Raw genomic sequence first — 57,671 nt, forward strand, 5'->3', positions numbered from 1 at the left:
CCTTCACGTTTGATATCAGCTTTACCTAAATCAATTGTGTAATCACCTTCTGGTACCTCTTGACGGAATGAACGGTACAATTTCATATGCTCTAAGTAGATAACTGGATCGTTGTCACGAATCGCAGAGATTAAAAGACCTTTAGCATCGTATGGAGTAGATGGAATAACAACTTTTAGACCAGGTTGTTGAGCCACTAATCCTTCTAAGCTATCAGCATGAAGTTCAGGAGTATGAACACCACCACCGAATGGAGAACGAACTGTTACTGGAGCAGTCCAACGTCCACCAGAACGGTAACGCATACGAGCTAATTGACCAGAAATTGAATCCATTACTTCATAAACGAAACCGAAGAATTGGATTTCTGGAACTGGACGGAATCCTTCAAGTGCAAGACCAACTGCAAGTCCACCAATACCAGACTCTGCAAGTGGAGTATCCATTACACGATCTTCACCAAATTCAGCTTGTAAACCTTCAGTAGCACGGAATACACCGCCGTTTACACCAACGTCTTCACCAAATACAAGTACGTTAGGGTCATTTTTCATTTCAACGCGTAAAGCATCAGTGATTGCTTGAATCATTGTCATTTGAGCCATGGCTTACTTCGACTCCTTTTCTTTGTAGATTTCATATTGTTCAGCTAAGTTGTAAGGCATTTTTTCGTACATGATTTCCATTAAATCAGTTACTTTTTGTTTTGGAGCTTGGTCAGCCTTAGCAATTGCTTGTTTGATATCTTCTTTTGCTTCTTCGATTACTGTCTCTTCAACTTCTTGAGACCATAGGCCTTTAGCTTCTAAGAACTTACGGAAGCGTACGATTGGGTCTTTTTGTTCCCATTCGTTTTCGATATCTTTTGTACGGTAACGAGTTGGGTCATCACCAGCCATTGTATGTGGACCGTAACGGAATGTTAAAGTCTCGATTAAAGTAGGGCCTTCGCCATTTACTGCGCGCTCACGAGCGAAAGCAGTTGCTGCGTATACAGCTAATGGATCCATACCGTCTACTTGAATTCCGTAAATACCTGCTGCTACTGCTTTTTGTGCTACAGTTTTAGCTGCAGATTGCTTTTCTACTGGAGTAGAGATTGCATAACGGTTGTTTTGAACAACGAAGATTGCTGGAGCTTTGAATGCACCTGCAAAGTTCATACCTTCGTAGAAGTCACCTTGTGAAGCACCACCGTCACCAGTGTAAGTAATTGCAACAGATTTTTTACCACGTAGTTTCATACCTAACGCAACACCAGCAGTTTGGATGATTTGCGCACCGATAATGATCTGTGGAGCTAATGCATTTACATTCTCAGGCATTTGGTTACCCATGAAGTGTCCACGAGAGAATAAGAATGCTTGGTATAATGGTAATCCGTGCCATACTAATTGTGGTACATCACGGTATCCTGGTAAGATGAAGTCTTCTGCTTCAAGTGCGAAATGACTTGCTAATTGAGAAGCTTCTTGTCCAGCTGTAGGTGCGTAGAAACCTAAACGTCCTTGACGGTTTAAAGAAATAGAACGTTGATCTAATACGCGAGTATACACCATACGACGCATTAATTCTTTTAATTGATCATCAGATAATTCAGGCATAGCTGCTTCATTCACAACTTCACCGTTTTCATTTAAAATTTGTAATGTTTCAAATTGAGCTGCGATAGCTTTCATTTGCTCATCAACATTAAATAGGGTCTTTTTTGTTTTAGTACCCATTCCGTTCACCTCTTCCTCTCTTGAACCATATTCTGAAACGCTTTCACTGGCTATTTTCCAGTTTAAAAAGCGCAACGATGTAAACCAACATGTTTGTATGTCGGTTGAGAATAATTTTGTGTACCTAACAATCTGTACTAATGTTTTTTCAGAAACATATTAATACAATCTTGATCACGTTTTTTAGTTTACAACTATTCTAATTACGATGTCAATTACTTTGAATACGTTTTTTTATAAATAATATGCAGGTTTCTACTACACAAACGTGTTTTTATTTTTTACATCTGTATTAGTAAGCATTGACCTACTGTTATATTATTCCCTTTTTCACTTATTTTTTCTCTTAGAATAATATGTAAACGATTTAATTCTCTTTAGTTTTTCTCTCTTCGTAACAAAAATATACAAACTACTCTTCCTTTTTTAGGTAAATACCTATACATTTCTACCCTCTCTTCCATACATTATAGTAACCGCAGTATTAGCGGGAAATGATAAAGGAGGTCATCTCATGTACGGATACTCATATTGCTATCCAACTTGTTCATATCCTTCCTACGGTTATGGCGGTTCTTGTGGCGGGTCTGGACGCGGCTTCGCCTTAATCGTTGTGTTGTTTATTCTTTTAATTATCGTTGGTGCTGCTTGCATTCGCTAATTGTAAAACGAAACAACTATGGAAAGAAAAAGACGGCTTTGCCGTCTTTTTCTGTTTACCACATACATAACTACTCTATAATAGAACGATTTCCAAAATGCCTTCCCTTTCTTGCCGATGACTTTTTCCATCTCCTTTGGTAGACTAAAGAGGAAAGGAGAGATTACATATGCTTACAATGAAAGATGTTATTCGCGAAGGAGATCCTATTTTGCGCAACGTTGCAGAAGAGGTGTCCTTACCGGCAAGCGAAGAAGATACAACTACCTTAAAAGAAATGATTGAATTCGTAATAAATAGCCAAGATCCTGAAATGGCTGAAAAATATAGTTTACGCCCTGGAATCGGATTAGCGGCTCCGCAAATCGGTGTTTCAAAAAAAATGATTGCAGTTCATGTAACCGATGCGGATGGTACATTATATAGCCATGCATTATTCAATCCAAAAATCATTAGCCATTCTGTTGAACGTACATATTTACAGGGTGGTGAAGGCTGTCTATCTGTAGACCGCGAAGTACCTGGTTATGTTCCTCGTTATACAAGAATTACAGTAAAAGCAACTTCTATTAACGGAGAAGAAGTAAAATTACGTTTAAAAGGTTTACCAGCAATCGTATTTCAGCACGAGATTGACCATTTAAATGGCGTTATGTTCTATGACCATATCAATAAAGAAAATCCTTTTGCCGCTCCTGATGATTCCAAACCTCTAGAGCGATAATAATAAAAAGGTGGAAGTTAATCTTCCGCCTTTTTATTATGAAATGGGTTCCATATTCACTTATAGCAATCCAGCCCACTTTAGTCCATGATATATACCGTCTTCATTAACATCCTTTGTCACATGATTTGCAAGTTTTTTCAAGTCTTCATGGCCATTTCCCATCACAATACCTGTGCCAACGGCTTCGATCATTTCTAAATCATTTAAGCCATCTCCAAATGCATACACTTGATCACGATTAAAACCTAACTTTTCAATGTATTTCTCAATTCCTTTTGCCTTAGAACCACCATTCGGAATGATATCCATTGAATATGCATGCCAACGAATAAAATGAAAATCTGGATAATGATTAATAAACTTTTCCTCTTCATTTACTTCACAAAAAAGTAGTGTTTGATAAATATTACGTTCCTCATAAAAATTAGGCTCATATGCTGGATGCTCAAAGTTTAAGCTTCCAAAGCCTTCTTTCACATAATCATGATATTCCACTGATGCTCTCATATCTTGATGGTCAAGATATACAAGTGGATATCCTTCTTGTTTTGCAAACTGAGTAAACTTATGTAAAGCATCTGGATGTAACGGATTATTAAATATTACCTCATCTTCAAAGACAACATATTGTCCATTAAAACTAACATAATTATGTATATCAAGTTCCTTACGAATATCTTCGAACATAAATGGCGCGCGCCCTGTCGCAATTGCTACATGTACACCTTTTTCTTGTAACTGTTTTACTGCATCTCGTGTAGATTGCGGAATTTTTTTATCATGATCTAATAATGTTCCATCAATATCAAAAAAGACAATTTTATCATTCATTTGTCAAAATCCTTTCTGGCACTCTATATTCCTATTTTGAATATCACTTTTCAAATTCTAAAAAAAAGTATAACATATTAAACATCTGTGAAGAAAGCGTTCCCTTTCTGACCTTATTTGTAAACTTTGCATATATATATTAGTAAAACATGTGGATACTTGTTCGTATGAATTTTCTTTTCCATTCTTCCTCATACTATACCTATAACTAACGGCTACTAATCGTTACTATAGAATAACTTTCACTGTATGGGAAAGGACAAGATTCACCATTCACTTTTGTCCTATCTCTTATATCAGAGATAGAGTTTTCACTAGTAATAGGCATGTTTAAAATAAGGAAAGGAAGGAGTAATCATGCTGAAGAAGCTGAAGAAAAAGCTCAAGCGTTATTTAAATGGTCTAGTCCGTAAAAAGACAGTCGCTTAAATTGTGCCCATTTCGGGCTTTTTCTTCATTCTCATTCGAAAAAACATGAAAATCGTGACTGTTTGCTTTATAATAAGTAACAGATAATGCAAAACATAGACAAGGAGAGGTTTTCCAAATGATTTTTAAAGTATTTTATCAAGAAAAATTAACTGAGGTTCCAGTACGTGAAAATACAAAAGTTTTATATTTAGAGGCTACGTCTGAAAAGGATGTTCGTACAAAATTAAATAAGTTCGCATATAATATCGAGTTTGTTCAGTCTGTTACTGGCGCTCATCTTGAATATGAAAAAGAAAACGCTGATTTAACATTAGCGGAAATCGTATAGCGATATGAAATTTCTAAAAAACGACCAAGTTGCTGTATTTGCTCTCGGTGGGCTTGGTGAAATCGGTAAAAATACATACGCTGTTCAATTTCAAGATGAAATTATTATAATTGATGCTGGAATTAAATTTCCAGAGGACGAACTTCTCGGAATCGATTATGTAATACCAGACTACACTTATTTTGTGCGAAACGAAGATAAAATTAAAGGGTTATTCATTACACATGGTCACGAAGATCATATCGGCGGAATCCCTTACCTATTACGTCAAGTGAACATTCCAATTTACGGCGGAAAATTAGCAATTGCACTCATCAAAAACAAACTAGAAGAACACGGCTTACTTCGTAAAGCAAAACTTTACGAGATTCAAGAAGATGACGTTATTAAATTCAAAAAAACGTCTGTATCCTTCTTCCGTACAACTCACAGTATTCCAGATTCGTACGGCGTTGTTGTGAAAACACCTCAAGGTCAAGTCGTTCATACAGGTGACTTCAAATTTGACTTCACACCAGTTGGTGAACCAGCTGATTTAACAAAAATGGCTGAAATCGGTAAAGATGGCGTACTATGTCTATTATCTGATAGTACGAACAGTGAAGTTCCAAACTTTACTATGTCTGAGCGTCGCGTTGGTGATAGCATTCAAGACATTTTCCGTAAAGTAGAAGGACGGATTATATTCGCAACCTTTGCATCAAATATTCACCGCTTACAACAAGTTGTTGAAGCTGCTGTTGAAAACAACCGTAAAGTAGCTGTGTTTGGTCGAAGTATGGAAGCAGCGATTGAAATTGGACAAAACCTTGGTTATATTCGTTGCCCGAAAGATACATTCATAGATGCATCTCAACTAAACCGCTTACCAGCTAATAAAGTTGTTATTTTATGTACAGGTAGTCAAGGTGAACCGATGGCAGCACTTTCACGTATTGCAAACGGTACACACCGCCAAATTCAAATTATTCCTGGAGATACAGTTGTTTTCTCTTCTTCACCAATTCCAGGAAATACAATTAGCGTAAGTCGTACAATTAACATGTTGTACCGCGCTGGCGCTGATGTAATTCATGGGAAACTTTCAAATATCCATACAAGTGGACACGGTGGACAAGAAGAACAAAAGTTAATGTTACGTCTAATTAAACCGAAGTACTTCATGCCAATTCATGGTGAATATCGTATGCAGCGTATGCACATGAACATAGCAAATGATTGTGGCATCCCTGAAGAAAATTGCTTCATTATGGATAATGGCGATGTTCTTGCTTTACGTTCGGATGAAGCTAGCGTAGCTGGAAAAATCCCATCTGGTTCGGTTTACATTGATGGAAACGGTATTGGAGATATTGGCAATATCGTATTACGCGATCGTCGTATCCTTTCTGAAGAAGGACTTGTAATTGTAGTTGTAAGCATTGATATGAAAGAATTTAAAGTTGCAGCAGGACCTGATATCATCTCACGCGGTTTCGTTTACATGCGTGAAAGTAGCGATTTAATCAATGATGCACAAACATTAATTACAACTCATTTAGAAAAAGTAATGGAGCGTAAAACAACACAATGGTCTGAAATTAAAAATGAAATTACAGACACATTAGCTCCATTCCTATATGAGAAAACGAAACGCCGTCCAATGATTTTACCAATCATTATGGAAATATAAGAAAAGGACAATGCCATGAAGGCATTGTCCTTTTCTTTTCTCTTATCTTAAAAAGTGTTTAAATCGATCCACTTCATCGTCATGACCAATGACAATTAATATATCTCCTGCTTGAATATTCTCCGTAGCTCGAGGGGATACGATAACTTCTTTGCCTCGTTTAATTGCTACAATATTCAATCCAAACTTCGCACGAATATCTAATTCAATTAAAGAGTGCCCATCAATTTTTTTATTCGCAATAATCTCTACAATACTATGCTCATCTGAAAGCTCAAGGTAGTCTAGCACATTGCTTGATGCAATATTATTAGCAATCCTTTTCCCCATATCACGTTCTGGATGCACAATATGATCTGCACCTATTTTACTTAACACTTTTTCATGATAATCATTTTGAGCTTTTACAGTAATATTTTTTACACCCAACTCTTTCAAAATCAAAGTCGTTAAAATACTTGAATTTAAATTATCTCCAATAGCAACGACTACGTGATCAAAATTTCGAATACCAAGGCTTTTTAATACCATCTCATCTGTTGAATCTGCAATTACAGCATGCGAAGCTATATTTGCAAATTCATTAATTTTATCCTCATCTGAATCGATTGCCATTACTTCCATTCCTAATTGAGCTAGTTCTCGGCAAATACTTCCACCAAAGCGACCAAGTCCAATGACAGCAAATTCTTTTTCTTTCTCACCCACGGGAATTCCTCCAATAACTTCAAGTACTATTTATTTTCAGTGTAACACACTTTATATGCGTCACAAAAACTGTAATTAGCTCTTATTTTTGTTTTTGTATATAAAAATATTGTTGCAAGTAAAAAGCGATACCAACAAGTAGCATAGCAAATACAAATATATTTCCAAAAGAACTAAATGTTTCAAAAACGAATAATAATGTTTCTTGACCAAAAAAGGCAAATAGAAGCTGTGTGAATGCAAATAACAACGCCCATATGTAATGATGTTGATGGAATAAATAATGCGTTGCACCTAAAAAAGCAATAAACGAAAAGATAAAGATCCACCAATTTTCTAAAAATAGTTGCCAATTAGAAAATTGATATCCATTTACTAATATCGCAATAAGCGCGATAACTACCATCGTCGGCACACTCCAAAATAATGCCCGTCCTCTAAAGAAACGAGTGCCTTTAACATCTCCTTTTTCATGTGCAATATATGTTAGTACTACTGTGCTTATATACAAAACAGAAAGAATTGTTAAAACGATAATAAGCCAAAAATGTAATTGATAATATTCATGCTCTATATTTGTCACGATTGCAGCTAACATGCACGGAATTAACATTCCCGTCCAACCATCTACTTTTCTTTCATTCCAAAAGACCGTATTACCAATCCTTATTCCTAACAACATAAAAATAATGATACCCAATACAAATAACGTAGTTTTATTCCCTACTAAACTCGTTGAAAAAGCAATTAATCCAATAAATAAAAAGAGCACAAACCCATTCATAATTTCTAGTACAGGTGATAAATATCTCTTCACCCATTTGTATGTTTCGTCATATTCATTATTATCTACTAGACGATAGGCATAAAAACTTATCCCAAAATAAACCGCCGCAATAATAACGTACGCATATAAGACGAAACATAAAATCGCACTGCTAATTTGCACGTAATTCCCCACCCTTTTTTCTATGTTTCACATTGATTTTACACACTTTTCATACTAAAAGTAAACATATATAAGTTAGTCAAATAATTAATAATGAGCAGTGGCTAACCCCCCTGCTCATTATTAAAACAGTACAATTAACTTTAATTCTTCCATTTGTATGTCAATGTCTAAAATCAATCTATACGAGCGTTACTTACACCTCAGAACAAAAAGTTTTTTGGAGCCTTCAAGAAAGTGGAAGTTTTATTTTCTATTCCCTTTCCACTTTACATATTGGCTTAAAAATGTAATTGCCTTTTCAATCACTTCTTCGTCTGGTTTTAATTTTGCATGATGTAAACCATATTCTGAATTTACTCCAAGCCAAAACATAAATCCAGGGATTTCTCGAAGCATATAACCAAAATCTTCACCCGTCATTGCCTCAGTACATGTAATAACATTCATATCAGTTTGTTTATGTACAAATTCCATAAACTCTCTCGTTAACTCTTCATGGTTATATACTTGATGATACATTGCTCCGTAATCTATAATCGCCTCACACTGGAAAGAAGCTTCGATACCTGCAACAATTGACTCAATTCTGCTTTTCACACGCTTCATTGATTCCACTGATAATGTTCGAATCGTTCCTTCTAAACGAGATTTTTCTGCAATAATATTTTGAACCGTACCACCAGTAATTTTCCCGATTGTAATTACTGCACTATCAAGAGGATTTACATTGCGACTAATAACGGATTGAAGCTGTGTAACAAGATGACTCGCTGCAACAATCATGTCATTTGCAGTATGTGGATAGGCAGCATGGCCACCTTTCCCTTTTAAATCAATATATAATTCTGAAGTATTGGCAAATAACAGTCCTTCTTTCGTTGCAATTGTCCCCACAGCGTATTCTGGTGCAATATGAAGACCAAGAATTATATTTGGTTTCCATTCTTTTAACTCTTCACTTTCTAACATAGGAAGAGCACCGCCTGGTCCTTCTTCTGCTGGCTGGAATAGAAATACAAGGTCATCATCTATTCTTTCGCTCACAGCTTTCGTTAGAAGGCCTAAACCGATTGTTGTATGTACATCATGGCCACATGCATGCATCATTCCTTCGTGAATAGAAGCAAACTCGTATCCAGTTTCCTCTGTAATTGGTAAACCGTCTATATCTGCACGATAACCTATTATTTTTTCGGGATTTTTTCCATTTACTTTAACGATTACACCCGTTTTCCATGTCTTCACTTCCACAAATTTATGAGAAAGTGTTCCTATATAATCTAAAATATACTGTTGTGTTTTCCATTCCTTAAATCCGATTTCTGGAATTCTATGTAGATCTCTACGAATTTGGACAAATTTGCTTACTGTCATTTTTGCACCTCTATCTATAAAAAGCGTAAGAGCCCATTTACGCTCTTACGCTTTTTTTACTTTTTATTTCTCTGGGTTTAATTGACGAAGCTCTTGTTTAATTTCTGTTTTTGCTTTTGTCTTCTCATCAATTTCTTTAATTACACGTGCTGGAGTACCTGCAACAACTGTGTATGGAGGCACATCTTCTGTTACAACAGCTCCCGCTGCTACAACTGCACCTTTACCTACTGTAACACCCTCTAAAACAACTACATTTGCACCGATTACTACATCATCTTCAACGATAACTGGTTTTGCAGAAGGTGGCTCAATAACACCTGCAAGTACAGCACCTGCACCTACGTGACAGTTTTTACCGACTGTTGCACGTCCACCAAGTACTGCGTTCATGTCGATCATAGAACCTTCACCAATTACAGCACCAATGTTAATTGTTGCATTCATCATAATTACAGCGTTGTCACCAATTTCAACATGGTCACGAATAATAGCACCTGGCTCGATGCGAGCTTTAATACCTTTTAAATCAAGCATTGGGATTGCAGAATTACGACGATCGTTTTCTACAACGTAGTCAACGATGTGCTTATTATTCTCATCAAGAATTGTCTTAATTTCAGACCATTCTCCGAATAATACACCTGATTTTTTATTCACAAATGCTTGTACTGTTTCAGGGAATGTTACTTCTTTTAAATCCCCTTTTATGTATACCTTTACAGGAGTTTTCTTTTCACTTTTTTGAATAAACGAAATAATTTCGTTAGCGTCCATCATTTTCATTCTTGTTGCCTCCTAAATCCATTTATAATGTTACTCTACCAAACGAAAGAGCGAGTAGCAAGATAATAATCTTATTTTCCCCTTTGAATTTCTTCTATAATTTCTAAAAATGCTTGTACTTGCTTCAACTGCCTTGCCGAGTCACTTGTTAACAACCATGTTTCTCTCGTCAGTTGAACAGGTGTTTTATACATATTTTCCTGTACTTCCTTTAAAACAGTAGAAGGTAAAAGGGCATAACCTATACCATTTAAAACAAGTTGTTTACATGTTTCAATTTGGTCAACTACAATCGTTCGCTTAGGCGGATTAGAAAATAAACCATACCACCAATTTTGTATTTGTCCATAATAAGTCGAGTCACTTTTAAATTGAATGAACGGCCTATTTGTTTCTTTTAACATCGAAATATCTTTTATTTCTTTATCAACTAAATACAGTTCATCTTCAAATAATTGTTGCTTCTGACCTTTATATTCTTGTGTTCCCCTCAGTATAGCAACATGCACGTCTCCTTCATAAAACTGCTTTTGCACTTCACTACTCCATCCAGTAAACAGCGATATCTTTACAGAAGGATATTTATGCACAAACTTTTTCAAAACAGGAGGGAGCCAATATTGACCAATAACTGATGCAACAGCTATTTTTAACGTTCCATGAGTTTCCGTTCTGAAAACAGCCAGCTCACTTTTTATATCTTCTTCCCTTTGCAACATTTCTTTGGCATAATTTGCAACTTTTTCCCCTTCAGGTGTAATTGTCAATCCTTTTTGTGAGCGAATAAAAAACTTCATTCCCCATTGTTTCTCCATAGATTGTAATCGTTGACTCAGCGCAGGTTGGGAAACAAATAAACGTTCCGCCGCTTTTCTCATATTTGATTCCTGAGCTAACACAACCATCATTTGAAAATCATCAATTTGCAACTTTCTCCCTCTTTCCTTAGCTTCCATACACCTTATTTCAATAAGCTTTTCATCCTTAATTTACCCGAATGCTTTCATTCAGAAAATACAATTGTCCAGCACAAACTTTCCTTATGTTTTATGTCTTTTTAAATATAATACATACACAAGTGATATGCACGAAAAAAAAGTGACTTCTTCGTTTCTATGAAGTCACTTTTTTCACTTTATCGATTATGTTGCCTTACTTTCTTATTCAACAATTTTAAAATAGCCCGACGTGTTAAAATCCCCTCAAAATAGCCTTCTTCATTAACAGCGCAAATAAAAGGATGATCAATTGTCATTTCTAAAGCTTTTGCAAATGAATCGTCTAATTTAAGAACAGGTATATCTTCTTTCATCACCTGCTCTACTTTCATATCATCGAGCCTTTCAAACTCAATACGTTCTAATCCTAACATACCATCTAATATCATGGCAGTACTAATCAAACCATGTAGTTTATACATTGGATCTAAGACAGGTATCGCTGAATATCCAGATTTTACAAGAACGAGTAAAGCATGTTCTAAACTATTTCCAATTTGGACATGAGCTACTTTTTCCGATGAAATCATTAAATCCTTCACAAGAATTTGTTGAAATTCGTCTTTCGGAATACTAATCATATTACATCCCCCATTTTCCCTTTTTCCTGCTTATGTTCACAACTCTATTCACATTTTATGACAGCGTTTTCATATTATTATTTTGTCCTAAATTTATTTCAATAAAAATACAATCACACAGCTATTTTAGCATACCGCACAAAAAAAAGACTACCATTCCGGTAGCGCTTAATACCCTTTATTTTTTAATCTGTAAAATAACCTTGTGATTTTTTTATATTGCATCACATCTGTCTGTTTCAAACCATTCTCAATATCTGTAAGTTCCACAGCTAAAATTTCACTTGCGTAATTTTGCTGAAATAAAATATCTAGTAGTAAACTTTCTTCTTCCTTCGTTAAAACAACTTCCCTTTGCATATACCCCTCTCCTTACACTCGCATCGTTACTCTTATTATATAAAAAATTCAACCTATTTAATAGATGTAATATTCAGTTTTCATTTAAAGATATGTAACAATCGTACACATACAAAAAAATCATTTCGTATATCGATTTGCATAGCTAAACGCCGCATAAGCATCCGGCTTAATTTTTGCAGTTAATCCCATCGCTCGAATTTTTTCTGTCATATCTAAAATAAATTCTTTTGTTAAGCCATCATTCCCAATGTCTAAATGAATTTCCATTATGAATCCAGCCCCATCTTGAGCATAAGGATGCAATAACTCCCATATTGTTTGTATATGAGTAGGCGTAAATAGACATGCGATTTCTTGACTAAACTGCGTTTCTAAATATATTTTCTCACGTAAGGTCGCTGGCTTATCTTTTACTGATTTATGGTGTAAACAACCCCAGGCACCTTTTCCAACACGATGAATATGGATTGCTGTAATAAACCTCGTATCCTTTTGATGCGCTTGCGAGTCTGTCCCAATGGATAATCGATACAAATTTCGCGGATCCTTTTCAATGAAACTACAAATACGGTTAAAGACCATATCAAAATTTAAATGTCTCTCTGAAACATTGTAAAATTTATGTGCACCGTCCACAGAGTCACGTCCTTTCAATTAGACAGACTTTTCGTATTCTCATTGTATGGGACAAAAACTAAAATTATAACTTCCTATCCTTTATTCGTTTCAATATTTCGAATTACAAAGTGACAAACTTGGCACGTATAAATTACATTTTGATTAGATTGAGCCGTTAATACATGAATAATCTCAGCAGAACTTTGACAATTAGGACAAATCACAACTGGTAAACGTTCCATACGATAACCTCCTAGTTATATTTCTCCCGCTATTTGCAAAACCCAGCGATAGTGAGAAGTTTAGCTTCACATATTCACCCGGTTGACGGGACTAATTATCCACATGGATAAGCAAACTTGCACGGATTAAATTTTCATTTTAATACCATTGTAGGAAAAATAAAAAACTTCTATACATTACGCTGGAAAGTAATAGAACTAAAAAAGGTACTGCCATGTGGCAGTACCTTTTTTATATGTATCAAGAAATGATATCGTAAATCTCAATTGCAACCATGTCGATATTATCGAATTGATATACTTGAGGTTTTTCACCTTGTTGATACACTTCTAACTCATACATTTCACTTTTATCGAAAAATTTCACGCTACATTTGCGCTCACCGTTCACTTCAAAATAGCGTTGTGCTACTTCACCGCTTTCAGCTTGTTCTTGTAGACTAACAAGTCGAGTTAAAATTCCTTGGAGTAGAGACATGAAATCTCTCCTTTCTCTGATCTTCCTACCAATAGGTTTTACAGCTATACTCATTCTATCCGTCATAACAGAAAAAATGTTCCACACTCTAGGATAAAGGTTATTGGCCAGAAACTCAACTAAAAATTTGTCGAAATGCGAAGGAAAAAACAGAAAGAACATATTTCTCCTTCATTATTGCGGTTTTTATACTGGAAGAATATAATAAAAAACAGAAAAAAGGAGGAATTACAATGAAAAAAATTGAGGTTTATACACAACCCGATTGTCCGCCATGTGTTATTGTAAAAGAATTTTTGAAGCATAATAACGTTGCATATGAAGAATTTGACGTAAAAAAAGACGCTGCTGCTCGCAATCGTCTTTTATACGACTATGATTCTTATTCAACTCCAACAGTCGTAATTGATGGCGAAGTAGTTGCAGGTTTTCAAATTGAAAAGTTACAACAACTACTCAATATAGAATAGGAATAGGTAAATACCTATTCCTATTCTTATCCCGCTATTTGTAGGTAGTAAAACTCCCACCCACTGATTAAAAGTTTCACTTTATAATTGTTGCAACCTTTTTATTTCAGTTAAAAGTTCCTGACTTTCATGATATCCTGCTAACTTCCATTTATCTTGATCCCTTTTCAATGTTACAATTTGATATTGTCCACTTTTTGTCCGCTCATATACATATAAATTTTTATGTTCTTCATCATACGACATTTTCGTTTCTGAATTAAAAGAAAACGGTGCTTCTTTTGCCGGAAGTAAATATTCACCACTTTGTTTATCACTTCTGCTATTTTCATCTGTAAATACTTGAAGGAAATTATCTGTAAAATACGGTGATAACGTCTCTATCATCTTATTCATCGGCAAATGCTTCCCACGAATTGAAAACTGGGTTTCATAGCCTTTTTGTATCGTTGTAAATACTTCTTTCCGATCGACTTCCACTTCCTCTTTTCCTAAAACAGTCGTAACACTATAACCAACTAGAAAGGCAACACATACAAATAGAACAAGCCATATTCCATATTTCCTCATTTTTTCACCTTCCTTTTAAAAGAACTTGTCTTTGTAGTATTCATTGTAACAATGAATATGCAAAGAAAGGACAGATTTCGTTCGTAAAATCTTTACAACGATAGACAGCATTTTCATCACCATTTTCACTATTACCAATTTATGATAAAAACAAACAAAAAATGCACGAATCTCTTCGTGCATTAAAATAAAACATCTTCTTCATATAAATATTCATAAGATAAATCTATAAATAAAAAGTTGTCATCATCAATCGGGAAAGAAAATGTTCGTACCATTTCTCCCGTTTCAATATCTGCATATAAATCTGAAAGCCTCGCCTTATTCTCAAAACGCATTTTCATTATATTCTCGAGAAAATACGGGCGCCAGCTCCAGTTCTTCATATAATAATCCGGCATCACAATCCATTCTCCATCTTTTTTCATAACATTTCCTGATTGTTGGAAACCATCTTCATTACAAATAAATATACGAAAACTACACTGTGATACACTTTGACTAAATTGTAATAACCAATCATTTATATCTTCATTCTTTTTTTGTTTTGATAAAACATCGCCAATGCGATCGCGTAACATCTCTGTTAAATTATAAATTTTTTGTAACTTCTTCTTTTCATGCTGAATAAACTGATGACATTCATTACCTAGTCGCTCTTTCAAAACATTCGTTTCAATAAAATCAGGTAAACATTCTTTTAAATAATTACCTTGATAATATCTTCCGCCGTTCTTCCAAGCATATTGCAGTTGATAAAAAGCATCTATTTCTTCATATAATAAAGTTGCACCAATTCTTCTAGCAAGTAATGATAAAGAATATAAAATATCTTGATAAGATTGTAAAAGTGCTGTTTGCCTTAAGTTCGTTAAATCTACTTTTAAAATATCAGGTGCTAACACGCTAATACGCTCTAAATTACTTGTACCCGTTCCGACTTTATTAATCGAAATTTGAATACCATATGTACGATAATACATAAGCAAATGATTAAATTGCTCTATATCTTCTTTACATTCATGCTCTGTAATCTCTAAAACAATTTGTTTTAAATTTAAACCTTGTTCTTCGTACCTCAATAAAAGTTGAAGCAAGCTTTCATCATCATCATTCATTAATACATTAGCATTCCGATGTATAAATAATAATAATTTTTGATCGCTTTCTAAATAACGATTTAAAGCTTTTTCTACTATAATATTATCCGCTTCCAGTTGAAATTCACTTGGAATCGAATCATCGTGAAAGAAAGAAGCTAAACTTTGTATGCCCTCTTCTGTTTGAATACGTCCTACTACTTCATATCCAATTACAGTATGCTCATCAGCACTAAAAATAGCTTGATAATAAGGAAGGACTTTATCCAAGTTACTCATTACATCTAATGCATCTATCAACGTGCTTCCCTCCCTTTACTTTTCAAAAATTATAACATGATATTTACGGAAAAATAATAAAAAATCCCTTCAGTTTTCCTGAAGGGATTAGAGGGGTAAAATGCTAAGGGGAATTAGCAATTCTACTATGAAGAAAAAAGAGGTCTTAAATATAACGTATATATGACCTCTTGTAAACACTTTTCTTTCATATGTCACAATTCCGTCACATTTAACCGTAAAAAAATGAATCAAACATTCATTTTTTTATCCCTTTTAAAATGGATATTGATGTAAATGTTGTCCTCCATCCATTGTCATGCAAGTTCCATTTATGTACGCAGCTTCATCTGAGCATAAATAATAAGCTAGACCAGCGATTTCTTCTGGCGTACCCAGCCTTCCAAGCGGAACACTTTGTATCGTACGCTTAGCCATTTCTTCTGAAATCCATAATTTATCAGCACCGCCCGTACGTTCAATTGGTCCTGGAGCGATAGCGTTAACTCGTATTCCATATTTACGTCCCCACTCAACAGCGAGCGTCTTCGTCATCGCTAATACTCCTGCCTTTGCTGCAGCCGAATGAATAACTCCTGGACCTGCATCCCATGCATATGTTGCTACCATGTTAATGATATTCCCATTTATACCTTTTTCAATCCAATATTTTCCGACAGCATGGCTACAGTAAAATGTACCGTTTAATACAATATTAATGACCGAATTCCAGCCATTCACGGATAAATCTTCTGCTGGACAAATAAAGTTTCCAGCTGCATTATTTATTAAAACATCAATTCGACCAAACTTCTCATCAATCTGTTCAATCATTTTCTGAATGTCATCCGTATTTCTTACATCCATTTGTACAGGTAATACTTGCCCTGGAAATTGTTCAATTTCCAACTTTGTTTCCTCTAGTTTTTCTTTTGTACGTCCTGTAATAACAACTCGTGCCCCTTCTTTTGCAAAGCGAGTCGCCATTCCTTTTCCCATTCCACTCGATCCACCTGTTATAATAACTACCTTTTCTTTCACATACATCCCCTCCAAAAAAATGAATACACATTCATTTTATCACTTTATTTAATAGAAATCTTTATATTTTTAAAATTTTCTGATATTTTAATGTAAAGAACTTTCTTTTTATTCATTTTTTTCGTAATCTATACTAATTTTTTATTATGTAAAGTATATTTTTAAATAAACTGAAAGGAGATTTGAGTAGCCTGTAAATGGAATAAAAACATTGAGGTATACTCATATTTTTATGACGCACATTACAAGAAGAAATTTTTTAAAAATTGGTATGCGTACTTGTCTCTATTCATTTATAACCAGTGGCATCGGATACTACTATGCTAAATATATAGAACCCCATTTCATTTCTTTTACACAGCACACATTAAAATCACAACTCATCCCAAAAAGTTTTCATGGTATGAAAATTCTTCAATTCAGCGATTTACATCTCGGATACTATTTCTCGCTTCAACATTTATCTCAAGTTGTTTCTAAAATTAATGCTGTAAATCCAGATATTGTCCTTTTTACCGGAGATCTCATTGATAATTATCAAACGTATACTGACACTCCTTTTGTCGCGTCCATTTTAAAAAATATACAAGCCCCCTTCGGTAAATTCGCTATTTATGGTAACCATGATCACGGTGGATATGGAACTGAATACTATGAGCACATCATGCGTGAATCAGGATTTGAACTATTGCTAAATAGTAAAAAAAGAATTCGTCTAATGGATAATAGTGAAATTTCTATTTTCGGTCTCGATGATATACTACTAGGCAAACCAAAAATAGAGAAAACATTACAACATGCACGGCAAAATACTTATAACATCGTTCTTGTTCACGAGCCAGATATCGCGCCGCAAATTTCCAAATATCCAATCAACTTGCAACTTTCTGGTCATAGCCATGGCGGACAAGTACAAATTCCTTTTTTAGGGGCTATTATTACACCATCACTCGCCAAAGACTATATTGAAGGCTTCTATACGATGCAGGATTTAACTCTCTATGTCAATCGAGGCCTCGGAAGAACACGTGTCCCATTTCGTTTCATGTCAAAACCTGAAATCACAATTTTCACACTCCAACATTCGTAATAATTCGCCTATTTTCTTACATATCCTTTCTTGTACGCGCTCATCCATGTTTCGTTTACCATATGATAAAAGTGAGTCCAATAAAGGAGGTATGTTCATGTATCCATATTATCAACCAATTCCAGTCCGTTCAGCACCTATTGGTCCAGTAGGCGACTCACGCTTCTTCCCGTTTTTTGGCGTTCCCTTTCTAGCTGGAATTGCTGGTGGATTGCTCGGCGGAGCATTAGCTTTCGGCCCTCGACCATTTTATCCACCTTATCCACCACCTTTCCCGCCGCCAGCACCTTATCCTTGTTACGGTGGACCATGTCAGCAACCCTACTATTACTAGGTTAAAGTAACGATTCTTTCAAATATTATTCTCTCAACGAGCCATCTCATTACACGCTTATAATAAAACTATTGTTTCTACTCATCCTTCTATTTTTGGAGCATATGAGTAGAAAAAAGTAAAAATCTCTTATGGACATAAGAGGTTTTTACTTTTTTTCATTATTCAGCGTCTGTATTTTGATACGCCATCTTAAACAACTTCACTTGGCTATCAATTTCTTCTGTACTACCATTAATAACATAATAGTAATCACCATCTTTATTTTGTTCACGTGTTTTCACATTATCAGCTAATGTAAGCTGTAAAATCGCCTTAATTCGTGCCTTCATTTCAATATCTAATATCGGGAAAGATATTTCCACTCGCTTCTCCATATTTCGCGTCATCAAATCAGCTGAAGATAAATATATTTTCTCCTCCCCATTATGATGGAAATAATAAATACGGCTATGTTCTAAATATCTTCCAACAACACTAACTACACGAATATTTTCACTTACATTTGGAATACCAGGTCGTAGGCAACATGTTCCTCGAACAATGAGCTCTACCTTTACTCCAGCTTGTGATGCTTCGTACATTTTTTTTATTAACGGTTTATCTGTTAATGAATTCATCTTAGCGATAATATATCCATTTCCATATTGCCTATGATAACGGATTTCTTCATCTATTAAATCCATAAATTGCTCTCTTATATCAAATGGAGCAACCGATAAATGATGAAAATGTGGCTTTGTTGTATAACCACTTAAATAATTAAAGAAATTGGTTGCATCGACCCCAAAATCTTTTCTTGATGTAATATATCCAAAATCAGTATATAACTTCGCTGTTGCATCATTATAGTTCCCAGTTCCGAGATGTACGAACCTTTCGATTTTTCCGTTTTTTCTCCTTACAACTAGCGTAATTTTACTATGTGTTTTCAAGTGACTGACACCGTAAATAACATGACAGCCTGCCTGTTCCAATTCTTTAGCCCAGTGAACATTGTTTTCTTCATCAAACCTTGCCTTTAATTCAACTAATACCGTCACTTGTTTTCCCTTTTCAGCCGCTATCTTTAACGCCTGAATAATCGGTGAATCACCACTTACACGATATAACGTTTGTTTAATCGCAAGTACATTCGGATCGTCTGCCGCATCACGGACAAAATCAACTACCGGCTGAAATGATTCAAAAGGATGATGTAATAAAATATCATGCTCAATTGCTTTTTCAAATACATCTTCTTCATCACCTAAATCTTGAGGCGGTTGCGGAATAAGAGCTGGATATACAAGATGTTCATATAAAGGAGCTAGTTTTTTATATAAAGAAAACAAACATGTTAAATCTAATGGGCCATCCATTATATATACATCTTCATCTTTTACTTCCAGAACCTCATATAATAACGCTAATACTCTTTCATCAATGTGTTCTTTCCCAACTTCTAAACGTACAGCAGCCCCCCACTTACGCTTTTTTAATTCTTTTTCAATTACCTTTAATAAATCTCTCGCACCTTCTTCATGAATCGTTAAATCTGCATTGCGTGTAATACGGAAACGAGTAACAGATGATACTGTATATCCCGTAAATAATTTATGAGTAAAGCTACTAATTACGTCTTCTAATAAAATAAATTTATGCTTTTGCCCTTCACTCGGTAAAATTATGAAGCGCTCAAGTAATGAAGGAACTTGCACAATCCCTAACTTCGTCCTGTTTTCTTCTTCTGCTTGCTTCTCATCATATAAAAGAGTAGCCAAATTCAAACTTTTGTTTAATAACATTGGAAATGGGCGATATGCATCAATAGCTACAGGAGTTAACACCGGAAAAATTTGCTCGTCAAAATACTCTTCTATAAATTCTCGCTGCTCTTTCGTCAAATCATTGAATGTTAAACGTTCAATTCCCTCTAACTCAAGCGCTGGTAATACATAATTTTTAAATGTATCATATTGTACTGTCATTAGTGCATGGGCTTTTATCGCAATTTTATTTAATTGCTTTTTCGGTGTTAAGCCAGCTTTATTTTCTGGTTGATTAAATCCAGCACTCACTTGATCCTTTAATCCCGCTACACGTACCATAAAAAATTCATCTAAATTCGAACTAAAAATACTAATAAATTTCAATCTTTCCAAAAGTGGATTATTTGCATCTTGCGCTTCTTGTAAGACACGTTCATTAAATGCTAACCAACTTAACTCTCGATTATTGTAATAAGCTGTATCATTTAAATTTACTGCATTCCCCTTCAATAATTCCATTCTCTTCACACTTCCCCTTGAAACTTTTTTACTATAATTTAGTTAATTTCATTTTATCAAATTACAATATTACAAAGTGTAAATTTTTCGTAAAGACATCCGTACAACCCTAATGTTTTAGTTCAAATAATAAATTAATATTCGTTTTTAATACTCTTTCTAACTGTTTTTTTTGTTTTTCAGCTTGTACTTTTTCTGCTAATGCCGATTGTTCACATAAAACTTTAAACGTTAATCCCTCTTCGCTTTCTGTTATAGATATGGTATCAATAAGCGATCGTTGCCTTACATTTAAAGTAGCTGAAAATTGTAAAACAGCTCCTAACAGGCGGATTTTTTTTTGTTCGCTTTTATCAAACCAACCTTCAAATGGAGATAAATGTTGTTTAAATAACATTTTTGATTTATACGATGCAATAAGCGCTAGCCTTACTCGATCTTTATGCATCATGCCATCAATTGTCTTATTCGCTAATAAATAAAACGTATGTAAACGGCTTGCTTCTTCGTCTATATATTTGCCTATATTAAATACTTTCGCAGCTTGATGGAACACTTCCCAGTCTTTTACTGACATAGAAATAAGCCCTATTTCCTCAAGTTGTTTGCAAATTAGTCTTCCATGTTTAATAAGTTGAATAACAAATTCCATGTCCATTTCGTATTCATGTGATAGTAAATGCAAACTTTCTTCAACTACGTTCGGATAATATGAAATCCCCAAATCTTTTGTCAACTCTTCATAGAAAACACCTTCTCTTAACCCTTTTCTACTTAATACAAATGCCGGTGCCTCTATAACATGAACAAGTGTATGAAATACTTCAACCGCTGGAATAATCGTATCTGCTCGATCTTTTGCTAATCCTTCCAATTTCTGAAGTTCTATGAACGACAATTTTTCCAATTCCTCTTTTACACTTTCAACATCTTCTTCTTTCATCTTGTATAAATGTAATCCTGCTATAGGATAACATATTAAATTTTGATGGATTTTTACTAAGTTCCTAGCACTACCACCAATTGCAATAAGAGGCAATTTCTTATTGATTAACCATGGTAACGTTCGAAATTGAAACTCTAAATACTGTTGCATTCCCTCTAACTCATCTTTAGTAGGAATATCACCTTTAATAAATTGTTGCTTTAAAGAAAGTGCCCCAAAAGGAAAACTATGGTACTCTAAAATCTCTCTATTTCTAAAGTATGTAACTTCCGTACTTCCCCCACCAATATCTACCGTTATTCCTTCTGAAAACGATGTAGAATTCATAACCGCCAGGTATCCGTAACGCGCTTCCTCATACTCTGATAATACTCTAAGAGTAAAGTCCGTTTGTCCTTCAACAAGCTTTTTAATTTCCTCTTGATTCTCCGACTGTCTAATTGTTGCTGTTGCAACACAAAGTACATGATGCAACTGATGGAATCTTGTACTTTCTTGAAATTGAAATAATGTCTGTAATAATACTTCTATTCCCTCTTCATTCAATACACCATCAATTAAGTAATTCCTTAACCTAGCAACAACTTTCGTATTTTCAATCTCTTTATAAAAACCTCCATTTTGCTTTTCATAAATAACTAAACGCATTGTATTAGATCCAATATCTATAATGGCATACTGTTGTTTTAATATTTCTTTCAAACTTCTCACTCTTTCATTATCAAATTTCAAAAACATATTCTATTACTATTATACAAAATAGTTGTTTTTTGTAACAATATTGCTTTAATATTGAAAATATATACAATCACTTTTTGCGTATAATAAATACCTATTTTATTTATGGTATAATAATGAAAAATTGAAAGGAGATTCAATATGAAACCTTCACAACCACAATCTCAATTACAAAACCAACATTCTATTAATCGACTAGCTCAATCTATTTTCGTTGTGAATCGTCATGCTAAAGCAGCTACTAATCCTAAATATTTATACTGGTTAAAAAAGACAGCTTTAGAACGTTTGATTGCTGAAAAAAAAGCAATTAAAGAAGGATTGCATTTTTCTAGAAACCCACGTTTTAGCCAACAACAATCTGATGTCCTTATACGTTTAGGCGATTATTTTTTCCACATCCCTCCTACGAAAGAAGATTTTCGAATTCTACCGCATCTTGGTCATCTTGAATCCTCCTATCGAAATCCGAAAACAACCTTATCTTTAACAGTAGCAAAAAAAACACTTCAAGATTATATTGGTCCTGAAGCATTAAAACAAGAAAAAAAATTAAGTGAGCCTGTTCCATGGTATAGTCGTACTTATACAAAAAAATAAAACAGTTTGGCCAAGTGTAGGCCAAACTGTTTTATTTTTTCTCTTCTTTAATTTTAATATTTGCTTGTTTATAAAAAGCTACTTTTTCTGTATTATAAGACTTTGTAAATTCATTAAATTTATCTTTTTCTGACTCAATATCCTTATAAGATTGATTTACTACTTTTACTTTTTCACTAATATCTTTTAATTTAGTACCTTTATCTTGTAACATTGTATATAACTCTTTTTCTTGTTTTAAAGATTTGTTATAGCTGTCATACATTTTATTAAATGAATCGTGGCGTTTCTCATACGTGCTTTTCACTTTATCAGCTTGATCTTTCAATTTCTTATCTTCAATTTTCTTCACATACTTATCAGCTGACTTCACTTCTTCTTGCGCTTTATTTAAAACTTCTTTTTCTTTTGTAAGCACTTTTTCTCGTTCAGTTGTATTTTTCACTGCTTGATTCAGTTTTTCTTTAACAGTTTGATTATTATCTTTTCCTTCTTGAACAATCTGGTTATATAATTCTTGTCCTTCTTTCTCTAAAGTCTCAAGTTTTTTTGCATCTTCAAACATTGTTTTTTCTTGTTTAGCAGCGTTTTCAAACGCTACATATAATTCTTCTTCTGGTTTCGGACCGAAACAACCGGCTAATAAAATCATTGATAATGTAGTTACAATTGCTAATTTACTATATTTCAACATCTCTTCCTCCTACTTATAAACGACCATCGTGTAATATAAAAAAGTTATAAAATATGTAATTGTTCTATACACTCGCATCTTTTTTACGAAGATCATTAATATTGTTTGTACAAATTATTACTTGATATTACATTATTCTTTTTGAATTATTTAGCAATTCCATATCCATTTTTAAGTATACTACTTCGTGTTTTTTAAGGCCTGTTCACACTATGTATTACTTTAATATCCACGGAATTTCACCTCAGTCTTAATAAGACTATAATAGTTCACCTGATAAAAGGTGATCGCTCCGCTCTCACGTCTATCATTCCCTTTCCAGCTTTCTATCAATTAATCTCTTTGTTCATTTTACACAGTACAATCGATATCTCGCAACAACTTACAAATATTCTTTTCATTTCCTAAAAAGGAAAAGTGTAGAGCTTGCTTTCCTCTACACTTTTAAAATAAAACACACTGTGCAAATTGCATTGGCACTACCATCATAATTATATGCTTATTTCATATATTTTTAAAGACTTTTATTACAAACGTGGCGTTTTTTTGTAATAAAAGTCAAAAAAATGTTACAAATAAAACATCTTCCTATCATATATCTTCAAATCAAAGCTTCACTCATTTTCTTGCAAATTTCTATACTGGTACAATTGATTTTGCGACTTTCTCAACAGTTCTTCAAACGTTTTTCCTTCTACTGGATAGCTAGCTGCTCCAAATAAAAGAGTGACACTGAGTAAATCACCTTCTATTTCACTTTCAATATTTTTCATTAATCGTTTTGTTATTGTTGATGTTTCATGACCATTATCAATTGCTACAATAACGTACTTATTTTCATCCCACTTTGTAACAACATCGCCCTTCCGAATTGTCTTTACAATGGTACTCTCTAATTTTTGTACTAACACTCCCAACTTTTTTTCTTGCAACGTGTCTTTTAACCCTTCCCATTCTTTTACAGAAAGAATGTACACTGTAATATTACGAGAATCTCTTTCAGATAAAGCAGCTACTTTCCCAAAAAAATCAACAACAAAATCATTGCTTGCCATTCCTCCTACTTCCATACCCATACGCTCGTTTGTTCTTTTATCGTACCAATGTCCAAAATAATAACTTAGTATCATTTGCAATATATAAATAATAAAGACGGTATAAAATGATCGTGAATCCAGTTTTGCAATTACATCCTGAAGTGCAATCCATTCTGTAACTGCCACAGTATTGCCAAGCAATAATCCACTAATTTTTCCTTTATGTTTCATACTTTCCCCCCTTTTATACCAATATATGTTTCTATATCAATAATGTTTTTCTACAAAATAAAAAATGTACATATGCAATGTACATTTCTGCTTAAGCTTGTATACCTTTTCTACTCTATTTCATATATATAATATATAACTTTTATAGAAAGGAGTAATCTATATGCTACAAAAAGAGAATCTATCAGATGCTATGCGTTTGCTAGCTGGTTTTCTATTATCATTAAAATTATTATTTACCTCTTTCGGGATACACTTTATTACAAACGATCAAATCGACGCTATTGTTAATGTTGTTTCATTTTTATTTATTCTATACTTTGGCTACAAAAATAACTATGTAGGAAAAAAAGGAATGGAGCAAAAGAAAATACTCAAAAAACACAACCTTCACTAAAAAAGGAACCTTTTGTACAGGTTCCTTTTTATCATTGACGCACAACAACTTCATTTGTTTGCAGTGGGCCATATGATATCTCTTTATCTTGAAATGTATATGTAGCCTGAAAGAATGTTTGTTTAAGAGCTTTATCTTTATTAGCTTTTATTTTACAACGTAGTTCCACCTTCTCATTCGGTAACAAATCATCAATTCGCCATCTAACAAGCTGGAATAAAAACTCACTTATCCCCTTATCAACTTTTAAAGAATTAGGAATATAAGCAAAGTAATCTCGAATCATATGACTTACAACAACTCTCGAAATCATTTCTACCCCTTTATTTTCCACTTCAATTCTCATAATAAGTATGTCGTTTACATCGTAGGTCAATTCATACGAAAATTGTTCTGTATACATACTACCAATTTGTAATGTAACGGCTACTTGAGGAAATTCGTTTTCCTTTTTCGATCCGTCAATCCACAATACTGGTTGTAGCGGTATTGAATACTTTCCTGTATCCGAAATTCGTCCCCATATTTTCATAATATATATTCACCTCATTTCAGATGTAACATACACACAATGAATTCCCCAAATTCCTAAAGCTTGCTACAAGCAATGTTTAATATTTCTCTTCCTTTTATCCTATTCGACAATATGAAGAAAAAACCATTTTTCATCTATTAACAGAAGGTGTTCTTTATGAAATTTTTTTACAATTTACTTCATTCCCTTCATAGCAATATTCGTATGGCTCACTCGTTCTCTACTCATACGAAAGAATATTTTGACGGAAGAAAAAATTTGCCTTATAGTCAAATTTGACTATAATATTCTTTATGGCATATAAGTGCACTTATGGAAAAGAAATTAACATCAACTATACATTTAAATTTTTTATCCACTGCACTCAAAATTTAATATAGTTTACTTATTTCTAAAGGAGGGTTATATTTGGAAACTCAACCATTAAAAAAAGAAGCCAACAAGACAAAATTTGTTGTTGCTGGTTTACTGCTTGGTATATTAATGGCCGCAATGGATAATACAATCGTTGCAACCGCAATGGCAACAATCGTTGGAGACCTGGGAGGATTTGATAAGTTTGTTTGGGTCACATCAGCTTATATGGTAGCAACAATGGCAGGGATGCCTATCTTCGGGAAACTTTCTGATATGTACGGGCGGAAACGTTTTTATATTGGTGGCCTCATTCTTTTCTTATTCGGTTCTGCGCTCTGCGGAACAGCTTCAAGCATTGAGCAATTAAGTATTTATAGAGCTATTCAAGGGATCGGTGGTGGTGCCCTTATGCCTATCGCCTTCACAATTATGTACGATATCTTCCCACCAGAAAAACGCGGGAAGATGACAGGACTATTCGGTGCTGTTTTCGGGACATCTAGTGTCTTCGGTCCTTTATTAGGTGCTTATATTACAGACTATATAAGTTGGCATTGGGTCTTCTATATCAATATTCCATTAGGACTTATCTCCTTTTTCTTCATTACTAAATACTACAGTGAGTCTCTAGAATTTAGAAAACAAAAAATTGATTGGGCTGGTGCTATTACACTTGTCATAAGTATCGTTTGCTTAATGTTCGCATTAGAACTTGGTGGTAAGGAATATGCCTGGAATTCTACTGTAATTATTGGCTTATTTACAACAGTAGTTATTACGCTTATTATTTTCTTCTTTGTAGAACGAAAAGCAACCGAGCCTATTATTTCATTCCATCTATTTAAAAAACCTTTATTCGCAGCTAGTCAAGGAGTTGCCTTTTTCTATGGTGCCGCTTTCATTATCTGTACAGTTTATATTCCAATCTTCATTCAAGGCGTCCTTGGAGGTTCCGCCTCTAATGCTGGATTAATTTTAACACCAATGATGGTTGGTTCTGTAATTGGAAGTCAAACGGGAGGACAATTAGCTTCTCGAACAAGCTATCGTAACATTATGATGGTATCTGGTGTCTTCTTCGTTCTTGGTATTTATTTATTAAGTACTTTAACAATGGACACACCTCGTTTACTCGTAACACTATTTATGATTCTCGCTGGGCTTGGTGTTGGTTTCTCATTCTCAGTATTAAGTATGTCTTCTATTCACAAGTTGGAAATGCGGGACCGTGGTTCGGCGACATCAACAAACTCATTCTTCCGATCACTCGGTATGACTCTTGGTGTAACGATTTTTGGTACAATTCAAAATCATATTTTTACAGATAAACTAAACTCTGTATTCCCCCCTGAACTAGCAAAATTAGCTCCAAAAGGCGGAGACACAAGTTTCTTATTATCACCAGGCGCTACCGCAAAAATTCCTGCTGAAATATTAGCGGGTATTAAGGAAGCTCTCGCTACATCTATTGCGAACACATTCTTCTGGGCACTCATCCCGGCTGTACTAAGTATTATTTGTATTTTACTTATGGGAAATGAACGCCTCTTTACAGGCCCTAAAAAGAAAGAAAAACAAAAGCAAGTTAGTTAATATAAAAAAGAAGCGGCATATCCCTTTATGAAAAAGGATATGCCGTTTATAATATGTATAAAGTTTTTATATACAGGAGTTGAGACAGCATGAGCATGAAATTAGTCATTCTCGGCTTACTACTCGAAGGAGATAAACATCCATATGAAGTGCAGCATATTATGAAAGAACGACAAATGGATTGTTACATTAAATATGCTAAAGGATCACTTTATTACGCCTTCGAGCAATTAGAAAAGCAAGGGGCAATTCATATTACAAATGTAATTAGAGACACAAATCGACCTGACAAAACGATTTTTCATATAACAGAAGAAGGCAAAAAACTATTCCACACTTTACTATTAAAACAATTCGAAGCCAAAAACCAAATATATAAACCTATTTATTCAGCCTTATCTTTCGCTCACTTTAGCAATGATCACGAATTAGTTCCTATTTTAGAAAAAAAGAAAAACGATACTCTTCAATATTTACATACTATGCAAACGATATATGATTGTAATAAAGGAAAGGTTCCACGTGCACAACTATATATTTTGCAAAGTGTAATTGAGCATATTACAGTTGAATTACAATGGCTAAACACCCTCCTTAAAGATGCTATAGCAGGCCAACTTTCAGAAGTTGCTATAGATGAAGATTGAGCTATGAAAGAAGACATCCCTACTTCTTTCATAGCTCAATTTCTCTTTTCATACTGTAATATTATTAGTTACTCCAGAATATAAAAAGTCAGAATACTAAGAAATAAAAACTTTAGAATTTTCTTATTTTAAAACAGTAGACAAAATTCCAAAAATTATGTTAAAATTTGTTTCAATATCATATCGCTTGTTAAATTCCTTTCAAAAGGAAAATAGGTACACGAAAGTTTCGTTTCGTGTTTAAAAGGGAAGCTTGGTGAAACTCCAACACGGTCCCGCCACTGTAAATGCTGAGATTTCTTTTTGGTGCCACTGTGAAAACGGGAAGGTGAAAGAAATTATATGAAGCATAAGTCAGGAGACCTGCCTGTTTTAACAACACTGATAGATTCACGGATGATGATGAGGTGTTAAAACAAAAAGGAAGGCTTATTTTCTATGTCTTTGTACTTTTTGTTATAGGTATTTCCTAGTAAACGGAAATGCTTACTTTCAATTAGGGAGGAATTTAAAATGGCAATTCAAACAAGTAACTTAGGTTATCCACGTATCGGACTACAACGAGAGTGGAAAAAAACATTGGAAGCTTTTTGGTCCAATAAAATCGATGAAGAACAATTTTTAACAACAATGAAAGAAATTCGCCTTCAACACGTAAAAGTACAGCAAGAAAAAGGGATTGAACTCATTCCAATTGGCGACTTTACATATTATGATCACGTTTTGGATACTGCCTATATGCTAGGATTTATTCCATCACGTTTTTCTGAGTTTACATCTTACCTTGATGTATATTTCGCAATGGCGCGTGGCTCTAAAGATCACGTAGCTTCCGAAATGACAAAATGGTTTAACACAAACTATCACTATATCGTTCCTGAATATGAAGAGGGATTACAAATCTCTTTAAAAGATAATCGTCCACTTCGCTTATACGAAGAGGCAAAACAAGAATTAGGAGTAGATGGAAAGCCTGTTATTTTAGGACCATATACTTTCTTAAAATTAGCTAAAGGTTATACACAAGAACAATTTCCTACCATTTTAAAACAGTTAGTTGCACCTTACGTACAACTGCTTTCAGAACTACATGCAGCTGGTGCACCAGCCATTCAAGTTGATGAACCGATTTTCGCTTCTTTAACTAAAAAAGAAGTTCAACAAGCAAAAGAAATTTATGAAGCTATTCGTAAAGAAGTTCCAAATGCGACTCTTCTTTTACAAACATATTTTGATAGCGTAGAAGAAAACTATGAAGAAATTATTACATTCCCGGTATCCGGTATTGGATTAGATTTCATTCATGGTAAAGAAGGTAATCTAAATGCTATTTCAAAATATGGATTCCCAGCTGATAAAACTTTAGCTGTCGGTTGTATAGATGGCCGTAACATTTGGAGAGCTGACCTTGATGAAGTTCTTGAGTTATTTACAACGTTACAAAAACAAGTCCAAACGAAAGATATCATCGTTCAGCCTTCTTGTAGCTTATTGCATACACCAATCGATAAAACAGAAGAAACTCACTTATCGACTGAGCTGTTTGATGCGTTAGCATTTGCAAATCAAAAATTAGAAGAGTTAGTTCTTATTCATTCCGCTCTCACTCAAGGTACAGAAAGCATTAGTAATGAGCTGGAAACATATCGAAACGTACATCATACAATTCGTTCATCTGCTGCACGTAACCGAGAAGATGTCAAAGCAGCACGAACAGCACTAAAAGAAGAAGATTTTTCACGTCCTCTTCCATTTGAAAAACGATACGAATTACAACAAGTTGCTCTAGAGTTACCGCTATTACCAACAACGACTATTGGTAGCTTCCCGCAAACAACTGAAGTTCGTCAAACGCGAAAAGAATGGCGTAACGGTGTTATTTCAAATGAACAATATGAACAATTTATTGAAAAAGAGACAGAAAAATGGATTCGTTACCAAGAAGAAATTGGGCTTGATGTCCTTGTACATGGTGAATTTGAAAGAACTGACATGGTCGAATATTTTGGTGAGCGCCTTGCTGGTTTCTCATTCACTAAAAACGGTTGGGTACAATCATACGGTTCCCGCTGCGTAAAACCACCTGTTATTTATGGTGATGTAGCCTTTATTAACGGCATGACTATTAAGGAAACAGTTTATGCGCAAAGCTTAACAGAGAAAGTTGTAAAAGGAATGTTAACCGGACCTGTTACAATTTTAAATTGGTCCTTCGTTCGAAATGATATTCCAAGAAAAGAAGTTTCGTATCAAATTGCACTAGCTCTTCGTCACGAAATTGAACTACTTGAATCTTCCGGGATTAGAGTAATCCAAGTCGATGAGCCCGCACTTCGTGAAGGAATGCCACTAAAAGAAAAAGATTGGGATGCTTATATTACATGGGCAGTACAATCCTTCCTTTTAGCAACTTCTTCTGTAGCAAATGAAACACAAATTCATACTCATATGTGTTACAGTAACTTCGAAGATATTGTTGACGCGATTCGCGCATTAGATGCAGATGTAATTTCTATCGAAACATCAAGAAGTCACGGAGAATTTATTGATACATTAAAACATACAACATATGAAAAAGGCATCGGCCTAGGTGTATATGATATTCATAGCCCACGTGTACCGAGTAAAGATGAAATGTATAAAATCGTAGAACAATCTTTAGAAGTATGTGATCCTAAATATTTCTGGATTAATCCTGATTGTGGTTTAAAAACGAGAAGAACAGAAGAAGTTATTCCAGCTTTAGAACATATGGTGCAAGCAGCGAAAGATGCTCGTTCCCTTTTAAAAACAAACGCATAACAAAAATGGGTTATCCTTTTCTCAGGATAACCCATTTTTTATTCTTTACTTTCAAAAAAGAATTCATATTGTATTTTATATAATTCATCATCCGTTGGCTCTTCAAGAGGAATTGCTTGTAATACAACTGTATACTCACCATTTGGAATAGGTATTTGAAATTTATCAGAAAGAATACTCGTTATAACGATACTTTCATTTTCAACTGTAAAAGGAACCGTAATCGTTCTAACTACTTCTTCTTTTTCAATATGTTTCCCTGGGGTCACTTTCACTTCACAAGTATAATCAGAAAGTGCTTCAAAAATAACAGTTCCATCTGCCTTAGCATAACCTCTTTCAAAATCTTCATCAGTCCAATCTACATAAGGCTGCTCACCGTCATAGTTCATCAACATTAATTGCGAATAAGAAATCGTTAACTCCATAGTTCCCCTTCTCCTTCATTATGAAATATACAACTACTACTTCACTTCAAATTTTACTCGCGTACCATCTGGGTATTTATCTAACTTATTCCCTACCCAAGAACCTGCTCCGCGGTTATCCGCCGGACTTATATATTCAATATGTGCTCCTTTTCCGCCTTCCTTGCACATCGCCATTGGCCATTCATCACGATCATACCCTTTTTTTGATGGATATGGTGCTAACGACAATTTCCTTCTATCTGCAGCACCACCACGATCGATTGTACAAACTTCTGAATGCCCTTCTTTTATAGCATCCGTAATATGTTTTCCTGTCTCTGGATAACGTTCTTTCGGAAATTCTAACACTTGATCATACGTATTCGTTTTCTTTACACTTGTTTCCTCTGGCACAAGTACTTCATAAACTGCTACTAAAATAGACAGAATTGCGATAATTGAAATGATAATACCTTTTAATTGCTTCATGTATACCTCCATGTTTCTACCAGTTTCTTTTCCTCCGTTATTATAACAAACTTCTCCTGTATATGTTTTCAGACATTATTTTAGTTATTCCTTGCCATTCCGCCAAAAATTTTCATTTTTTCACTAATGCTGTAGAAAACTAATAGCCTTCCGACATTCTTTTTCAAAGGAAGTCCTCATAAAAGATTGAAATGATATATACGATACTTTTTGGGGAGGAAATATGATGGAAGCTACCTATAAAACGAAAGATGTCACGAATAAAACAGGCATCCCAAAACATATAGTTCGCAAATATAGTCAACTGTTAGAAGAACATGGTTATATGATTTCCAAAACAGCTGATGCTCGTATTTATAAACTTGATGATTTAAAATTATTGAAATCTATACACGAAAGAGCTGCTACATTACAAGAAGATATTTCAGAAACGATACCGATTATTTTAAAAGAAAAAGAGGCCCCACCTGTACCAGTTATACAAGATAAGCAAGAGATACAAACGAAAGAAAAAGAAGATGGGCGTAACTTTGAGGAGTTCATGTTAAAACTTGAAATGCTAGCTCAATTAAATGAGGCAATTATTCATCAAAATTCTACTTTAATTACACAAAATCGTTTAAAGGATGAGAAACTAGACGAATTGATGCAACAAGTTTATGTAAAAGAAGGCTCTCAAGAAAAAATGCTTCAAGAGTTAGTCGATCACGCCGCTCAAACAGATGCACTGCAAAAAGAAAAGATGGACTTATTAATGAATCATATGTATAAACGAGAATCCAAACAGGAAGAAAAAATGAATAAACTTGTTAGTCAAATTTATAATAAAGACAGTAACCGTGATGCACAGCTTATGCAAGTTATTCGAGAAATTCAAGAAACAAAAAGAATGGTTGCTGCCTCAAAAGAGCAAAGCTTCTTTCAATCATTTAAAAGTTTATTTAGCCGAGCAAAACAAGAAAAAACAAATGAATAAACAATATAAAATAAAAAGTTACCTTTCATCGGTAACTTTTATTCCTTATTTTGTACAGCTGGTAATATAATAATTGCTTCAGTGCCTTTTCCACTTTCACTCTTATATTCCAATGTACCATTATGCGCTTGTAAAATACTAAATGTTACCATAAGTCCTAATCCTGTCCCTTTTTCTTTTAAAGAATAATATGGTTGCCCAAGCCTTGCTAACTGTTCATTCGTCATACCAACACCACTATCTTTAACTCTTATTATGATTGTTTCGTCTTTTTGAATAGCTGTTACTTTTAAATATCCTTTATTTCCTTGAATTGCTTCAATACCATTTTTAACAACATTCATAATAGCTTGCTTCAATTTTGTCTTATCACCAATCGTATAAAGACTTTCTGAAATTTCAACTTGTAAATATACACCTTGCATCGCTGCAAATGACGACATGAGAGTGGTCATTTCTATTAATTGGGCTGATAAACAAATGTGTTCTTTTTTCTCAATTTGCGGCCTTGCTAAATTTAAGTAATCTGAAATAATTTGTTCCGCCCGATCCAATTCAGCTAATACGAGACGCATATAATCCTTATTCTTCACATCTTCCGTACTTTCTAGCAATTGGATAAATCCACGAACAACAGTTAGTGGATTTCGAACTTCATGTGCCACACTTGCTGCTAACTCACTTACAATATTAAGCTTTTCTGATTTTTGCATCTCTGTACGTAGCAATGCATTTTCATTTAAATATTCAGTTAAATACACCTGAAATACCATTGTCATGACCATGATAAGCGAGGCAAATATAAATCCGCTATATATTTGCGAAATATACGGTGTAAATCCTGTTTCCAAAAGAACATTAATCATGCCTAATACTAAAGAAACAAGCACATAAAATGATGAAATCATAAATGCTAAAATTAATTTCTTATCCCTTGAAAAAAGAGACCATTTCTTTGATAAAAATAGCGGAACTATCAATAAAAATATTACTTCTAAAACTGGAAGAAAGCTCATTCCCTTTAGTAACCATTCGTATGCAACAAAAATAACTGCTGGGATTAAACCAACAATCCCACCATATAAAAAACCACTGACAATTGGAATGGGGTGAAAGTTATACCCACACACATTGCCAAAACAAATAGAGTATGTCATGGAGAGAACGAGCGTAACGCTAGATAAAAACATAATAAAGTAACGATTTGGCTTCGGAGGCATTTCTTGATAGCGATTTAAACGAATCGCTTCATATAAAAATAGTGGCAAAATTATGATGGCAATTTGAATCAATAAATCACGGATAAGCTCCATAACCTCTCATCCCCTATATGTATTTTGATATGATTATATCATTTTATAGGTGTATTTGTTTTAAAATTTTGATTTTTCTTAACATATTTGTTAATTCTTTGTTAACAACTCATAATAATTGTTACAGATTTTCGAAATGATTGTAAACCCTGTACCAAATTTCCTTCGTGCAGTATACAATGAATACGGATTACAAAGAAAATATAAAAATACTTTTTTAGACGGACAACTATAGCAAAATACAGCATATAATCCATACTATCTATGTTTACAAATAAGTGATCATTACTTTAGTAGGAGGAAGATAAATATGGCGGGTACTACGCTTGTTTTAAAAGAAGAAAATTTGGTTGTTCTAGAAAATGTTGAAAAATCAGTATATGAAGAGTTACAGCATAAAGCGGGAGAAGAAAACTGCACATGTGCTGTGAACGAATCAGTTGTTCACCTTGGCAAGGTATCCTCTGTACTCTGGAATGAAGATGAAATAGATTGGGAATACGGATATTAAAAAGTCGCTTATAGCGGCTTTTTTTCTCTTTTCTCTCTCTTTCTAAATAACATATACAAAGCGTAATCATAGAAAATATGATAAAATGAACTTAATTTTCAAACGGAAGAAAGGGAGATACAATGGAACAATTCATTAACCCTAGAGTGAAGGATATCCAAATTTCTGGAATCCGTCAATTCTCTAACATGATTCAAAACTATGATAATTTGATTTCTTTAACAATTGGACAACCCGATTTCCCTACACCTTCTCTCGTGAAAGAAGCGGCAAAACGGGCTATTACAGAAAACTATACAAGCTATACACATAACGCTGGTTTACTAGAATTACGTAAGGCAGCTTGTAACTTCGTAAAAGATAACTACGATTTACATTACTCACCTGAAAACGAAACCATCGTTACAATCGGTGCTAGCGAAGCAATTGATGTTGCATTCCGAACGATTTTAGAGCCAGGAACAGAAGTAATTTTACCTGCTCCTATTTATCCAGGTTACGAACCCATTATTCGATTATGCGGTGCAACGCCTATTTTTGTAGATGTTCGTGAAACTGGATTTCGTTTAACAGCTGAAGCGCTTAAAAATGCTATTACAGAAAAAACAAGATGTATCGTACTACCGTATCCTTCTAATCCAACTGGTGTAACTTTATCCACAGAAGAGCTAAAAGATATTGTAGATGTTTTAAAAGATAAAAATATTTTCGTCCTTTCAGATGAAATTTATAGTGAGCTTGTATATGAACAAAAGCATACATCTATCGCACATTTCCCAGAAATGCGTGAAAAGACAATTGTCATTAACGGTTTATCTAAATCACATTCTATGACTGGCTGGCGTGTTGGACTTTTATTTGCACCAAGCTATTTAGCAGGACACATATTAAAAGTTCATCAATACAATGTAACGTGTGCTACTTCAATCGCTCAATACGCTGCAATTGAAGCATTAACAGCAGCTAAAGACGCACCAAAAATGATGCGCCACCAATATAAAAAACGCCGTGATTACGTATATAATAGACTCACTCAAATGGGATTAACAGTTGAAAAGCCAACAGGTGCATTTTACTTATTCCCATATGTTGGTCATTTGACATCTTCATCATTTGATTTTGCACTTGATCTTGTCAAAGAAGCGGGACTAGCTGTAGTTCCTGGAACAGCATTCTCTGAATACGGTGAAGGCTACCTTCGCTTGTCCTATGCGTATAGTATCGAAACTTTAAAAGAAGGCTGCGACCGATTAGAAGCCTTTCTAATGAAAAAAGCTAAGAGTTAAACTCTTAGCTTTTTTATGCATAATGATCACAAGTTTGACGTTTTAGTAATTTATGAGGAATAATGATACACTTTGCAGTGGATTCTGCATTCTCTACTTTATCAACTAAAGCTTTTGCCGCCTCATATCCTAGCTGATAAATATTCACATCAACTGTGGAAAGTGGAGGGCTCGCAATTTCCGATAATAAAGCATTATTAAAGCTTACAATAGAAACATCTTTCGGTACAACAAATCCTTTTTTAGAAAGAGCACTTAACACACCAAGTCCAATTAAGTCATCCGTTGCCATAATTGCCGTTGGCGGTTGCTGCAGTCCCATTAATTCCTCAACAGCTTGTTGACCACTTTCCCTCGAAAAATCAAAATGTAAAATATATTCTTTTGGTAATACAATGTCTGCTAATTTCAAGGCATCACTCATACCAGCTAAACGATCTCTCGTTACAAGTAAATCTGATCCACCACCAATGAACGCGATTTGTTTATGCCCTAATGAAATTAAATATTCTGCCACTTCTCTTGCAGCTGTATAATTGTCATTATCTACATATGTAATTTCATCTTTTCGATCATATGGTTTTCCTATTAAAACAAACGGGAAATTTTGTTCATGTAAATATTGAATAATCCGATCATTCTCCCTTGAATATAAAAGAATAATGCCACCAATTTGGCGTCCTTGTACCATCTTTACGACACCATTAAAAATTTCTTCTTCCGTTTCACCTGTCGACATGTAAAGCGCATAACCTTCTACGTGTGCAAATGAACTAATCCCTCTTATAACTTCTGGGAAAAATGGATTTTGAAAAGCTTTACTTGCAGAACTTGGCATAACAAGACCAAGTGTTTTCGTCGTTTGGTTCGCAAGATTTCTCGCATTTAAATTGGGATGATACCCTAATTCACTCATCACTTTCCTAACACGGCGCTTTGTCTTTTCACTTATACTTGGATTATCAGCAATTACACGAGAAACTGTTGATGGTGCAACATTCGCTTGCTTCGCCACATCTTTAATTGTAACTGTCATAAAAATCCCCCTCCTCTCATTTCTCTGCCATTTTTCATATATTTTATCTCGCACTCATTGCAAGTCATAAACTTTCATTTCTTATATCTTGCAAAACTAATCCTATTCTCCCTCTTCATGTATTGTAAGGGATATAGCTATTTTTTCCTATACTATAATATACTATTTATTTCACTTCTTTTCACATGTGATGTCAAATCTCTTTTCATCTCCCTATAAACTTATTTATAGGGAGATGAAAAGAAAAATGGGACGTAATGTCCCATTTTTCATCCTTTTGTACCTCCAGCTGTTAAACCAGAAATAAAGTATTTTTGTAGTGATAGGAATAAAATTGAAATTGGGATCGCAATTAACACAGAACCCGCTGCAAACGTTGTAAATTCATTACCGAATTTCTTCGCAACCATTTCATATAATCCAACTGCTAAAGTATAATTTTCTGGTGTTCGCAAAATAATACTCGCTAAAATGAAATCTGTAAATGGACCAATGAAAGTAAATAACGCTACAACCGCTACGATTGGCTTTGCAAGTGGCATAATGATTTGCCAAAAAATACGAAAATGCCCTGCTCCATCCATTCGAGCTGATTCATCTAGTTCTTTCGGAATCGTATCAAAATACCCTTTCATAAGCCATGTATTCATCGGAATAGCCCCGCCTACATAAATTAAAATTAATGCAAGGTGTGTATCAATTAATCCTGTTAATTGAGCTAATACGTATAAAGCAATTAACGCTGCAAAGTTTGGAATCATTTGCAGAATTAAAAATGTTAATAAACCATTTTTTCTTCCAACAAAACGATATCTCGAAAATGCATAAGCAGTAAAGCTAATTGCTAACACTGAGAAAATCATCGTTAAAACACTTACTTTTAATGTGTTTTTATACCATAGTAAGTAATTACTATTCTCTAGATCTAATAACTTACGATAATGATCTAACGTTGCATTTTGTGGAATAATACTTGATCCAGATAAACTATCACCCGGATTAAACGATGAGCCAATAATCCATAATAACGGATAGAAAATGATGGCACACATTACGAAAATAACTAAATAACTTAATGAGAGACGTAACATCTTCTGTCTTTTAATATTCATTTACATCATATCCTCTTCTTGGAATGATTTTGTTCTCTTAAATTGCCATAACGCAACTGTAATAACGATTAACGATAATATCATTGTAAGAGCTGCTGCTTTTCCGTACTGCGCTGAAGTCATCGTTAACTTATAAATCCATGAAATTAAAATATCCGTTCCTCCTGCGTCTTGTCCAGCTACAGCAGGACCTCCACCGTTAAATAGATAGATGATACTAAAGTTATTAAAGTTAAACGTATATTGCGTAATTAATATTGGTGCTGTTGCATATAACACAAGTGGCAATGTAATTTTACGAAACTGTTGCCAAGCTGTCGCTCCATCTACTGTAGCCGCTTCATATAATTCTCCCGGAATCGATTGCAGTATACCCGTTGTCATCGCAAAGATAAACGGGAACCCAAGCCACGTTTGAATCATAATTAAAGCAATCTTCGCCCAAAATGGATCTGTCATCCAAGCAATTTTTTCAATTCCGAATAAAGCTAATACTTGATTGTTAATCGCTCCGAATGTTTCATTAAACATTCCAGAGAAAACAAGAATAGATACGAATGCTGGAACCGCCCACGGTAAAATGAAGATTGTTCGAATAATTGCCTTTCCTTTAATACCGGGCTGATTTACGATAATCGCTAAGAAAATACCAAGCGCAACTTGTAATGTTGTTGCAACGAATGTCCAAATGACAGTCCAAGAGAATACACTTACAAATGTCTCTCTCCACATCGGTAAAGTGAAAATATCAATAAAGTTTTTAAAGCCCACCCAATCTACTAATTTTGCTGGAGGAGAATGATATAAATCATAGTTTGTAAATCCAATTAAAATTACGAAGATGATTGGAAATACGACAACAAAGATAAGTAGTAGAAAACCTGGTGAAACCATTAAATAAGGAAAACCTTGATCTAACAAATTACGGTATTGCTCTTTTACAGAATTTAACGGTGTTCCGATATCACGTTTCTTTCCATTTTGGTATGCATCGTATAAGTTAAATGCATATATGCCGAGCCCAAAAGCGATAACGATAAGGGCCAAGATTCCTTCTACTAATAGAAAGACAGAATGGTCACGTGGAACTTCTGTACCAAGCGTTACAATACCCCATAATCCCATATTTAATAAATCAGCAAAGGCTACAATAAATGAACCTGTTAATACTAGAAAAATAAGACCTTTTACAAATTGTTTATTATACATTTGGCCCACGCCTGGAATGATTGATAACATGGTTGCCATTTTTCTATGCTTTGAATGGTTTAACCCATTTGCTGGTTCCATAGATGTTTGCATGTTCCTTCCCCCTTTTTTCTTCCTACATGGAAGGGAGAGAATTCGTGCCTCTCATATTCGAGGCACGAATTTCACCTTATTTTTTCTTGTTATGATTTGCCTCAATATTACCTTTAATTTGTTTCACTGCACTATCAAGCGCCGCTTTTGGTGCCTCTTTATCTGTAACAACTAATTGAAGCGCATCTCCAGCTGGTTTCCAAACTTCTTGCATTTCTGGAATGTTTGGCATTGGAATTCCATTTTCAGATTGCGTTGCAACTGCTTTTGCAGCTTCGTTATCTTTAATAATTGGATCTTCCATTACTGATTTTACTGGAGGAATTTCTTTTGTTTTCTCAAATCGAATTTTTGCGTTTTCTTCATTTGTTACCCACTCAGTGAATTTTGTAGCTAAATCATTTTGTTTAGAGAAACTTGTTACATGCCATCCTTTAACCCCAACAAACGTTTTCATTGGTTGACCATTTGGTAATTTCGGCATTGGAGCAACGCCATAATCAATCCCGTTCTTTTCCATTGCTTGGAACGCCCATGGGCCATTCATGATAGAAGCTGCTTTTCCTTCATTGAATAGTCCATCAGCAGCAGGCCCACCTGATTCACCGATAATACCTTTTGGGAATAATTTTTCCTTGTACCATTTTTGAAGATATTCAGCACCTTGTACTGCTCCGCTATTATTTAATCCAACATCACTTGCATTTGGCTTTCCATCTTTTTCACCAAATACATAACCGCCCATACCTGCCATGAATGCATTAGCAAAGTAGAAGTTATCTCCTAATGCTAAAAATCCGTACTTGCCATCTTTCGTAAATTCTTTTGAGAAGTTAAACAGCTCGTCCATCGTTTCTGGCGCTTTTGGCATTAGTTTTTTATTGTAAATAAAGACTGGTGTCTCAATTGCTTTTGGTAAACCATATAATTTTCCATTATATGTCTGTGCTTCTATTGATGAATTAGTAAATTTACTCTTTACAGCATCATCTGCTTTCACTTCAGAAAGTAAACCTTCTGTTACTGCATTTCCGATTTGATCGTGTGGCAATGTTACAACATCTGGTCCAGTCCCCGCTGGTCCATCAAGGCGTAACTTCTTCACTTGATCTGTCATTTGCATTTCAACAACTTTTACTTTTACTTTATATTTTTCCTCAAAGCTTTTCACTGCTGGTTCTAAACCAACACCTTTTTTATCATCTTCCCAAACAAGAAGATCATAGTCTTTTTTCGCTTTACTTTCCTCTTTTTTCCCTGAATCTTTCGGTCCACATGCAGATAACATACCAATAGATAATGCTGAAACCGTTAATAATGATAATGCTTTCTTCATCCCAAAAACCTCCCTAAATTGTCTATGTACCTCAGTAACTGAAAACGTTTGCATTTAATAGTTTAATTGAAGCGCAAACAATATCTCAATCTATGAAAACGTTTGCGCTATTTGTCTATCATTATACATTCTTTTATTCATTTTGCAAATATTAATTTAAAAATTATGTCATTATACTCTTTATACATTGACTTTATATGAAATGAATACTACTCTTATAAGCAATATTAAAGCTACGAGAAAGGCAATCGTTTGCAATATAGGCTTTATTATTACACTTAAGGGAATACTATGTATAGAGATATTGAAGGGGGATTTTCTATATGTTTAAAGAAGCTATTTATCATAGGCCGAAAGATAATTATGCATACGCTTATGATGAACAAACAATTCACATCCGAGTACGTACTAAGAGAGATGATATTCAAAGCGCCGATCTTATTTACGGTGATCCTTACGAATGGAAAGACGGGAAATGGATATCAGCAAGTACACCCATGAAAAAAACGGGTTCTACTGCATTATTTGATTATTGGTCCATTTCAATCGAACCAAAATTTAAGCGCTTACGTTATGGGTTTGAATTAAAATCTGAAACAGACACTCTTATTTATGCAGAGCGAGGATTCTTTTCTAGCATTCCAAATGATGATGTTGGTAACTTTTTCTGTTTTCCATTTATTCATGCAGATGATGTATTCAAAGCACCATCTTGGATTAAAGACACCATTTGGTATCAGATTTTCCCTGAGCGATTCGCTAATGGCGATAGTACGCTGAATCCAGAAAACACCCTTCCTTGGGGAAGTGCGAATCCAACTCCAACTAATTTTTTCGGCGGAGATTTTTCTGGTGTTATTCAAAACCTTGATTACCTTGTTAAGCTTGGCATTTCCGGAATATATTTCACACCTATTTTCAAAGCTCATTCAAACCATAAATATGACACAATTGACTATATGGAAATTGACCCACAATTTGGGACGAAAGAAACTTTTAAAGAGCTCGTTGAAGAATGTCATAAGCACGGTATAAAAGTAATGCTCGATGCTGTGTTTAATCATAGTGGATACTTTTTCGAGAAATTTCAAGACGTACTAGAGAATGGTGAGAAGTCCGCATATAAAGAGTGGTTCCACATTCATGAATTTCCGATTATAACCGAACCACTTCCAAATTATGATACTTTCGCCTTTACACCGTATATGCCTAAATTAAATACAGCTCATCCAGATGTAAAAGAATACTTACTTGAAGTAGGACGTTATTGGGTACGAGAATTCAATATAGATGGCTGGCGCCTTGATGTCGCCAATGAAGTCGATCACAACTTTTGGAGAGAATTCCGAACTGAAATAAAGACACTAAATCCTGAAGTATATATTTTGGGAGAAATTTGGCACGATGCCCTTCCGTGGCTACAAGGCGATCAATTTGATGCTGTCATGAGCTATCCTGTTACAAACGCTCTACTTTCTTACTTTGCTAACGATTCCATTAAAGCAAGTGAATTCATGAAGCAAATTACAGAATCTCTACATTCCTACTCTATGAATGTAAATGAAGCAGCATTTCATTTATTAGATAGCCATGATACTCCAAGAATTTTAACAACATGCAACGGAGATAAAAATAAGTTGAAATTGCTCTATGTATTCCATCTTTCTTTCATCGGCTCTCCTTGTATTTATTACGGAGATGAAATTGGTATGGATGGCGGCATGGACCCTGATTGCCGTAAATGTATGATTTGGGATACTAAAGAACAAGATCATGCATTATTTACCCATATACAAACATTGATTTTATTACGGAAACAACATAAAGCATTTGGAGGACATGGTACTTTTCAATTCATCGAAGCAAATGATGAACATAATTATATTTCTTATACGAAAACATATGAGGATGAAACTATCTTTTTCGTTTTAAACCCTACTAATAGTGAAGTTACAGTTTCACTCCCTCTTCATGTTACTGGTAAGAAAATAATTAACATTTATACAAACGAAGAATTTTCAGCAGAAGCAAGTGTATTACAAGTTACACTTCCTCCATATGGATTCTCCATATTAAAATGGTAATCCAAAAAAGCCTTATGCCAAGTTTGAAGTGGCATAAGGCTTTTTCTTATTTCAATTTGAACACTATCGCTTCATACGGACGTAATGGAATGTTATCTATTGATCCGATTTCTACATCGTAATTGTGTATAAATAACTCTGATTCACTATAACTAATATCCTTAGGCATTTCAAATACACTTTCATCCGCAGTAAAGTTTGCAATGACAAGTAGTTTTTCATCTCCATATGTTCTTACATAAGCAAAAATAGAAGGGTCATTATTTAATATTAAATCATATGATCCATACACAACTATTTCATTATTTTTGCGTAGTTCAATTAATTTCTTATAGTAATAAAAAATTGAACCTTCATCTTGGATTGCTTGTTTCACATTAATCTCTTTATAGTTAGGATTTACAGTAATCCAAGGTTCACCTTTTGTAAATCCAGCGTGATTCTGATCATTCCACTGCATCGGAGTTCTAGCATTATCACGACCCTTTATATAAATAGATTCCATTACTTTTTCTATATCTTCACCATGGTCTATCACTTTTTCTTTATACATATTTAACGTTTCAATATCTCGATATTCATCAATTGACTCAAATCGGACGTTCGTCATTCCGATTTCCTCTCCTTGATAAATATATGGCGTTCCTTTCATCATATGAAGAACTGTCGCTAACATTTTTGCTGATTCAATGCGATACATTCCATCATTACCAAAACGAGATACAACGCGAGGCTGATCATGATTATTCCAATAAAGGCTATTCCATCCGGTATACTCTAATGCTTTTTGCCACTTTGTTAAATTCTCTTTTAAAGTAAGAAGTGAGCATGGTTTTACATCCCACTTTCCACCTTCTCCTGAATCTAAATCCATATGTTCAAATTGGAATACCATTTGCAATTCTTTTCGTTCTTCTCCAGTATACAATTTCGCTTCTTCTGTCGTTACACCAGGCATTTCACCAACCGTCATAATATCATAATGCGATAATACTTCCTCATTCATTTCATGTAAATATTTATGAATGTTTGGACCGTTCATAAAATGCTTATGACCTGAAACATACCCCTCTTCTTCTGTTTCAACAGCTGGTAATCCCTCTTCTTTAGAAATAAAATTAATAACATCCATACGGAAGCCATCAATTCCTTTTTCTAACCAAAACTTCATCATTTCATAAACATCTTGTCTTACCTTTTCATTATCCCAATTTAAATCTGGCTGTTTTTTAGAAAACAGATGTAAATAATATTCATCTGTCATTTCATCATACTGCCATGCTGATCCACTAAACGCTGCTCCCCAGTTATTCGGCTCTTTTCCTTCTTTTCCAGGGCGCCATATATAGTAATCTCTATATTTATTATCTTTTGATTTACGTGATTCAATAAACCAATTATGTTCATCCGAAGTATGATTAACAACTAAGTCCATCATCAATTTCATATTACGTTCATGCATTTCATGTAATAGCTCATCCCAATCTTCCATTGTTCCGAACTCGTTCATAATTTTACAATAATCGCTTATATCATAACCATTATCATCATTTGGAGATTCATAGACTGGTGATAACCAAATCACATCAATCCCTAACTCTTTTAAGTAATCTAGCTTTGAAATAATCCCTTGAAGATCTCCTATACCATCACCATTACTATCCATAAAGCTACGAGGATAAATTTGATATACTACACTTTCTTTCCACCATTGTTTTTCCATTATGCTACCCCATTTCATTCATCATTCATTTTTCTCTTTTTTAAGGCGCAAACGTTTTCATTAATGAATGATAACAGATTCTATCTCAATTTAAAATAGCGCTTACAATTTTTATTGTCTTTTTCTAAGAAAACATATGAAAACCACTAATAAATCTCAAAGAAATGAAAACGTTTTATTTTTTTATTTATTTTTTGAATCTATTCGTTTATAATGAACTCAAAGAAAACGTTTGCATAATTATTTCTAGGGGGAAATACCATGGCAGAACTTAAATTAGAAAACATTTATAAAATATATGATAATAACGTAACAGCTGTAACTGATTTTAATTTACACATTCAAGATAAAGAATTTATTGTATTTGTCGGTCCTTCTGGATGCGGAAAATCTACAACATTACGAATGGTAGCTGGACTTGAAGATATTTCAAAAGGCGAGTTTTCAATTGATGGTAAACTAATGAATGATGTTCCTCCAAAAGATCGAGATATCGCTATGGTATTCCAAAACTACGCTCTTTATCCACATATGAGTGTATATGATAATATGGCATTTGGATTAAAACTTCGAAAAATACCAAAAGATGAAATCGATCGTCGTGTGAAAGATGCAGCAAAAATTTTAGGACTTGAACAATATTTAGATAGAAAACCGAAAGCATTATCAGGTGGACAGCGCCAACGTGTTGCGTTAGGTAGAGCAATCGTTCGAGATGCAAAAGTTTTCTTAATGGATGAACCATTATCAAACTTAGATGCTAAACTCCGTGTTGCAATGCGCTCAGAAATTTCTAAGCTACATCATCGTCTTGGAACAACAACAATTTATGTAACACATGATCAAACAGAAGCAATGACTATGGCTTCGCGTCTTGTCGTTATGAAGGATGGAAAAATCCAACAAATTGGAACTCCAAAAGAAGTATATGAAACACCAGAAAACATCTTCGTGGGTGGATTTATCGGCTCACCAGCTATGAACTTCTTCCGTGGTAAATTGACTGAAACCGATTTCGTTATAGACAATACTATAAAAATTAAAGTATCTGAAGGAAAAATGAAGATGCTACGTGAACAAGGCTATGTAAATAAGGAAATTGTTTTAGGTATTCGTCCAGAGGACATTCATGATGAACTACTATTTTTAGAAGCTTCACAATCTACTGCCTTCACAACAAAAATTGAAGTCGCTGAGTTATTAGGTGCTGAATCCATTTTATATATGAAACTTGGGAATCAAGATTTTGCGGCACGTGTAGATGCAAGACATACGTTTTCACCTGGTGACCAAATTAAATTAGCATTTGATATGAATAAAGCGCATTTCTTTGATAACCAAACTGAACAACGTATTCGCTAAAAAATTTATCTTTACTATACACATATAAAAAACCGTCCACATATATTGAGGGCGGTTTTCATTATTATACTAGGGCTTCTACTGTATGAAATGATTGTCCTTTCGTGCCAATAATACCGAAAATCGTTAAATCACTAAGCACCACTTCTTCTTGCTGTTTCATAAAAGATGACGTTAATTGTTTTATCTCTATCCAAACGTCATTAATACAAAGTACATTGGAATCGTTCTCTTGTTGGCGAGAAAAAATAGAATCTATTTTATATAAACCAGCATTTTGAAAAAGCATGTCAATGCGACTGAATGCATTCAAAGTAATGCTAATAACGCGTTGCCAATCTCCTTGCTTTTCCATATCATAGAATACAAAAAGGGCTTCTCCGCCTAGATTCGTAATTTCCTCCACTGTTGCTTGTCCACTCTCTTGATCAATGTCCGTCACAATAACTTTTGCGCCTTGTTTAGCCAACAAAAGAGCTGTATTACGTCCAATACCGATGCCACCGCCAGTTACGATAGCAACTTTTCCTGCAAGCTTCATTTTCATTACCCCTTCTATAAGTCTTACCGTCATTCAGTATACTCCTTTATGAGATTATTCTGCAAGCAAGAAAAATTGCCATTCGATTTGTAAACGTTTACTTTTTATCCTTCTTTTTTCTTACTCTTACGCTGATCAAGAACTAGACCGATAAAAATGAGAATGCCCCAAAAAATTATGCTACCTCCTGTCATCTCAACTTCCCCCTTATTATATAAAGTAAAACTTTAATCAGCCCCAAATGGTGAGATAAAGATATTATTTTTAATCATTATACCATTATCTTAATTTTCAATCTATTATAAATGGAAATGACACATTTTAGTTTTTCCTTACTGTAAATATTCACAATATACTTATAAAATAAAAAAAGACCCTTTTATATATAAAAGGGTCTTTTTTTATTTTATTATACAAGACTTATTATTTTCGTCTTTGTAATTAAGTCCTGAAAACCGCAATTGTCTTTGCGGAACAACATCATATATACGTTACATATTAATGGAATTCCTAATAGCAATACGTTCGGTAATAACACTACAAAAAATCTTATAATTAATGTTTGCAACGTTAGCTTTTCACTCTTCAATGAAATTAATTTTATTCTCGTTACCTTTTTGCCAAGTGTAACACCGTTCCAAATAAAGGGTAATACAATAAAATATATCGCCATTAATATGAAAACTACTGCGAAATCATATCTAAAATCACCTAAGCTTATATTAAAGCGCTTAAACATAGCACTATAGTTTCCGGTCATAATAGCTACTACTGCACCATACATAACCGAGATTAAAAACATGTCAATTAGGGAAGCACCTATGCGATTCATTACAAGCGCTGGACGATGCATCTTTAACTTCATTTTATGTCGACTCCTTCATATCCTTCTTTACCCGTCTCATCGTACCACTTCTAAAAAACATTGTAAACTAGCGTTTCTCTTACTTTTCTTGTACAATTTGTTACAATAGCATTATAAAGGAGGTTCCCATATTGAAAAAATGGATAATCCTATTCGTCGCCTTCCTATTAACTGGTTGTGCAGGAAACACAAGTCACTTAACTTATACGGTTAACGATGAATACGAACTCATACGTACTTCTGGAAATGCATTTGAACTTTTCCCCTCGCAAGATGCTGTATATGCCACACAATACATCCCTGCAAAAATTACAGACATTGCTTGGGATGATAAATACATTATTGCAAAACAAACTGAGGAAAAATCAGATCCAAATAACCCTGACGCAGCAATTGCGAATAAAAAAAGTGAACATTATTGGATTATTGATGTAAAGCACAATAAACGTTTCGGTCCCTACAATGAAAAGCAATTTAATGAACAAAAAGATGCGTTTAAAATTAAGGTGCCTTTTCAAAATGTAGATTCATACATAAAAGAAATAAAAAAACAGTCAGCATAATATTTGTATGCTGACTGTTTTGTCTTACATTATTTTAGTGAGATGTTAAACGTTTGTGGCTCTTTTACAACATCTTGTGTTTCTGAATCTCCTGCAAGTAAATCATCAGTTGTAAACTGAATATCCTTTACCTTGTCTTTTCCATCGTCAAGTATTAAACCAATAATACCATCTCTTATTTCACCAGGCTTATAGTCTTCTCTTGATACATTTTTTGTACCAACTAACGTATCTTCGTCATATAAAAAGTTTTGAGTGGCTACTTTAAAATGTTGCTTACCATTAATCATAACATCATTCATAGAGAAAAATTGCATATTTTTATTTCCGCTATTCTCCACTTTATATGTAATCTCAACGTAACGAATTGTATTACTAATCTCTGTTCCACTTAGCGATGCATATAATTCTGCATCTTCTTGGCTTACTTTATCCCCTAATCTACGTTTTACTTCTTCAGGAGTTAGTGCCGTGTATACTTTCAATGTATTTTTTGCCTTTTCACTCATTTGTGATAAAGAGATTACTTTCACATCTTGTACGTGAATTTTCATTGGCGCTACTTCAAATGTTTGATTCACAGAATGCATCTGCTCTAACTTGAAAGTACCCCATCCTGTTTCTTTCACTTTTTGTCCTACTTTTTTCAGCTCACGCCCACCATATTCTTTCGTTTCAGGAATAGATTCTTTCTTCTTCGGTTCAGCTTTCTTTTCTTCTTGATGGAAGCAACCACTTAACATAAGAAGAAAACTACATAAAACAAAAATACTTTTCCATGCTTTCATCATTTCATTTCTCCTAACGCTATCATTCATGAATATAAAATTAGTCCCTTGCTTTGTAAACTATAGAAACAATGACAATTCCACAAAATGAACTTGTCAGTCCAGATACTATTATACCTCCAATTTGGAAAATATGAAAATAGGGGTCTAGGAACGCATGCACGATAAATATAAAAGCTGTCACAATGATTATCGAAACCCAATACTTTCTTTTTTCTAAAGCTACAATCATATCTTTCCCTGTTTCATCTTTATACTTCCATAGTACGTATAATAGCAATAATAAGCCAACACATGTACTCCCATGTTGCATATATTTATACAATGGAATACTGTGTAATTCAATTTGTAACAATGCTATTTTCATAACGAAATAGCCTGTATTATGAGTAAATGCATCCAAAACGACATGCGTGAGCATACCGAATAATGCAGAATAGCAAAATACAAAGAATTCTTTCCAGGTATGTAGCCCCCACCTCTCATCTATTGCATATGAATAATAACCAGCAAACGGTTTAGGCAAATGCGTTATAAACGGCTTTTTTAAAATGTAATGATATATGTATGCGATTAGAAATACAAGCGGTAAATTTAAATATAAGAACCCAAGCCATGTATGGCCAATAACACCATAGGGTCTAAAGTGCAAAAAATATTCAAAGTCAGGCGCCATACTACCTAATATAAGAGCCGTTACTGAAATATGTTTAGAGTGCTTTTTCGCAAAAGGAAGAACTGCTGCTGGATGTGCAAATGTAAACGGCATACTTTAACTCCTTCTCACATTTTCAATAGAATACCATATATCATAACGAGAGAATGAATCTTCATGCAATATTTATTTTCACATTGGAATATGATAGTTTAAATGATATAATCCACATAAAATATTCAGAAAACAAGAAGGGATCCAGGTGTCATTAACACTTGTATTTGCTGCCTTTTTAAATTCAAAATCCGTTATGAATTGAGGTTTATATATTGATTGACGTACCCTTTTTACAAAATGTCACATTAAAAAAAGAAAATATCCCTAGTTTTTCCGCATATCCTTACTGCTTACCCGCTATTCGAACATTACAATCACTAGATTTCCATCCAAATGTAACATTCATTATTGGAGAAAACGGAACAGGTAAATCAACATTACTTGAAGGAATTGCAATTGCGTTAGGTTTTAATGCAGAAGGTGGAACGAAGAACTTCCGCTTTAGCACAAACGATTCCCATTCATCTTTACATGAATACCTTCGAATTTCAAAAAGTTTCAATACACCAAACGACGGTTTCTTTCTTCGCGCTGAATCATTTTATAACGTTGCTTCTTATATTGATGAAATAGATGCTGATAGAGAAGCACGTGGGAATCCGGTTATCAACTCTTATGGTGGTATCTCACTACACAAACAATCACACGGTGAATCATTCTTCTCATTATTTATGAACCGTTTTTCAGGACAAGGTTTATACATTTTAGATGAGCCTGAGGCAGCTTTATCACCAATGAGACAACTTTCCATGCTCATTCGAATGCACGAACTAGCTGAACAAGGTTCACAATTTGTTATCGCGACGCATTCTCCTATTTTAATGGCTTATCCTGAATCCACTATATATTCTTTAACACAAGAGGGAATTCACGAATCCACATTAGAAGAAACTGAGCATTACCAAACGACGAAACTTTTCTTTGAAAATCGCGATCGATTATTCCATCATCTATTTGAGTCGTAAAAAAAGAAGCAGCAATAGCTGCTTCTTTTTTATAGTGCTTCTATAAATAAGGCAACCCCGATACCGCCACCGACGCATAAAGAGGCAATTCCTTTTTCTAACCCACGTCTTTTTAATTCGTGAATTAAACTTACTGTAATACGAGCCCCTGTACAACCAATTGGATGCCCAAGTCCTACGCCACTACCGTTTACGTTCACTTTTTCACGGTCTAAGCCTAACTCTTTCTCTACAGCTAAATATTGAGCCGCGAAAGCTTCATTAATTTCAAGTAAATCTGCATCTTCCAATGACCAATCTACTTTTTCTAAACCTTTACGAATTGCTGGTGCTGGTCCAATACCCATAATTTTTGGATCTACTCCAGCTACTGAATATCCAACAATTCTAGCTAACGGTTGTAAACCTTTTTCTTTCGCTTTTTCTTCGCTCATTAATACTAGAACTGCACTCCCGTCATTAAGGCCAGATGCATTTCCAGCAGTCACTGATCCATCTTTACGGAACGCCGGCTTCAATCCAGCTAATTTTTCAGCTGTAATATCTGCACGTGGATGTTCATCCTTCGAAAATACAACTTCTTTTCTACGCTCTTTTATTGTAATAGGAACAATTTGATCGTCAAAGTATCCAGACTCGATTGCCTTCAGTGCCAATGTATGACTGCGAAGAGCAACTTCATCTTGTTCCTCTCTTGTAATTTCATATTGTTTAACTAAATTTTCCGCTGTTTCACCCATCATAATATGGTGAATCGGATCTTCTAACACTTCCCACACCGTATCACGAATTTCTCCGTGCTGTAGACGTTGTCCCCAGCGGTGCTGTTTCAATGCATAAGGGCTCGAACTCATCGCTTCTACCCCACCTGCAACAACAACATCACTTACACCTAATTGGATTTGCATTGCAGCTGACATAATTGCTTGCATACCTGAAGAACATTGACGTTGGATTGTATATCCCGTAACTGTGTCAGGAAATCCTGCCGCTAATGCAGCTGTTCTCGCCGTATTTGCTTCATCAGTTCTTTGAATACAATGACCTAAAATTACTTCATCAACTTCATGTGGTTCTACCCCGCCTCGTTTTACAGCTTCCTGAAGTACAGGAACAGCTAATTCTACTGGCGTTACATTTTTTAGCGCTCCTCCAAAAGTTCCAATTGGCGAACGAACTGCAGCTGTAATAACAACATTATGCATTTTGCACTTGCCCCTCTCTTATGTACCCTAGTCAGTTTTTAGGTGAAATTCCATAAGATGTATATCTATAACTATCATACTATAAACATACTAAAAAATCAAAATATTTAATATAATAAAAATAGAAGGAATTAACCTTCTATTCTGTCAGCGCATATAAAAACTTTTGTAAAATTTTCTCTGTCGTTTCATTCAATTTTGGCAACTTATCTACTGGAAAATATTGAAGTTTTAACCCTTCATGATCGAGCTTTAATTCCCCGCTCACATGATGTGCCTGATACAGATGAATAACATTGAAAATTTCATCGCCATTCGGATAACGGAAATATACTTCTTTTCCTGATAGAACACCAAGAAATTGCATTATTTTTGCAGTTAACCCCGTTTCCTCAAATAACTCTCTACGTGCAGTTTCTTCTGTCGTTTCGCCCAGTTCCATCGCCCCACCAGGTACACCCAAATCATATGTATCTGAACGATATTGAAGCAATACTTCTTGATTATCGTTTAATATAATAATTGCTGATCCTACGAGAATAAGCGGCCTTGTACCAACGACTTTTCGTAACTCTTCAATATACCCCATATGTAAATTCCCCTTTCCCTAACCTCCCTTATCATAACAAAATTTTGCTCTTTTTGTTCATGTAATTTTAAAGAAAAAAAGAAGCTTTCGCCTCCTTTTTTTCACCTTTATTTCTTAAAACTTTCATATTTTACAGCTTCAAAAGCTTCCTCAATTTCATCATTACGATAATGGACATATGTAAAACGCCCCAATTCTACTAATCTTGCTATTTCCTGTAACGCTTTATGCTGCTCATATGTTTCTTTCAGCTTAATATGTACATAAAACTTCATTAACGGATGTTCATATAAAGGTTCTCCCACCTCTACATATACATCTTCCACCCCTTGTACAACTCTTACATAACTTGCAAATTGATAAAGAGCTTCTCTGTCTGAAACGATTTTTAATGTATACATATATTCTCCCCCTTTTCTTTACCATATCAAAAAGATGATCACACTACGTTATAGAACTATGAAATTTTTTCGACTTGTCATCTATATATTCAATAAAGAAGGCGTTTATCCATACATGACATCTTTTCCCCACATATATTATAGGAAGAACTTTTTTTCAGTTGAGGTGTTCCTTATGGATCCATACGTCAATATATGTATTTGTATTACTCCCGGCGCCGATATTTCTGATGACCGCATCGCAAAAGATTTAGCTGTTGCAGAATCAATTTGGCACCCCATTACATTTCAAATTCAAGAAGTAATTGTATTAAATGAACTTTTCCGTTTTTTTGACCGTGAAATCAGTTATAAAAATTCCATTCAAAGTCAAGAAAAGCTGGCATCCTTTTTCCAAACATGTGTAAATGAAGCTCCTGAATGCGACCTTTATATTTGTTATATTGGCAGTGATTATTTCAAAGAAACAGCAGTAATTGCCTGCGCTTACTCTTTAGCAAAACAGCAACAACTTACCGGATATATCGTTTTAACAAACTCGGCTGCTCCTATGAAAAATATATATACGCTTGCTCACGAAATCGGTCATATTTTATTTACAAGACGTGTTCACGGAAAACTTACTCACGCAGATCCTCATTCCCCAACTGGCTCGGAGCACCATCCTTCTCCAACCAATCTTATGTATCCGATAGTCCCGCGCCCTGAAAATGTTCCTATTCAGTCTCTATTGACGAACGAACAAAAAACACTCTCTTTACAAAGCTCTTTATTGCAAAGAAAAAAACAGTAACCCTCATGTTACTGTTTAAAACAACTTATTCCAATCAACAAAACAAATCCCGGCTGCTAGAAATAAAAATAGACAACTAAATGTAAATGTAATCCCTCTAAAAATCCCTATATAATATATCCAGAGCAGCCGCTTTTTATTGAATTTCTAGTTCACACTTTTTCTTTCTTCAATTTTTAAAGACCATCTCATTAATCCATATATACTTCCATACATAAGTAATATCTTTGCAATTCCCCAAAATACATTTCTTTCTTCTAAGTCTTTAAATAAGAACATAATCGCAAGAGGAACAATTAGTACCAAAACACCCATCCAACCAAGAACATATACTTCACCAATTAGAAGTAATAAAAATATACTTACTGCTAATATATATGTCTGCATTGTCGACAATTGTAAAATTGGCGTCCCATACCATTTATTCATAAACATTAATAACACTAATAATAAAATAGGTATCATTACTATTACATAAATAATTCCAAACTCTACTGATTTACTTTTAAAAGAAGACATTCTAAACGCAAAAACCGTTCCAATAATTGTAATAATTAAAACGATAGGATAACCAATTACCTGTACATTTGTTAACGTAAATTGTTGATTCGGATTTCCAAATAAAATATTGGTTAGTAACCAATACCCACCTATCCCAATAATCATTCCTAAAACACTCTTTATACTTCCGCCTTTATCCTTCTCCATCTCTTTCGCTAATTCTTCCGCATACTCTTTTGGCGAATCACCAAATATATTACTTACCGTTTTTCCTTCTTTCTCACCTTCAATTAAATGAGGTTCTGCATCTTCTAAAAAAGCGTCAACATCTTCTTCTTTAATTCCTTGTGTTATTAAATATACTTTCGTATCGATTAAGAACTTTTCTCCTTCTTTAGAAATCTGCATTATAGCCCCTCCCTTATTTAACCATTTCTCTTCTATTCGCCTTCACCATAATTTCAACAAAAATTAAAATAAATAAACTTCCGTATAAACATATAATTTGAAATAACATTGGAACAAGATCTTCCGTTGTAAATGTTTTAAACACTAACATAATTGAAAGTGGAATGATTAAATATAAGTTTTTAAACCATCCTTCAAAGTATATATTTATAGCTACTGTGATGATAAAAATCCCACCAGCTACTATATAACTTTGCACTTCGGTGAATGTGAGCATTTTTGTCGGATATATCACGTCTAATATCGTAACAGCTCCTAATAAAAACATTGGAGCGATCATAACTAAAGACCACATAGAAAACCATGTTTTTGTAAAACTTGTTACGAAGGCCATTTTGCGAAGTAGAAAATTAGGACCTATAACAACTAAAATCAATGAAAAACTATAACCGATACACTGAATAAGTGAAATCTGTAACATTCCATGATTCACTATTAAGATAGAAGCAATAATCCAAAACGATACGATATTCATTACTGTAAAACCAATTTGCTTCCACGTTTCCTGTCTATCTCTTTCCATTACTTTGACAAGTTCATTTGCATATTCTTTCGGTGAGCTTCCGAAAATATCTTCTACACTTTTCCCATCACTCTCACCCTCAATTAAATGGAGTTCCGCATCTTCTATAAAATTTTCAATATCGCTTTCTTTCACACTCTTTGCCGTCAAAAATAATCTCATATCTAACAAAAACTTTCGCGCTTCACTTGATAGCATTATTTTCTCCTTCCCTTCCCTTCAAGTAGACGTTCTACACTACTTTGCATCGTTTCCCAGCGATCCATAAATTCATCAAGTGCTTCCTCGCCTTTTTCTGTTAATGTATAATATTTTCTCTTTGGACCAGATGGAGATTCCTTCATTACGCTTGTTATTAGTCCTTCTTTTTGCATTCGTATTAATAACGGATAAATACTTCCCTCACTCGCCATTGTAAAACCATACTTCGCTAGCTTTTCACTCATTTCATAACCGTATATTTCGCCTTCAGAAATAATAGCAAGTAAGCATCCTTCTAAAATCCCTTTCAGCATTTGACTTGTCGACATAATTCAAATCCTCCTACTATCTTGCTTTACAAAATAGTATAGCAAAGACTATTTTGCAAAACAAGATAGCTAACGATATTTTTTCCAAATGTTTGCAGGAATTTCATTATAGCTTCTCTAAATAGAGCACTATGAAAACTTTATTATGAAGGGATGTTTTTCATCATGGTTACAAATCGAGTTGTCTTTTTAACAGGTGCTGCAAGTGGTATTGGTTATGAAATGGGAAAGGCTTTTGCAAAAGAAGGTGCAAAAGTTGTGATTACCGATCGGCTTGAAGAACGTGCAAAAGAAGCTGCTGAACAATTACAAAATGAAGGTTTTCAAGCTATCGGTTTAAAATGTGACGTTACATCTGAAGAGGAAATTACAGCAGCAATTTCTCAAACAGTTGATCATTTCGGTTCATTACATATATTAATTAACAACGCAGGAATGCAACACGTTTCACCCATTGAAGACTTTCCAACTGAAAAGTTCGAGCTACTAATTCAAATTATGCAAATTGCTCCGTTTATTGCAATTAAGCATGCCTTTCCGATTATGAAACAACAAAAATATGGTCGTATTATTAATGTCGCTTCTATTAACGGCCTTGTCGGGTTTGCTGGAAAAGCTGCCTACAATAGTGCAAAACATGGCGTAATTGGATTAACAAAAGTTGCCGCTTTAGAAGGTGCTACGCATGGTATTACTGTTAATGCCCTTTGCCCTGGTTATGTTGATACCCCCCTTGTACGTAATCAACTACAAGACTTAGCTACTACACGAAATGTACCACTTGAAAATGTTTTAGAAGATGTTATTTATCCACTCGTTCCACAAAAGCGCTTATTACAAGTACAAGAAATTGCAGATTATGCGATGTTTTTAGCGAGTGAAAAAGCTAAAGGTATAACTGGTCAAGCTGTCGTTATCGATGGTGGTTATACCGCTCAATAAAAATAAAGTTTGCTCAAGAAGAGCAAACTTTATTTTTTATCCCGAGGATCTTCGTACTTTAGTAATTGCCGCGGGAGCTTCTCAATTGCAACAATTACCCCCTCTAATTTACTTTCAATACGGTGGAGTAAATATAATGTTACCACAATCGGAAACCCTACATTACCTATCATCTTGATCCACTCTTCCACCCTCTTCCCCTCCTTTCATTATATAAGTAAGAGAAAACACTGCATTTAGGCATAAAAAAACAAGCTATTATGTATTAGCTTGTTTTTCAAATAATGATGCAATTTCTCGTTTATAGTCCCCGCGTATAATACCTTTCTCAGTAATAATTCCTGTAATTAATTCATTCGGCGTTATGTCAAATGCTGGATTATAAACATCCGTTCCAATTGGTGCTACTTGTTTTCCAAAGATTTTCGTAACTTCTGTTTCATCTCTTTCTTCAATAATAATTTCGGCTCCAGTTTCTTTCGTAACATCAAATGTTGACAGTGGCGCAGCAACGTAAAATGGGATATTAAAGTACTTTGCTAAAATAGCTAAATTCATTGTCCCTATTTTATTGGCTGTATCTCCATTTGCGACAATTCGATCCGCCCCCACAATAATTGCGTTTATTTCTTTCGTTTGAATAGCATGAGCTGCAGTATTATCTGTTATAAGGGTCACATCAATATTTGCTTGCTTCAATTCCCACGTCGTTAAGCGACCACCTTGTAAAACTGGTCTCGTTTCACACGCATATGCATGTAAACGCACACCTTTCTCTTTTCCAATATAAAAGGGAGCTAATGCAGTTCCATATCTGGCAGTTGCGATACTTCCAGCGTTACAGATTGTTAAAATATTATCGCCATCTTTAAAACATGTTAACGCATATTCCCCAATATTTCGACACACCTCTTCATCTTCCTGTTGAATGCGAAGCGCTTCTTCTTCTAATATTTTTTGCGCTTCTTTTATTGTAGTAATCTCTCGAATAGATTCTCTCATACGATCAATTGCCCAAAATAAATTTACTGCCGTTGGGCGTGATGTCCCTAAATAGTTACAGTCTCTATTAAACTTCT

63 protein-coding genes, 1 pseudogene and 1 riboswitch (2 of these 65 running past the window's edge) are annotated in these 57,671 nt (G+C 34.4%); of the genes and pseudogenes, 21 read left to right on the top strand and 43 right to left on the bottom strand.

Annotated elements, in window-relative coordinates:
* Positions 1-605 carry the 5' portion of a pyruvate dehydrogenase complex E1 component subunit beta gene (gene pdhB, locus MHH55_RS13885; protein WP_000068168.1) on the bottom strand. 373 nt of this gene lie to the left of the window's left edge, so the window shows 605 of its 978 coding nt (coding positions 1-605); its start codon is at positions 603-605; the stop codon falls past the left edge of the window.
* A 3-nt stretch (positions 606-608) separates the two neighbouring features.
* On the bottom strand, positions 609-1,724 hold the full coding sequence (gene pdhA / locus MHH55_RS13890; RefSeq protein ID WP_000536895.1) for a pyruvate dehydrogenase E1 component subunit alpha: 1,116 nt from the start codon (positions 1,722-1,724) through the stop codon (positions 609-611).
* Between the two features lie 514 nt (positions 1,725-2,238).
* Between pdhA and MHH55_RS13895 the strand changes: the two genes are divergently transcribed.
* Both MHH55_RS13895 and def read left to right on the top strand, forming a co-directional pair.
* Positions 2,239-2,385, top strand: a complete 147-nt coding sequence (locus MHH55_RS13895; protein ID WP_000274562.1) for a YjcZ family sporulation protein — start codon at positions 2,239-2,241, stop codon at positions 2,383-2,385.
* Positions 2,386-2,554: 169 nt separating this feature from the next.
* Positions 2,555-3,109, top strand: a complete 555-nt coding sequence (def, locus tag MHH55_RS13900; RefSeq protein WP_000957048.1) for a peptide deformylase — start codon at positions 2,555-2,557, stop codon at positions 3,107-3,109.
* 60 nt (positions 3,110-3,169) lie between these two features.
* On the opposite strand, the gene MHH55_RS13905 is transcribed toward def, so the two are convergent.
* A complete protein-coding gene (locus MHH55_RS13905) occupies positions 3,170-3,943 on the bottom strand; it encodes a Cof-type HAD-IIB family hydrolase (RefSeq protein ID WP_000998268.1) in 774 nt (257 codons plus the stop codon).
* Positions 3,944-4,490: 547 nt separating this feature from the next.
* On the opposite strand from MHH55_RS13905, the gene MHH55_RS13910 reads away from it, so the two are divergent.
* On the top strand, positions 4,491-4,703 hold the full coding sequence (locus MHH55_RS13910; protein ID WP_000576435.1) for a DNA-dependent RNA polymerase subunit epsilon: 213 nt from the start codon (positions 4,491-4,493) through the stop codon (positions 4,701-4,703).
* Between the two features lie 4 nt (positions 4,704-4,707).
* Entirely contained in the window at positions 4,708-6,375 is a 1,668-nt protein-coding gene (gene rnjA, locus MHH55_RS13915; protein ID WP_000670377.1) for a ribonuclease J1, read from the top strand.
* A gap of 42 nt (positions 6,376-6,417) precedes the next feature.
* Here rnjA and MHH55_RS13920 read toward each other — a convergent pair whose 3' ends face one another.
* From MHH55_RS13920 to MHH55_RS13965, 10 genes are all read right to left on the bottom strand, one after another.
* Entirely contained in the window at positions 6,418-7,083 is a 666-nt protein-coding gene (locus MHH55_RS13920) for a potassium channel family protein (RefSeq protein ID WP_000504032.1), read from the bottom strand.
* Positions 7,084-7,165: 82 nt separating this feature from the next.
* Positions 7,166-8,032: a cytochrome c oxidase assembly protein gene (locus MHH55_RS13925; RefSeq protein WP_001167324.1), complete on the bottom strand. Its 867-nt coding sequence runs from the start codon at positions 8,030-8,032 to the stop codon at positions 7,166-7,168.
* Positions 8,033-8,278: 246 nt separating this feature from the next.
* Positions 8,279-9,409 carry an N-acetyldiaminopimelate deacetylase gene (locus MHH55_RS13930; RefSeq protein WP_000218676.1) on the bottom strand — a complete coding sequence of 377 codons (1,131 nt, stop codon included), beginning with the start codon at positions 9,407-9,409 and terminating at the stop codon, positions 8,279-8,281.
* A gap of 63 nt (positions 9,410-9,472) precedes the next feature.
* A complete protein-coding gene (gene dapD, locus MHH55_RS13935) occupies positions 9,473-10,195 on the bottom strand; it encodes a 2,3,4,5-tetrahydropyridine-2,6-dicarboxylate N-acetyltransferase (RefSeq protein WP_000783241.1) in 723 nt (240 codons plus the stop codon).
* A gap of 71 nt (positions 10,196-10,266) precedes the next feature.
* A complete protein-coding gene (locus tag MHH55_RS13940; RefSeq protein WP_002026259.1) occupies positions 10,267-11,151 on the bottom strand; it encodes a LysR family transcriptional regulator in 885 nt (294 codons plus the stop codon).
* Positions 11,152-11,330: 179 nt separating this feature from the next.
* On the bottom strand, positions 11,331-11,774 hold the full coding sequence (gene cbpB / locus MHH55_RS13945) for a cyclic-di-AMP-binding protein CbpB (RefSeq protein ID WP_000623579.1): 444 nt from the start codon (positions 11,772-11,774) through the stop codon (positions 11,331-11,333).
* A gap of 168 nt (positions 11,775-11,942) precedes the next feature.
* Complete coding sequence (gene abbA, locus MHH55_RS13950) at positions 11,943-12,134, bottom strand: antirepressor AbbA (RefSeq protein ID WP_001188692.1); 192 nt, start codon at positions 12,132-12,134, stop codon at positions 11,943-11,945.
* Positions 12,135-12,254: 120 nt separating this feature from the next.
* On the bottom strand, positions 12,255-12,773 hold the full coding sequence (locus MHH55_RS13955; protein WP_000348488.1) for a ribonuclease H-like YkuK family protein: 519 nt from the start codon (positions 12,771-12,773) through the stop codon (positions 12,255-12,257).
* Positions 12,774-12,847: 74 nt separating this feature from the next.
* Positions 12,848-12,997: a hypothetical protein gene (locus tag MHH55_RS13960; protein WP_000440540.1), complete on the bottom strand. Its 150-nt coding sequence runs from the start codon at positions 12,995-12,997 to the stop codon at positions 12,848-12,850.
* A gap of 241 nt (positions 12,998-13,238) precedes the next feature.
* Positions 13,239-13,475 (bottom strand): YkuJ family protein, encoded by a 237-nt coding sequence (locus MHH55_RS13965; protein WP_000055151.1) that lies wholly within the window; start codon positions 13,473-13,475, stop codon positions 13,239-13,241.
* 233 nt (positions 13,476-13,708) lie between these two features.
* On the opposite strand from MHH55_RS13965, the gene MHH55_RS13970 reads away from it, so the two are divergent.
* A complete protein-coding gene (locus MHH55_RS13970; RefSeq protein WP_000717875.1) occupies positions 13,709-13,945 on the top strand; it encodes a glutaredoxin family protein in 237 nt (78 codons plus the stop codon).
* 81 nt (positions 13,946-14,026) lie between these two features.
* Here the strand turns inward: MHH55_RS13970 and MHH55_RS13975 are convergent, their stop codons facing one another.
* The 3 genes from MHH55_RS13975 to fadH form a co-directional block, all read right to left on the bottom strand.
* Positions 14,027-14,515: a DUF3993 domain-containing protein gene (locus MHH55_RS13975; RefSeq protein ID WP_001233804.1), complete on the bottom strand. Its 489-nt coding sequence runs from the start codon at positions 14,513-14,515 to the stop codon at positions 14,027-14,029.
* A gap of 182 nt (positions 14,516-14,697) precedes the next feature.
* The gene (locus tag MHH55_RS13980; RefSeq protein ID WP_000564306.1) at positions 14,698-15,915 is read right to left on the bottom strand and encodes an EAL domain-containing protein; all 1,218 of its coding nucleotides are present in this window, start codon (positions 15,913-15,915) and stop codon (positions 14,698-14,700) included.
* A 255-nt stretch (positions 15,916-16,170) separates the two neighbouring features.
* Complete coding sequence (fadH, locus tag MHH55_RS13985; RefSeq protein ID WP_078186234.1) at positions 16,171-16,935, bottom strand: 2,4-dienoyl-CoA reductase; 765 nt, start codon at positions 16,933-16,935, stop codon at positions 16,171-16,173.
* Between the two features lie 232 nt (positions 16,936-17,167).
* Here fadH and MHH55_RS13990 point away from each other — a divergent pair, with 232 nt between their 5' ends.
* Both MHH55_RS13990 and MHH55_RS13995 read left to right on the top strand, forming a co-directional pair.
* Positions 17,168-18,025, top strand: a complete 858-nt coding sequence (locus MHH55_RS13990; RefSeq protein ID WP_002026257.1) for a metallophosphoesterase — start codon at positions 17,168-17,170, stop codon at positions 18,023-18,025.
* A 97-nt stretch (positions 18,026-18,122) separates the two neighbouring features.
* A complete protein-coding gene (locus tag MHH55_RS13995) occupies positions 18,123-18,359 on the top strand; it encodes a hypothetical protein (protein WP_000283738.1) in 237 nt (78 codons plus the stop codon).
* A gap of 161 nt (positions 18,360-18,520) precedes the next feature.
* On the opposite strand, the gene MHH55_RS14000 is transcribed toward MHH55_RS13995, so the two are convergent.
* Both MHH55_RS14000 and MHH55_RS14005 read right to left on the bottom strand, forming a co-directional pair.
* On the bottom strand, positions 18,521-20,629 hold the full coding sequence (locus MHH55_RS14000; RefSeq protein WP_000421680.1) for a polyphosphate kinase: 2,109 nt from the start codon (positions 20,627-20,629) through the stop codon (positions 18,521-18,523).
* A 109-nt stretch (positions 20,630-20,738) separates the two neighbouring features.
* Positions 20,739-22,313, bottom strand: a complete 1,575-nt coding sequence (locus tag MHH55_RS14005) for a Ppx/GppA family phosphatase (protein ID WP_002198132.1) — start codon at positions 22,311-22,313, stop codon at positions 20,739-20,741.
* Between the two features lie 141 nt (positions 22,314-22,454).
* Between MHH55_RS14005 and MHH55_RS14010 the strand changes: the two genes are divergently transcribed.
* On the top strand, positions 22,455-22,913 hold the full coding sequence (locus MHH55_RS14010) for a YkyB family protein (protein ID WP_000804864.1): 459 nt from the start codon (positions 22,455-22,457) through the stop codon (positions 22,911-22,913).
* 31 nt (positions 22,914-22,944) lie between these two features.
* Here MHH55_RS14010 and MHH55_RS14015 read toward each other — a convergent pair whose 3' ends face one another.
* Both MHH55_RS14015 and MHH55_RS14020 read right to left on the bottom strand, forming a co-directional pair.
* Positions 22,945-23,607 (bottom strand): YkyA family protein, encoded by a 663-nt coding sequence (locus MHH55_RS14015; protein WP_000922498.1) that lies wholly within the window; start codon positions 23,605-23,607, stop codon positions 22,945-22,947.
* A 614-nt stretch (positions 23,608-24,221) separates the two neighbouring features.
* Positions 24,222-24,875, bottom strand: coding sequence for a diguanylate cyclase domain-containing protein (locus MHH55_RS14020; RefSeq protein WP_000680820.1), 654 nt, complete (start codon positions 24,873-24,875; stop codon positions 24,222-24,224).
* 163 nt (positions 24,876-25,038) lie between these two features.
* Between MHH55_RS14020 and MHH55_RS14025 the strand changes: the two genes are divergently transcribed.
* Positions 25,039-25,272: an SPP1 phage holin family protein gene (locus tag MHH55_RS14025; protein ID WP_000939448.1), complete on the top strand. Its 234-nt coding sequence runs from the start codon at positions 25,039-25,041 to the stop codon at positions 25,270-25,272.
* A gap of 31 nt (positions 25,273-25,303) precedes the next feature.
* On the opposite strand, the gene MHH55_RS14030 is transcribed toward MHH55_RS14025, so the two are convergent.
* Complete coding sequence (locus tag MHH55_RS14030) at positions 25,304-25,804, bottom strand: hypothetical protein (protein WP_000708120.1); 501 nt, start codon at positions 25,802-25,804, stop codon at positions 25,304-25,306.
* Between the two features lie 411 nt (positions 25,805-26,215).
* On the opposite strand from MHH55_RS14030, the gene MHH55_RS14035 reads away from it, so the two are divergent.
* The 3 genes from MHH55_RS14035 to metE all read left to right on the top strand — a co-directional run bounded on the left by MHH55_RS14035 (position 26,216) and on the right by metE (position 31,206).
* Positions 26,216-27,757: an MDR family MFS transporter gene (locus tag MHH55_RS14035; protein WP_000449912.1), complete on the top strand. Its 1,542-nt coding sequence runs from the start codon at positions 26,216-26,218 to the stop codon at positions 27,755-27,757.
* Between the two features lie 89 nt (positions 27,758-27,846).
* Positions 27,847-28,404, top strand: a complete 558-nt coding sequence (locus MHH55_RS14040) for a PadR family transcriptional regulator (RefSeq protein ID WP_000062061.1) — start codon at positions 27,847-27,849, stop codon at positions 28,402-28,404.
* A 197-nt stretch (positions 28,405-28,601) separates the two neighbouring features.
* Positions 28,602-28,789: riboswitch (cobalamin riboswitch) on the top strand.
* Positions 28,790-28,917: 128 nt separating this feature from the next.
* Positions 28,918-31,206 (top strand): 5-methyltetrahydropteroyltriglutamate--homocysteine S-methyltransferase, encoded by a 2,289-nt coding sequence (metE, locus tag MHH55_RS14045; RefSeq protein WP_001007608.1) that lies wholly within the window; start codon positions 28,918-28,920, stop codon positions 31,204-31,206.
* A gap of 38 nt (positions 31,207-31,244) precedes the next feature.
* Here the strand turns inward: metE and comJ are convergent, their stop codons facing one another.
* Together comJ and nucA are read right to left on the bottom strand one after the other, a co-directional pair.
* The gene (gene comJ / locus MHH55_RS14050) at positions 31,245-31,634 is read right to left on the bottom strand and encodes a competence protein ComJ (protein WP_048655569.1); all 390 of its coding nucleotides are present in this window, start codon (positions 31,632-31,634) and stop codon (positions 31,245-31,247) included.
* 36 nt (positions 31,635-31,670) lie between these two features.
* The gene (nucA, locus tag MHH55_RS14055) at positions 31,671-32,105 is read right to left on the bottom strand and encodes a DNA-entry nuclease (protein WP_000811494.1); all 435 of its coding nucleotides are present in this window, start codon (positions 32,103-32,105) and stop codon (positions 31,671-31,673) included.
* A gap of 226 nt (positions 32,106-32,331) precedes the next feature.
* Between nucA and MHH55_RS14060 the strand changes: the two genes are divergently transcribed.
* Positions 32,332-33,081, top strand: coding sequence for a DUF3967 domain-containing protein (locus MHH55_RS14060; RefSeq protein ID WP_000388471.1), 750 nt, complete (start codon positions 32,332-32,334; stop codon positions 33,079-33,081).
* A gap of 38 nt (positions 33,082-33,119) precedes the next feature.
* Here MHH55_RS14060 and kinB read toward each other — a convergent pair whose 3' ends face one another.
* Complete coding sequence (kinB, locus tag MHH55_RS14065; protein WP_000420370.1) at positions 33,120-34,394, bottom strand: sporulation sensor histidine kinase KinB; 1,275 nt, start codon at positions 34,392-34,394, stop codon at positions 33,120-33,122.
* Positions 34,395-34,704: 310 nt separating this feature from the next.
* On the opposite strand from kinB, the gene MHH55_RS14070 reads away from it, so the two are divergent.
* Positions 34,705-34,905: a hypothetical protein gene (locus MHH55_RS14070; RefSeq protein WP_000929280.1), complete on the top strand. Its 201-nt coding sequence runs from the start codon at positions 34,705-34,707 to the stop codon at positions 34,903-34,905.
* 122 nt (positions 34,906-35,027) lie between these two features.
* The gene (locus MHH55_RS14075) at positions 35,028-36,191 is read left to right on the top strand and encodes an aminotransferase A (RefSeq protein WP_000434578.1); all 1,164 of its coding nucleotides are present in this window, start codon (positions 35,028-35,030) and stop codon (positions 36,189-36,191) included.
* Between the two features lie 13 nt (positions 36,192-36,204).
* On the opposite strand, the gene malR is transcribed toward MHH55_RS14075, so the two are convergent.
* The 4 genes from malR to MHH55_RS14095 form a co-directional block, all read right to left on the bottom strand.
* Positions 36,205-37,227: a maltose operon transcriptional repressor MalR gene (gene malR, locus MHH55_RS14080; protein ID WP_000219053.1), complete on the bottom strand. Its 1,023-nt coding sequence runs from the start codon at positions 37,225-37,227 to the stop codon at positions 36,205-36,207.
* 269 nt (positions 37,228-37,496) lie between these two features.
* Complete coding sequence (gene malD / locus MHH55_RS14085) at positions 37,497-38,339, bottom strand: maltosaccharide ABC transporter permease MalD (RefSeq protein WP_001022608.1); 843 nt, start codon at positions 38,337-38,339, stop codon at positions 37,497-37,499.
* On the bottom strand, positions 38,340-39,641 hold the full coding sequence (gene malC, locus MHH55_RS14090; RefSeq protein ID WP_001194993.1) for a maltosaccharide ABC transporter permease MalC: 1,302 nt from the start codon (positions 39,639-39,641) through the stop codon (positions 38,340-38,342). It lies immediately after the preceding gene.
* Between the two features lie 76 nt (positions 39,642-39,717).
* Positions 39,718-40,977, bottom strand: coding sequence for an extracellular solute-binding protein (locus MHH55_RS14095; RefSeq protein ID WP_000709923.1), 1,260 nt, complete (start codon positions 40,975-40,977; stop codon positions 39,718-39,720).
* Positions 40,978-41,300: 323 nt separating this feature from the next.
* Between MHH55_RS14095 and MHH55_RS14100 the strand changes: the two genes are divergently transcribed.
* Entirely contained in the window at positions 41,301-43,061 is a 1,761-nt protein-coding gene (locus MHH55_RS14100) for an alpha-glycosidase (RefSeq protein ID WP_000471782.1), read from the top strand.
* Between the two features lie 46 nt (positions 43,062-43,107).
* On the opposite strand, the gene malL is transcribed toward MHH55_RS14100, so the two are convergent.
* Positions 43,108-44,784, bottom strand: coding sequence for an oligo-1,6-glucosidase (malL, locus tag MHH55_RS14105; RefSeq protein WP_000415180.1), 1,677 nt, complete (start codon positions 44,782-44,784; stop codon positions 43,108-43,110).
* 261 nt (positions 44,785-45,045) lie between these two features.
* On the opposite strand from malL, the gene MHH55_RS14110 reads away from it, so the two are divergent.
* Entirely contained in the window at positions 45,046-46,146 is a 1,101-nt protein-coding gene (locus MHH55_RS14110) for an ABC transporter ATP-binding protein (RefSeq protein ID WP_000818931.1), read from the top strand.
* A gap of 64 nt (positions 46,147-46,210) precedes the next feature.
* Here MHH55_RS14110 and MHH55_RS14115 read toward each other — a convergent pair whose 3' ends face one another.
* The 3 genes from MHH55_RS14115 to MHH55_RS14125 all read right to left on the bottom strand — a co-directional run bounded on the left by MHH55_RS14115 (position 46,211) and on the right by MHH55_RS14125 (position 47,552).
* Positions 46,211-46,720: an SDR family NAD(P)-dependent oxidoreductase gene (locus tag MHH55_RS14115; RefSeq protein ID WP_078186235.1), complete on the bottom strand. Its 510-nt coding sequence runs from the start codon at positions 46,718-46,720 to the stop codon at positions 46,211-46,213.
* 71 nt (positions 46,721-46,791) lie between these two features.
* Positions 46,792-46,881 (bottom strand): hypothetical protein, encoded by a 90-nt coding sequence (locus MHH55_RS14120; protein WP_000145638.1) that lies wholly within the window; start codon positions 46,879-46,881, stop codon positions 46,792-46,794.
* A gap of 215 nt (positions 46,882-47,096) precedes the next feature.
* The gene (locus tag MHH55_RS14125; RefSeq protein ID WP_000769080.1) at positions 47,097-47,552 is read right to left on the bottom strand and encodes an RDD family protein; all 456 of its coding nucleotides are present in this window, start codon (positions 47,550-47,552) and stop codon (positions 47,097-47,099) included.
* A gap of 131 nt (positions 47,553-47,683) precedes the next feature.
* On the opposite strand from MHH55_RS14125, the gene MHH55_RS14130 reads away from it, so the two are divergent.
* On the top strand, positions 47,684-48,115 hold the full coding sequence (locus MHH55_RS14130) for a DUF3997 domain-containing protein (protein WP_000758789.1): 432 nt from the start codon (positions 47,684-47,686) through the stop codon (positions 48,113-48,115).
* A gap of 29 nt (positions 48,116-48,144) precedes the next feature.
* On the opposite strand, the gene MHH55_RS14135 is transcribed toward MHH55_RS14130, so the two are convergent.
* Together MHH55_RS14135 and MHH55_RS14140 are read right to left on the bottom strand one after the other, a co-directional pair.
* A complete protein-coding gene (locus tag MHH55_RS14135) occupies positions 48,145-48,906 on the bottom strand; it encodes a hypothetical protein (RefSeq protein WP_000973899.1) in 762 nt (253 codons plus the stop codon).
* Between the two features lie 37 nt (positions 48,907-48,943).
* Positions 48,944-49,672, bottom strand: coding sequence for a DUF4184 family protein (locus tag MHH55_RS14140; protein ID WP_001116851.1), 729 nt, complete (start codon positions 49,670-49,672; stop codon positions 48,944-48,946).
* A 215-nt stretch (positions 49,673-49,887) separates the two neighbouring features.
* Here MHH55_RS14140 and MHH55_RS14145 point away from each other — a divergent pair, with 215 nt between their 5' ends.
* The gene (locus MHH55_RS14145; RefSeq protein WP_000568006.1) at positions 49,888-50,640 is read left to right on the top strand and encodes an AAA family ATPase; all 753 of its coding nucleotides are present in this window, start codon (positions 49,888-49,890) and stop codon (positions 50,638-50,640) included.
* A gap of 29 nt (positions 50,641-50,669) precedes the next feature.
* On the opposite strand, the gene MHH55_RS14150 is transcribed toward MHH55_RS14145, so the two are convergent.
* The 3 genes from MHH55_RS14150 to MHH55_RS14160 all read right to left on the bottom strand — a co-directional run bounded on the left by MHH55_RS14150 (position 50,670) and on the right by MHH55_RS14160 (position 52,835).
* The gene (locus MHH55_RS14150) at positions 50,670-51,845 is read right to left on the bottom strand and encodes an acetyl-CoA C-acetyltransferase (protein ID WP_000552081.1); all 1,176 of its coding nucleotides are present in this window, start codon (positions 51,843-51,845) and stop codon (positions 50,670-50,672) included.
* 139 nt (positions 51,846-51,984) lie between these two features.
* Positions 51,985-52,434 carry an NUDIX domain-containing protein gene (locus tag MHH55_RS14155; protein WP_139362421.1) on the bottom strand — a complete coding sequence of 150 codons (450 nt, stop codon included), beginning with the start codon at positions 52,432-52,434 and terminating at the stop codon, positions 51,985-51,987.
* 107 nt (positions 52,435-52,541) lie between these two features.
* Positions 52,542-52,835: a DUF3928 family protein gene (locus MHH55_RS14160; RefSeq protein WP_000288330.1), complete on the bottom strand. Its 294-nt coding sequence runs from the start codon at positions 52,833-52,835 to the stop codon at positions 52,542-52,544.
* Positions 52,836-53,010: 175 nt separating this feature from the next.
* Here MHH55_RS14160 and MHH55_RS14165 point away from each other — a divergent pair, with 175 nt between their 5' ends.
* Entirely contained in the window at positions 53,011-53,628 is a 618-nt protein-coding gene (locus tag MHH55_RS14165) for an ImmA/IrrE family metallo-endopeptidase (RefSeq protein WP_000371608.1), read from the top strand.
* Between the two features lie 15 nt (positions 53,629-53,643).
* Here the strand turns inward: MHH55_RS14165 and MHH55_RS14170 are convergent.
* The 4 genes and pseudogenes from MHH55_RS14170 to MHH55_RS14185 all read right to left on the bottom strand — a co-directional run.
* Positions 53,644-53,763, bottom strand: a pseudogene (locus MHH55_RS14170) (DNA-binding protein); the annotation flags it as partial.
* 12 nt (positions 53,764-53,775) lie between these two features.
* On the bottom strand, positions 53,776-54,537 hold the full coding sequence (locus MHH55_RS14175) for a DUF1129 domain-containing protein (RefSeq protein WP_001167278.1): 762 nt from the start codon (positions 54,535-54,537) through the stop codon (positions 53,776-53,778).
* 13 nt (positions 54,538-54,550) lie between these two features.
* Positions 54,551-55,318, bottom strand: a complete 768-nt coding sequence (locus MHH55_RS14180) for a DUF1129 domain-containing protein (protein WP_000952887.1) — start codon at positions 55,316-55,318, stop codon at positions 54,551-54,553.
* Complete coding sequence (locus MHH55_RS14185; RefSeq protein WP_000107982.1) at positions 55,318-55,650, bottom strand: PadR family transcriptional regulator; 333 nt, start codon at positions 55,648-55,650, stop codon at positions 55,318-55,320. Before MHH55_RS14185 ends, MHH55_RS14180 begins: the two co-directional genes overlap by 1 nt.
* Positions 55,651-55,815: 165 nt before the next feature.
* Here MHH55_RS14185 and MHH55_RS14190 point away from each other — a divergent pair, with 165 nt between their 5' ends.
* On the top strand, positions 55,816-56,592 hold the full coding sequence (locus MHH55_RS14190; protein WP_000258428.1) for a 3-hydroxybutyrate dehydrogenase: 777 nt from the start codon (positions 55,816-55,818) through the stop codon (positions 56,590-56,592).
* A 29-nt stretch (positions 56,593-56,621) separates the two neighbouring features.
* On the opposite strand, the gene MHH55_RS14195 is transcribed toward MHH55_RS14190, so the two are convergent.
* Both MHH55_RS14195 and mtnA read right to left on the bottom strand, forming a co-directional pair.
* Positions 56,622-56,783, bottom strand: a complete 162-nt coding sequence (locus MHH55_RS14195; protein ID WP_000393336.1) for a YvrJ family protein — start codon at positions 56,781-56,783, stop codon at positions 56,622-56,624.
* 67 nt (positions 56,784-56,850) lie between these two features.
* On the bottom strand, positions 56,851-57,671 hold the 3' portion of the coding sequence (gene mtnA / locus MHH55_RS14200) for an S-methyl-5-thioribose-1-phosphate isomerase (protein ID WP_000104604.1). 241 nt of this gene lie beyond the right edge of the window; only the last 821 of its 1,062 coding nucleotides appear in the window; its start codon lies beyond the right edge, outside the window — the gene reads right to left on this strand; it ends in the stop codon at positions 56,851-56,853.

It is taken from the genome of Bacillus sp. FSL K6-2944, from assembly GCF_038005385.1.
Classification (GTDB): domain Bacteria; phylum Bacillota; class Bacilli; order Bacillales; family Bacillaceae_G; genus Bacillus_A; species Bacillus_A cereus.

Excerpts from the sequence above, each read along its gene's own strand:
- MHH55_RS14155 (WP_139362421.1), bottom strand. The coding sequence starts at position 52,434 with ATGGGGTATATTGAAGAGTTACGAAAAGTCGTTGGTACAAGGCCGCTT.
- MHH55_RS14180 (WP_000952887.1), bottom strand. The coding sequence starts at position 55,318 with ATGCTATCAAGTGAAGCGCGAAAGTTTTTGTTAGATATGAGATTATTT.
- MHH55_RS13940 (WP_002026259.1), bottom strand. The coding sequence starts at position 11,151 with ATGGAAGCTAAGGAAAGAGGGAGAAAGTTGCAAATTGATGATTTTCAA.
- comJ (WP_048655569.1), bottom strand. The coding sequence starts at position 31,634 with ATGGAGTTAACGATTTCTTATTCGCAATTAATGTTGATGAACTATGAC.
- MHH55_RS14070 (WP_000929280.1), top strand. The coding sequence starts at position 34,705 with ATGGCGGGTACTACGCTTGTTTTAAAAGAAGAAAATTTGGTTGTTCTA.
- MHH55_RS14060 (WP_000388471.1), top strand. The coding sequence starts at position 32,332 with ATGGAAGCTACCTATAAAACGAAAGATGTCACGAATAAAACAGGCATC.
- MHH55_RS13970 (WP_000717875.1), top strand. The coding sequence starts at position 13,709 with ATGAAAAAAATTGAGGTTTATACACAACCCGATTGTCCGCCATGTGTT.
- pdhA (WP_000536895.1), bottom strand. The coding sequence starts at position 1,724 with ATGGGTACTAAAACAAAAAAGACCCTATTTAATGTTGATGAGCAAATG.
- MHH55_RS13910 (WP_000576435.1), top strand. The coding sequence starts at position 4,491 with ATGATTTTTAAAGTATTTTATCAAGAAAAATTAACTGAGGTTCCAGTA.
- malL (WP_000415180.1), bottom strand. The coding sequence starts at position 44,784 with ATGGAAAAACAATGGTGGAAAGAAAGTGTAGTATATCAAATTTATCCT.
- MHH55_RS14165 (WP_000371608.1), top strand. The coding sequence starts at position 53,011 with ATGGATCCATACGTCAATATATGTATTTGTATTACTCCCGGCGCCGAT.
- malR (WP_000219053.1), bottom strand. The coding sequence starts at position 37,227 with ATGACAGTTACAATTAAAGATGTGGCGAAGCAAGCGAATGTTGCACCA.
- MHH55_RS13905 (WP_000998268.1), bottom strand. The coding sequence starts at position 3,943 with ATGAATGATAAAATTGTCTTTTTTGATATTGATGGAACATTATTAGAT.
- MHH55_RS14150 (WP_000552081.1), bottom strand. The coding sequence starts at position 51,845 with ATGCATAATGTTGTTATTACAGCTGCAGTTCGTTCGCCAATTGGAACT.
- MHH55_RS13965 (WP_000055151.1), bottom strand. The coding sequence starts at position 13,475 with ATGTCTCTACTCCAAGGAATTTTAACTCGACTTGTTAGTCTACAAGAA.
- MHH55_RS14185 (WP_000107982.1), bottom strand. The coding sequence starts at position 55,650 with ATGTCGACAAGTCAAATGCTGAAAGGGATTTTAGAAGGATGCTTACTT.
- MHH55_RS14020 (WP_000680820.1), bottom strand. The coding sequence starts at position 24,875 with ATGAAACATAAAGGAAAAATTAGTGGATTATTGCTTGGCAATACTGTG.
- metE (WP_001007608.1), top strand. The coding sequence starts at position 28,918 with ATGGCAATTCAAACAAGTAACTTAGGTTATCCACGTATCGGACTACAA.
- MHH55_RS13930 (WP_000218676.1), bottom strand. The coding sequence starts at position 9,409 with ATGACAGTAAGCAAATTTGTCCAAATTCGTAGAGATCTACATAGAATT.
- MHH55_RS14110 (WP_000818931.1), top strand. The coding sequence starts at position 45,046 with ATGGCAGAACTTAAATTAGAAAACATTTATAAAATATATGATAATAAC.
- MHH55_RS14140 (WP_001116851.1), bottom strand. The coding sequence starts at position 49,672 with ATGCCGTTTACATTTGCACATCCAGCAGCAGTTCTTCCTTTTGCGAAA.
- rnjA (WP_000670377.1), top strand. The coding sequence starts at position 4,708 with ATGAAATTTCTAAAAAACGACCAAGTTGCTGTATTTGCTCTCGGTGGG.
- MHH55_RS14175 (WP_001167278.1), bottom strand. The coding sequence starts at position 54,537 with ATGCAGATTTCTAAAGAAGGAGAAAAGTTCTTAATCGATACGAAAGTA.
- MHH55_RS14115 (WP_078186235.1), bottom strand. The coding sequence starts at position 46,720 with ATGACGGTAAGACTTATAGAAGGGGTAATGAAAATGAAGCTTGCAGGA.
- MHH55_RS13995 (WP_000283738.1), top strand. The coding sequence starts at position 18,123 with ATGTATCCATATTATCAACCAATTCCAGTCCGTTCAGCACCTATTGGT.
- MHH55_RS14125 (WP_000769080.1), bottom strand. The coding sequence starts at position 47,552 with ATGAAGTTAAAGATGCATCGTCCAGCGCTTGTAATGAATCGCATAGGT.
- MHH55_RS13895 (WP_000274562.1), top strand. The coding sequence starts at position 2,239 with ATGTACGGATACTCATATTGCTATCCAACTTGTTCATATCCTTCCTAC.
- MHH55_RS14100 (WP_000471782.1), top strand. The coding sequence starts at position 41,301 with ATGTTTAAAGAAGCTATTTATCATAGGCCGAAAGATAATTATGCATAC.
- dapD (WP_000783241.1), bottom strand. The coding sequence starts at position 10,195 with ATGAAAATGATGGACGCTAACGAAATTATTTCGTTTATTCAAAAAAGT.
- MHH55_RS13960 (WP_000440540.1), bottom strand. The coding sequence starts at position 12,997 with ATGGAACGTTTACCAGTTGTGATTTGTCCTAATTGTCAAAGTTCTGCT.
- MHH55_RS14160 (WP_000288330.1), bottom strand. The coding sequence starts at position 52,835 with ATGTATACATTAAAAATCGTTTCAGACAGAGAAGCTCTTTATCAATTT.
- MHH55_RS14005 (WP_002198132.1), bottom strand. The coding sequence starts at position 22,313 with ATGTTTTTGAAATTTGATAATGAAAGAGTGAGAAGTTTGAAAGAAATA.
- kinB (WP_000420370.1), bottom strand. The coding sequence starts at position 34,394 with ATGGAGCTTATCCGTGATTTATTGATTCAAATTGCCATCATAATTTTG.
- MHH55_RS14095 (WP_000709923.1), bottom strand. The coding sequence starts at position 40,977 with ATGAAGAAAGCATTATCATTATTAACGGTTTCAGCATTATCTATTGGT.
- MHH55_RS14040 (WP_000062061.1), top strand. The coding sequence starts at position 27,847 with ATGAGCATGAAATTAGTCATTCTCGGCTTACTACTCGAAGGAGATAAA.
- MHH55_RS14010 (WP_000804864.1), top strand. The coding sequence starts at position 22,455 with ATGAAACCTTCACAACCACAATCTCAATTACAAAACCAACATTCTATT.
- def (WP_000957048.1), top strand. The coding sequence starts at position 2,555 with ATGCTTACAATGAAAGATGTTATTCGCGAAGGAGATCCTATTTTGCGC.
- MHH55_RS13975 (WP_001233804.1), bottom strand. The coding sequence starts at position 14,515 with ATGAGGAAATATGGAATATGGCTTGTTCTATTTGTATGTGTTGCCTTT.
- cbpB (WP_000623579.1), bottom strand. The coding sequence starts at position 11,774 with ATGATTAGTATTCCGAAAGACGAATTTCAACAAATTCTTGTGAAGGAT.
- MHH55_RS14190 (WP_000258428.1), top strand. The coding sequence starts at position 55,816 with ATGGTTACAAATCGAGTTGTCTTTTTAACAGGTGCTGCAAGTGGTATT.
- MHH55_RS13990 (WP_002026257.1), top strand. The coding sequence starts at position 17,168 with ATGACGCACATTACAAGAAGAAATTTTTTAAAAATTGGTATGCGTACT.
- MHH55_RS14120 (WP_000145638.1), bottom strand. The coding sequence starts at position 46,881 with ATGACAGGAGGTAGCATAATTTTTTGGGGCATTCTCATTTTTATCGGT.
- nucA (WP_000811494.1), bottom strand. The coding sequence starts at position 32,105 with ATGAAGCAATTAAAAGGTATTATCATTTCAATTATCGCAATTCTGTCT.
- MHH55_RS14015 (WP_000922498.1), bottom strand. The coding sequence starts at position 23,607 with ATGTTGAAATATAGTAAATTAGCAATTGTAACTACATTATCAATGATT.
- MHH55_RS14075 (WP_000434578.1), top strand. The coding sequence starts at position 35,028 with ATGGAACAATTCATTAACCCTAGAGTGAAGGATATCCAAATTTCTGGA.
- MHH55_RS14025 (WP_000939448.1), top strand. The coding sequence starts at position 25,039 with ATGCTACAAAAAGAGAATCTATCAGATGCTATGCGTTTGCTAGCTGGT.
- malD (WP_001022608.1), bottom strand. The coding sequence starts at position 38,339 with ATGAATATTAAAAGACAGAAGATGTTACGTCTCTCATTAAGTTATTTA.
- MHH55_RS14135 (WP_000973899.1), bottom strand. The coding sequence starts at position 48,906 with ATGATGAAAGCATGGAAAAGTATTTTTGTTTTATGTAGTTTTCTTCTT.
- malC (WP_001194993.1), bottom strand. The coding sequence starts at position 39,641 with ATGCAAACATCTATGGAACCAGCAAATGGGTTAAACCATTCAAAGCAT.
- MHH55_RS14000 (WP_000421680.1), bottom strand. The coding sequence starts at position 20,629 with ATGGAATTATTGAAGGGGAATGCAGTAAATTTAAATGATACAGCTTAT.
- MHH55_RS14030 (WP_000708120.1), bottom strand. The coding sequence starts at position 25,804 with ATGAAAATATGGGGACGAATTTCGGATACAGGAAAGTATTCAATACCG.
- abbA (WP_001188692.1), bottom strand. The coding sequence starts at position 12,134 with ATGCAAAGGGAAGTTGTTTTAACGAAGGAAGAAGAAAGTTTACTACTA.